This window comes from Bacteroidales bacterium (assembly GCA_021648725.1).
GTDB lineage: Bacteria > Bacteroidota > Bacteroidia > Bacteroidales > JAADGE01 > JAADGE01.
Genome location: JAKISF010000001.1, coordinates 57,672 through 115,342, shown reverse-complemented (window position 1 = coordinate 115,342; position 57,671 = coordinate 57,672). Strand labels below are relative to the sequence as shown.

Below are 57,671 nucleotides of genomic sequence, written 5' to 3'. Positions count from 1 at the left end.
TCTATATTTACAATCCAAAAATATGAATAAATAAAAAAATAAAAATATGCTAACAAAATTTAAAGAAACAGCCGACTTTTTAAAGTCAAAAATATCAACACAACCGGAAGTTGCTATTATTCTGGGCAGCGGTTTAGGAGGACTCGGAAATAAAATTAATAATGCGACAGTAATAAAATATGAGGACATTCCAAACTTTCCTGTATCAACAGTTGAAGGACATTCAGGCCAATTAGTTTTCGGAGAACTCGGCGGAAAGAATGTTGTTGCAATGCAGGGACGTTTTCATTATTATGAGGGATACGGGATGAAAGAAGTTACATTTCCTGTAAGAGTTATGCATTTTTTGGGAGCAACAAAATTAATTGTTTCAAATGCAGCAGGCGGAATGAACCCAAAATTCCGACAAGGTGATTTAATGATTATTAATGACCATATTAATAATTTTCCCGAACATCCGCTTCACGGGAGAAACTTTAAAGAACTCGGGGTTCGTTTTCCGGATATGAGTAATGTTTATAATAAGGGATACATTAAAATTGCGGAAGAGCTTGCAAAAGATGTTGATATTACTGTTCATCAAGGAATTTACATCGGAAGTTCCGGTCCTACGCTTGAAACTCCTGCCGAATATCGATTATTCCATCTTTTCGGAGCAGATGCAACCGGTATGTCAACCGTGCCGGAAGTAATTGTTGCACATCATCAAGGAATGCGTATATTTGGTATGTCAGTAATCACAAATGTAAGTGAAACCGATGACCCGACTGATGAAACAACTCATGAAGAAGTTCAAGACGTTGCAGGCTCGGTTGAACCGAAAATGACTAAAATTATTGAGGGGTTAATTGAGAAGATGTAAGATTATTTAGAATAGTAGTCTCGGTGTGAATCATTTAACTTAATATAAATTCACACCGTGACTTCTTAATTTACATACAATGGATATATTTTTCAACAAGTTCTTTAATTTTATCTTTTTTGCCGAATAATTCTTCACTTAATTTCTCATCTTTATAAGATTTTAATTTAGAAATAAATGCATTAATAGTTCCTTTCGGAAAAACATTCTCGTTTTCATAAAAAGACCTTTCACTTTCAAGATAATCTGCTGATTGTGAGCACGATTGCGGCAAGGCAACAAGTCTGTCTAAAATATGTTTATTTTCTTTCTCAAAAATATTAACATTTACATACAGTTCTTCGGCACGTTGTAAGGAGTCAGGGTTTAAAATTCCGTTCTTTGCTGCAAGAATAATCCCTGCAAAAAGATGGTATAAGTCTGCCGAACCGTCAGGAACTCTGAATTCTGCTGTTTGTTTACCGGTTACATAAGGCACCTCTCCCCTTTCTTGCGGATTTGCATCTTTAATCATATTTGTTTTTGCAATCCAACCAAGCGGAACACGAACTAAAACAGAGCGGTTACTGTCTCCCCAACAAACCATTGTAGGAGCTTCTTGATGCGGAACTAAACGAAGATAGGATGTCGGAATTGTATTTCCGAATGCAGTTAAAGATTGTGCTTTATCTAAAATTCCTGCAATAGCTTTTTTAGCAACATCAGTTAAGCCTACTTCACCTGCCATTACATTTACATCATCTTTATCTACCTGAAAATGAACATGAATACCGCTTCCTGCCTTTCCGACAGTAATTTTCGGAGCAAAACTGATAAGTACTCCGTACTTTTTTCCGAGCATTCTTAAAATCCATTTTGCAATAATAAGTTGCTCAACGGCTTTTTCCGGGTCAACAGGCATAAACTCAATTTCATGCTGTTCATACATAAAGTCCCCGTCTTTAAAATTGCCCACTTCGGAATGCCCATATTTTATTTTACCTCCGCATTGTGCAATAAGTTGCATTGCTTCCAAACGTAAGTTTTCATAGTTTGTAAACGGAAGCGATGAATGATAACCTTTTTGATCAACTGCAGGGTATAAATCGTCATTTTTACCGATTATATAATATTCGAGTTCTCCCATTGCTTTAAAAGAATATCCTGTTTCTTTTTTGAAAACTTGATGAGCTTTCTTTAAAATATATTCGGGAGCACTTTCAAGCGGATTTCCGTCCTTTGTATAAAAAGAACACATAATATCCAAAGTGGTTTTTTCCGTAAAAGGGTTTACAAATGCCGTACTGAATCGAGGTATTGCATACAAGTCACTGGTTTCGGCATGAATATATGAGAATAAACTTGAACCGTCAACACGCTCTCCTGTTGAAAGAATTGATTCAAGGTAATTTTTTCCCGTAATTACAAAATTTAATGTTTTTAATTTTCCGTCTTCACCGACATATCTGAAATTTAACATTTCAATATTATTATCATCTATAAATTTAATAATATCGTATCTTGTAAATTCACTTGCAGGTTTCTTCAGGTGCTGAACAAGTTTATTCGGGTTCATTAATACTTCTAATTCTCTCATTTTACATTAGTTAATTAACAAATTAAATCTCCTGATTTTCTGTAAAAATAAGACAAAGTTACAATAATACCAAATTGCTCATTAGCTCTTAAAATATTTGCATAAACCCCTTGGAATCTATATGTTATCATATTTACTTTTAATAGCAATCATTAAAAACTATCTGATAATAATCAGATTACCTTCTAATTGTAAATTGGGAATTATTATTGTTTATTTTTAGCTGATAAATTTAAGTTTCTGCTATTTTTGTAGTTTCTATAAATAATCGAAAATAACAGTAATGAACAAGTTAAACGATTTGCCCGATATAATAAAAAAAGACTTTACAAATAAAGAAGCTACAAATATTATAAGTTCTGCAAAAAAAGAACTTTTGGAAGGCAAAATTAACACAAAATATCTATACATTTTTTTAAACTATACCGGAAAAATTAATTTTTTATGTTCTTTAAAATCACAAAAAAAAAGAGAAGAATGGGCAAACTTAGTATTTGAAATAATTCAAAAAACAGAATACAGTTTGCTTTCTATGATTAAACAGCGTGTTGATGAGCATCCTGAAAAAATATTATTTAAAGACCGGTCAAAACCCCGAGTTGTCGAATGGACGTACAAACAAGTTTTTCATCATATAAAAGAAATAGCAGCATTTATATATTCCATAAATAAAAAAAATCCGAAAGTTGCTTTATACATGAATAACAGTATTGAAGGAGCAATTTCTGATTTAGCCTGCTTGTCATACGATATTTTTAATACACCCCTAAATATTCATTTTAATGAAGATATATTAAAACATATTATTGAGAAATTAAATATTGATATTATTATTACTGATACTTCAGAAAGATTAAAAATTGTTACGGCTGCAGTCAAAAATATTGACAAAAAAATTAAAATAATTGTTACGCACATTAATACAGCAAAAAATAAAGATGCAGATTATTTTCTGAGTAAAGAATGTAAGAAAATATCGTTACAAAAAGCTGATGAAATTTTAAATAAAAGAGAAAGGAAGAAAATAAACCAAGTTGCAACAACAATGTTTACTTCCGGAAGTACAGGAATGCCGAAAGGAGTTTCTTTCTCAATTTACAATATTATCAGTAAACGATTTGCACGTGCGGCAGCATTACCGCAAGTCGGAAAAAATGAAAAACTGATATGTTATTTACCGCTATTCCATACATTCGGCAGATTTCTGGAATTAACAGGTACTATTTTTTGGGGCGGCACATATATTTTTGCAGGAAATTCGTCTTCGGCAACTTTATTATCTTTATTTCCTAAAGAGCATCCTACAGGTTTTATAAGCGTTCCTATTCGTTGGGGGCAAATTTATGAGAAATGTATAAAAGCCACAGAAGGAATTGAAGATGAAAAAGAACAGCAGAAAGTAATAAAAAGCATAACGGGTAAAAATCTTCATTGGGGCTTATCAGCAGCCGGTTATCTTGACCCGAAAATATTCAGATATTTTCATAAACACGGAATTACACTAAACAGCGGTTTCGGAATGACAGAAGCAACCGGAGGAATTACGATGACACCTTCTTATGACTACAAAGAAAACTCAACAGGGATTCCTTTACCGGGAACAAAAACAAGATTAAAAGAAAATGGTGAACTTGAAATTAAAAGTCATTATCTGGCAAAATATTTAGAAGATGCAGGACCGGAAGACATAATTCCTTATCCTCACGAAGAAGATTATTGGTTATCAACAGGCGATATTTTTAAAATTGACAATAACGGTCATCATGAGATTATTGACAGAGTAAAAGACATTTACAAAAATAACAAAGGACAAACAATTGCTCCCGGAATGATAGAAAAGAAATTTGCAGGAGTCCCCGGGATTAAGCAAACATTTTTAATCGGTGACGGAAAACCGTATAATGTGCTTTTAATTGTTCCCGATTTTGAAGATCCGGTATTAACTTCCGGAAGTAAAGATGATAATATTAATGAATATTTCCACCAAATAATTACAACAGCAAATAAAGATTCGGCACCGTATGAACGCGTAATAAATTTCAGCATAGCAAACAGAGAATTTTTAAAAGAAAAAGGGGAGATAACCGCAAAAGGTTCATTTAAAAGAAAGAATATAGAAAAAAACTTTTCAGAATTAATAAGTAAGTTATATGAAAAAGATTTTATTCTTATTAAAAAGAAAAATTTTGAAATTGTAATTCCCAGATGGTTCTACAGAGATATCGGAATATTAGAAACTGATATAATTTCTGATAAAGAAGGCATCTACAATAAAGTAACTAAACAAAAATTAAGAATACAAAAATCTTATAAAGAAAATATTTATTTAATCGGAGATTTAGAATATAAAATATATGATAAAAAAGTTGATTTGGGAATAATTGTCAGACAACCCAAACTTTGGGCAGGAAACCCTGAACTTATATCTTTTTCACCTTGTAAGGTAAGCTTTGATTTACCTTTAAAGAATATTTCTCCTCAATTACGTGTTCCGAAAAAAGATATAAGAACTTACCACCCGGGAGAAATACCTCAAATTTTAAATATTATTGATGCTGACCTTACCTTTCTAAACACCTTACTATCAGAAACATTACACTCTGACACTAAAACATCGTTAATCAGCCTTAAACAAATTGAAAAAATATTTACCCAATCTGATAAAAATAAAGCAGAAATTATTCGCAGAAGATTAGAAGCCTTAGCCTGTCATAAAGATGAAGAAATCAGAGTTAGTGCATATCGAATTTTATTAACAAAAGATCCGGAGCCTAACTTCTCAGAACTTCTTCCTGCATTTATTAATTCAGGCAAAACATTTCTTAATGAGCAGTCAATAAGAACTTTAGCAAAAAACACATTTGCTTTTCAACATTTTGACAGCTTAAGAAAACGAATGTTTCATTACAGAAATGAAATGAAATGGCCTGCCGACAAACAAACAAGAAAACAATTCGACACAATTTTCAGGCTGCTTCTGAACTTCGGAATAAATCATCCGAAATATTACAAATCAATCAGAGCCGAATTTGCTTCATGGATGCTGTTAAAAAATGAACCTGTTTTATCAAAAAAAGCACATAAATATTTTTATGAATTATTTGAAGGATTCAAAAAACAAATAAGCAAAACATCAAAAATTTACACTGAAAAAGAATGGAAATCTTTATTAGTTTTTGACGAAGGAATTTCAGAAGATAATAAAAAAGAACTGACAACAAAATTAGCTTCAAGTAATACTCTTAAACAAGCACTTATTTTAATTTATGACGAATACAATTTCGATCTTAAATTAATTGCAAAAAATAACATTTGGGTTTCACGTGTTAAAAGTTACAGAAACACAAAGCATTACAGAATGAGCATTAATACAAAAAAAGGTAAACATTACGATTTGCATATTGCAATTGATGAAAAATTAAAAACTCAAAAAGGACTCGAAACTTTATACAGAATGATTGCAATAGGCGGATACCCCTTTGACAGTCCTTCCCTTACAATATTCGGATGTAGTAATCCTTCTGAAAAAATTATTATTTCGGGTTATTTAAGTATGCTTACGGCATGGGACAAAATAAGAGCTATTGCAGAAATGCAAGCATTCGGACAAATAGAACAAGCAAATACGTGGAGAAAAATATATATCCGCTCAATGAGTGCATTCTTCAGAGTTTGGCACAACAGCAATCAAGAAATAATGCCCGGTTTTGTATCTCCCGGAAATGTTGCACTTCCTGAAAATGACTTCTCTGATAATTCAGTAGTTATTTCTCTTTCCGGTTGGAATAAAAATGCACAAATCAGCTCTTTAATTTCGGCAATGTTAAAAAACTTTTATAAAAAAGCAACAGCACATTATCCATTATTAAAAAAACATATAAAAACAAGATGGATATATCATGCGTGTGTTGAAGCTTTGGGAGAAAAAAAATCAAGACTTCTTTTTAAAAAGCTTATTTCAGAATACGAAAACAAACCTGCTTTAAAAGAAAATGAACTTGAAATATATGAAACATTAAAAGAATATTTAAAAGATTTTAAAGGAAGAATTTATTTACCCTTAGCTCTTTTTAATGCAATTGACAGATATTCTGATTGGGTTAAGAAAAGTAAAAAAGCAAGTATCACAGCTAAAGAGCAAACCATAGCAGAACTGTTTGATTTATATGCTTTAGGGAAATTTCCGGAAATTATCAGATATAAATTTTACAGAGAAACATTTTTTAAAGATTCAGACAAAGAAGTTGTTTCATATTTCGATATACTGATAAATAAAATGTCAGAAAATATAAATCATTTACCAATACAACTAACAGAACTTTCTGATTTACAATCTGTATTAAAGAACAGTTCAGAAAAGAATATTTTCGGAAAAATGGTTTTCCCGGGAATTAAAACAAAACAAAAAGTCGATATTTTAACAATAGGAGAAAAAAAAGACGAACATGTTATCGTCCGTTCAATTTTAAAAGACAAAAACAATACTGAATACACTATGAGAGAACCTCTTGAAGCGTTTGAAGTAGGTGAACTTTATAAATTATTTTTTAAAGAGAATTATCCTAAAGAAATTTCAAAACCGGATAGACACTATATTCTTACAGACTCAAATGAACGTGTTATCGGTGGTTTATGCTATAAAGAATTAGATGAAAATGTTGTATTAATTGACGGAATGGCTGTTACATCTCCATTACACGGTAAAGGAATAGGCTCGGCAATGATGGAAGATTTTTTCACAAGAATGAAAGCACAAGGAATCAAAACAATAAAAGCTCATTTCTTATTCGGAAACTATTATCTAAAACATAATTTTGTAATTGACAAAAAATGGGGAGCATTAGTCAGGGAATTATAAAAAAGGTTGCAAAAAAATGAAACTAAAAAAAGCCGAACTTACGTTCGGCTTTTTTTAGTTTTTAAATAATTATTATCTCAATAAAGTAACACTTCCGTATTTTCTTTCCGGTTCACCGTTTTTATAAATTACGGATACTTTCCAGACATAAACATCTTGCGGTGCTAACACTCCTTTAACATAGCCGTCCCAACCTACACATAAATCATCACTGACAAAGATTTTTTCTCCCCATCTGTTATAAATTTCAAGATTGTAAGTTACAACACCGCTTTGTTTCGGATAAAATACATCATTTAAATTATCTTTATCCACAGTATATTTATCTCCGCAAGGATAAACACCTCCGTTAGAACCGTTCGGACTAGGTGTAAACGCATTCGGAAACTCAATTGATCCTTCTTCTTCAACATATACAATATTATATAATGTATCCGAGGCAAAGCAATCATTTACTGTCCAAACAGCCAGTGAAATATCATATGCTCCCGGTTCAGTATATTGATGTTGCGGGAATTCAAGATAATTATCGGCTGTAATAGAATCTCCGAAGTTCCAGAAATACCTGTCACCATATTCAGAATAATTAAAACATGTTAATAATTGATCGGGCAACATAATTAATCTCGGAGCAACATCAAAATCAACAATCGGTTTTGTATAAACTATTACAGTATCAACTCTTGTATAATAAGGCATTGTTTCTGAACCGCATGATGCATTCCATGCCGTAATATACGGATGATAATTCCCCGGTTCAGGATAAGTATAAACAGGGTCATTTACAAAAGTCGAAGTATCTCTGTCCACACCGGCAGGTACATCATCATTAGGTCCGTAGAAATGCCATTTTGTAAAGCTCTGATTATCTGCGTAGTAAACATCATTATAGAACTCAACCGTTAATTCTTGACATCCTTCCGCTACTGTACTGCCCTCATTCCAAGAGAACGGACAAGCAGGAAGTACTACAACAGTATCTGTATAAGTTCCTGTACATTGTCCTCCGCTTACTCCTTCTAATGTAACAACATAAGTACCTGCAATTTGATATTCATAATCGAAAGAACCTACATAGTATGTATCATATCTGTTATCAGCATTTCCGAAATCCCATTCATAAGAAATCAAATCAGTTGCACTCTTATTTTGGAATGTAAAGATTGCATTAGGAATTCTTTGCGGTTCATTCGGTCTTACCTCAAACTCAACCTTGGGTCCTGCTGATGCAGTTACAGTTGAATAGAATGTATCTGTACACATTGTAAATGTATCAATTGCAACTAATCTTATGGTGTATATTGAATCCCACTCCGCCGTATTTGTAAATGTATATAATACATCATCATTTACATCGTACGTGTTCGGCATAGCAAAATCTTCAATTACCCAATGGAATTCAGTCGGTATATTATAGCCGCCATAAGCAGTTGATGTATTGTTAATTGTAACTAAGGCAGGTGCACAGAATTCTGTCGGATCAGTTTCAAATTGAGCAATCGGCGGTAAATTATAATGTAACATTACTGTATCACGAGATATACAATTTCCGTTACTTACATACCACTCAAAATAGCTGTCTCCTGGCTCCAAACCTGTTATATGCGTATTCCAAGCTGTATTGGTAACAATTGTACCTCCTCCTATTCCGACCGGAGACCACCAAACACTGTCCGGATCTAAAATCTGTTGAGCATTCATAATGTGCTCACGGTCACATGTAACAACATCATCACCGGCACTTACAAATATTGAATCATTGAAAATAACAACATCATCATAATTTGAATAACCGATAAAAGTAACCGTCCATCTGTAAACATTTGCTCCGTGATTAATCCCTCTTACTACTGTATTCGAATCATAGATATCATCAAACACTCCGCCGCCGCTAACAATTGACCATGTATGAGAACTTGCACCTGTTTCAACCCTTGCATTTAATTTAGCTGTGTCAACACAAACAACTTGATCTTCCCCTGCATACGGTACAAAATTAGCAACAATAATAGCAACATCATCGTCATCATTACATCCTGTAACATTATTATGTACTGTCCAAGTAAATATATTAGTACCTGTAGGCATATTGTAAACATAAGATGTAGGACTTGTGTCAGTATGTATATTTCCGCTACCGGATAATATTGACCATTGTCCTGTTTGATTTGCTAACAATTCAGCATTGAAATATGTATTTGTTTGAAGCGGATTTAAAGTTTGATCTAAACCTGCAAATGCATCAAATGTATTATTAATAACTTGTACTAAATCTCCTCCGTTGTCACATGAATTTTCATAAACAGTCCAACGGAAAGTATTTACACCTCTTTGTAAGCCTGTTACTAATGTATTAAATGCTGACGGAGTTTGAACGATGCCCGGTCCTCCGGCAGTTGTCCATATACCGTATCCTCCGGCTTGTGCTTGATCTCCCGTTAAATTAGTAAAATCTGCACAAACTGCTTGATTTGCACCTGCAGTTGCTTCTACCATATTATTAATAATAATCATATTATCGGCATCTGTGCAATTTTCGTGACTTACAGTCCAAGTTAATGTAATTGTACCTGCATTTAAACCTGTAACTGTAGAAGCATAATAGCTCGGTGTCGTAATTATACCTGAACCGGATGTTATATTCCAAAGTCCGTTTCCTGCAACAGGGTTTTGAGCACCTAAAACAGCATTTGAAAAACAAACAGACTGGTCTGTTCCTGCATAAGCATGAACTAAGTTATTTGTAATAACTACCTCGTCCCAAGACGAACAACCGTTTTTACTTACTGTCCATCTAAATGTATGAGGAGAATTATCTTGTAATCCCGTAACTGTTGTTATATAATTCGTGGGTGTATTTATCGTAACTCCTGAACCTGTTGTCCAAATACCTGTTCCCGGTGTCGGATCTTGTCCTGTAAGAGTTGCATCTGTATTACAAACAGTTTGAGCAGGTCCTGCTTCTGTTAAGAATGAATTCTCATTTACTTGTACAATATCATCATCCATACATCCGTTGCCCCAAACAGTCCATCTGTAAACACTTACACCTGAGCTTTGTCCTGTTATAATTGTCTCATTATTAGAGGGAGTAAGAATTGTACCAGTACCTGCAACCAATGTCCACAAACCGTTTTCAGCCGGCAATAATTCATTCGCAGATAAATTAGCATCGTTTCCGCATGTTATAACATCAGCTCCGGCTAATGCACTTACCATATTATTAGTAATCGAGACATCTGCAAAGTTTGAACATCCTGCTTTTGTTATAAACCATCTTAAAGTATTTTCTCCTTTATTTAAATTATTTATTCTTGCTGTCGGGCTGGTAAAATCATCAAACACACCACCACCTGCAAATACTTCCCAATGTCCTGTACTACCTTGTATCGGAATATTGCCGAGTAAATCAGCAGAATCAACACAAATTACAGTCGGTCCTGCAACACTTGCTGTAGCATCATATAAATTATTAGTAACAACTAAATCTGCATAAGCACTACAAGTTCCGTTACTTATTGACCATCTGAATTTATTGATACCTACATTTAAGTTGGTAACAGCAGTATTATATAATGTACTGTTCACAATAATACCTGTTCCGGCAGTTCTTGTCCAAACTCCTGTTTGTCCTGCTGTCGGTTCATTACCGTTTAAGTATGCATCAGTTCCGCAAACAAATATACTGTCGCCTACTACAGCTGTTACAGAATTATTTGTTACAGTAATATCAGCTGCATTCGTACATGTACCGTTTGTAATTGTCCATCTGAAAATATTAATATCAGGGCCTATATTTCTGACAGTTGTAGTATTTGCAAGAGAGTTATCAAAATCTCCGCTACCTGCCGCAACCGACCATACTCCTACACCGGTTGTCGGCGGATTACCCGCAATTACAGTAAAATCATCACAAACTTCTTGGTCATTGCTGACAGAAGCAGGAGAAGGGGTATTATCAAAAATACTTACATTTGCAGAATTTGAACATGAACCTCTTGTAACTGTCCAAGTTAATACATTTTCGCTTTGAGATAAACCGCTTATACTTGTATTATATAAAGTCGGATTTGCAAAAATTCCTGTACCGCCTGTTACAGTCCAAATTCCTGTTTCGCCTGCTCCCGGTTGATTACCGTTTAACGGACCGTAAGAGTTACCGCAAATATTATCATCCATTCCTGCCGATGCATATACAAGTTCATTTGTAATTAATACATCACTGTATGATTCACACATACCTTCGGTAATTGTCCACCTGAAAGTATTTCCGCCTGAGCTTAAACCTGTTACAAGTGTATTATAATTACTTGGATTTGCAATTACACCCGCACCTCCTAACCTTGTCCAAACACCTGTTCCTACAGAAGGATTATTTGCCTTCAAATTAACAGTTCCGTCACATACGGTTTCGTCCGGACCTGCATCAGCTGTTGTAGGAATATCGTTTGAAATAGTAACAATATCCCAAGCTGAACAACCGCCTTTTGTAGCTGTCCATTTGAATATATTAGAGCCGTTTGCAAGATTTCTTACAATTGTGTTATAAGCAGAAGCATTATCAAATATCGGTGTTCCTGCTGAATTTACGACCGTCCACAGCCCGATTCCCGGAGCAGGATTATCAGCAGATAATACCGTTGTATCTGTACATAATGAAGCATCTAAACCTGCATCAGTTGTTATTGTATTATTTGTAATAACAATATCATCATAAGAATCACATAATGCATTAGATATTGTCCACCTGAAAGTATTAGAACCCGCACCTATTGAAAGTGCTGTAGTAATGTTAGATGTAGGATTAACAATTGTTGCAGATGCACCAAATTCTTTAGTCCAAATCCCGGATTCTCCTCCTCCCGGTATATTACCTACTAATGTATAAATATTACTGCATATCTCAGCATCAGGAGAAACCAATGCAACAGTCGGAGAATTATTTGTAACAACAACTGTATCAGAAGCATTACAGATTCCGTTAGTTAAAGTCCAGACTAATCTGTTGTCTCCTTGAACTAAACCTGTAACATCTGTTGTATAAGAATCTGAATTATTAAATACGGCTGTGCCACCTGCAACTGTCCAATATCCGGATTCACCGGATTGCGGAGCAAGTGCCGCCAAAGTTGCATAAGTATCACAAACATTTTGATCTACCCCTGCATTAACATCGGTTATTTCATCGTTATTTATAATAACCTCGTCTGAGTTACTACAAGGTCCGTCAGTTATTGTCCATGTAAATATATTTATCCCTTTACTTAAACCTGTTACGGGAGAATTGTAAAAACTCGGGATTGTAATTGTTCCGCTTCCGCCTGAACGAGTCCAATTTCCTGAGCCGGTTGCTCCCGGATTATTTCCTACCAATATTGTATTATCTGTACATAATGCTTGGTCTAAACCGGCATTAACGGAAACTTCATTATTAGTTATAACTACATCATCATAGTCTGAACATCCTGCATAAGATTGATGCCATCTTAAAGTATTGGGTCCGTTATTTAAACCTGTTACATTTGAATTAAACATAGATATATCTGAGAATGTTCCGGCACCGACAGCTTCCCAATAACCCGTTCCCGGAGAAGGATCAACTGCCATAAGAGCATATGTTCCGTTACAAGTAGAATTATCAAGACCTGCATCTGCAATTACTTCGTTGAATGTTATTGTAACTTCATCACTTGCACTACATAAAGCATTTGAAATAGTCCATTCAAAAATATTTGCTCCGTTTGACAAGCCGGTAACTGTTGTATTAAATTGAACACTGTTTGTAATTATTGCAGTAATACCGGCAATTTGATTCCAGACACCGGACTCTCCGCCACCCGGATTTGTACCTGACAATGTAACGTTATTATTACATGTTGATTGGTCAGAGCCTGCCCCTACCGATGGTAAGTTGTTAATAATTGTAACATCAGAAGTTCGAACACAGCCACTTTCTGTAACAGTCCATCTGTATGTATTAATTCCTTGTTGAATACCGGAGACATAAGTTACATTATCAGAAGCATCGGCAAATGTTCCCAAACCTGAAAGAACAGACCAAACACCTGTTCCAGGTGTCGGATTGACAGCACCCATAAATGTAAAGTTATCACATAAATTATTTTGATCTGGTCCTGCATCAGCAAGAGGATTAATTGAGGTAACAACAATATTTGCATCAGTTGAGCAATCTGCATTATTTATAGTCCAAACAAAATTGTTAATACCGACTCCTAAATTATGAGCAGCTGTATTATAAACATTTGAATCATCAAATGTAACACCCGCAGTGAAACATGTCCATGTTCCTGTTTCTCCCGGGCCGGGAGTATTTCCGGTTAATGACAGTATATCAGAATTACAAGTTTGTGCATCAAGAGCTGTTGCTGTTACTGTATTATTCGAAATAAGCACTATATCATTTGTTGAACATATACTGTTTTCAACAGTCCACATAAAAGTTGTTGTTCCTACCGGCAGATTACTTACAGCTGTATTCTCTGCTAAAGAATTCGTAATTACGGCACCGTTACTACTTACATTTGTCCAATGCCCTACTCCTTGGAAAGGATAGGTTGTACTAACATTAAGAGCATTAAGAACAGTAGCATCAGCACATAAAATCTGATTAGGACCTGCCTCTGAAGCAACTTCACTGTTAGTTATAATTAAATCTGCCGAACTTGTACACGAACCGTTTGAGATTGTCCAAGTTAAAGTATTGGAACCGGGAGCTAAACCGTTTGCAACTGTTGAGAAGTTAGTATCATCAACAAACGTTGCTGTTCCTGAACTAACAGACCATTGTCCTGTTCCGAATGCCGGAACATTTGCTTGAATCGAAACTGAATTTGAACAGATTTCTCTGTTTGTCGGTCCGGGTGCAGTAATTAATGCTACATCAGGATTTGTATTTTCAACTGTTATCTCATCAAAGTTTGTACAAGAACCTCTTGTTACAGTCCATCTGAAAACATTACTTCCTTGTGGTAATCCGGAAACAACTGCATCAAATTGGCTTAAATTTGAAATAGTACCTCCGCCGCCTACTAAAGTCCAATATCCTGTTCCCGGAGCAGCATCATCGGCACTAAATGTATATGTATCACTACATTGAGTTACATCAGGACCTGCACTAATTGGGAATCCGGTATTTTCAACTGTAATATCGACACTGTTTGAGCATGTTCCGTTATCAACCGTCCAACGTAACGCTGATGTAGCATTATATGCAACACCTGTAATTGTTGTATTATATTGTGTACTCGGAACAGTAATTGTTCCGCTTCCTGCAATAACTTGCCAATAACCTGTACCTGCAAATGTTGAAGGATCATTCCCGTCTAAAGTAAATACTCCGTCACAGCCTGTTTGATTGTTTGCAGTTGCCGTTACCGAGCTGTTAGTTATTTGTGATAAATCATTTGCTGTACAACTTCCTAATTCAACTGTCCACTGGAAAGTTGTAGTACCGATAGGTAAATTACTTACCGCAGTATTTTGTAATAAAGAATTTGTAATTAATGCACTGTTACTACTTAAGTTAGTCCAATACCCTATTCCTTGATTAGGATAAATTACGGTAGGATCTGTTGCATTTAAGAATGTATTATCACTACATATTATTTGGTTACCTCCTGCAACAGCTGTTACCTCATTATTAACTATAGTAATAACATCCGTACTTGAAGGACAAATTCCTCTTTCAATAGTCCATTGGAAAAGATTAGTTCCGGGATTCATATTTGTGACATCCATTGTAAAACTTGTCGAAGGATTATTAAATGTTCCGCCTCCGCTTACAATTTGCCAATACTGATTATCCGCATAATACGGTGACGGCATATTTGCAGTTAAACTTATTGTTCCGTCACAGGTTTCCGTTATAACCGGTCCTGTAATCTGTGCCGTACTCGGTGAACTGTTTATAATAGTTACATTATCTGAATTTGTACAAACTCCGCGTGTAACTGTCCAACTATACAAATTAGTTCCCTGTCCTACGCCTGAAACAGTTGTATTATTAGCCAAAGAATTACTAAAAATTCCGGAGCCTGATACTAATGTCCAATATCCGGTTCCGGTTCCGGGAGAATCACCGTTCATTGTAGCATTTGAAGAACATATTGTTTGAGCTGCTCCGGCATCTATACTGAAATTATTATTAGTTACGGTTACTTCAATATTATCTGTACATGTACCGTTATCTACATTCCAACGTAAGGTCGTTGTTACTCCGTTCGGTATTCCGGTTACTGTTGTATTATATTGTGTGCTCGGAGCAGTTATTGTTCCGCTGCCGCCGCCTACAATCTCCCAATAGCCTGTTCCTCCGAATGTTGAAGGATCGTTTCCGTTTAAAGTAAAGACGGAATTACAATCACTTTGATTTGTCGCTGATGCTGTTGCTGAATTGTTGGCAATTATAACTTCGTCAAAGACAGAACAAATACCTTTTTCAACAGTCCAACGGAATGTTGTAGTTCCGAGAGGAAGATTTGTTACTCCGGTGTTCCATGCTAATGAATTTGTTATAACAGCAACATTACCACTGATATTTGTCCAGTATCCCGTTCCTTGATTAGGATATATTGTTGACGGATCTGTGGCTGCCAAAGATGTATTATCAAAACATAATGTTTGAGCCGATCCGGCTACAGACGCTACTTCATTATTAACAATAGTAATTTGATCAACAGAAGAACAAGTTCCGTTTGAGATTGTCCATGTCAATACATTATTTACGGGTCTTAAATCATTAATGACTGTTTGATAACTTGTACTATTTGTAAAATAAGTTCCCAAAATAGAGGTAGAAACAGTCCAAACTCCGATTCCGAATACAGGATTTGTACCTTCAACAGCTGCTGAATTAGTGCAAACTTCTCTGTTTGTTACAATAGGCGTTACAATAACAGCATCCGTCGGTAAATTATTTTGTATTATGACTTCATCAAAAGCCATGCAATCAACTGAGTTTACTACCCACCTAAACACATTATTTCCCGGTGTTAATCCGGTAACGGGCGAATCAAATTGAGCAGAATTTGTAACAGTTGCTCCACCGGCAACAACATACCAATAACCGTTATAACCTACTCCGTGATTCTGAGCACCCATTGTAGCAGTTGTGCTGCAAAGCGATTGATCAGGTCCGGCAGAAGTAATAAATTCTCCGTTATCAATCTGAATATCTATACTATCTGCACAACCGGCAGCATTATTAACTAACCATCTAAATGTATTAACACCTGTTCCAAGGCCGGTTACCGTTGAAATATTTAATGTAGGTGTTGTAATAGTGGGTGTTCCCGAGGATCCGACTAATGTCCATAAACCATTTGAACTTCCGGGATTATTTCCGTCAAATGTAGCAGCATCAGTACAAACTGTTTGATTTGAAGCGTTAGCTTGTACCGCATTATTTGTTACATCTGCATCATCAAAATCAGTACAAGTACCGAGAGACATATTCCATCTGAATGTATTAAGACCCGGGTCTAAGCTAATTACCTGCGAATTATAAGCTGTTACCGTAACAACTGTTGAACTTCCTGTTACAACAGTCCATATTCCTGTTCCTTGGAAAGGATAGTTTATTGAAGGTTCAGCTGCAAGTAAATTTGTGCTGTCTGCACAAACAAATTGAGGAACACCGGCATCAGATATTACCATATTATTAGTCAAAGTTACATCTCCTACTTTTGTACAAGTTCCGTTTGTTGCAGTCCATACAAAAGTATTCAAGCCCGGTTGTAAATCTGTTACATTAGTATTAGTAGCAGTATTATCAACAATTGCTGTAAAAGCACCTCCTTGCGAAATTGTCCAAACACCTGTTCCTATAGCACCCGGATTAACTGTAATTGCATCATTTATTCCACAAACCTCTCTATCCGGTTCAACATTAAAATCACTTGGTTCATTATTTATAATTTCAACACTACTAAATGCAGAACAATTACCTTTTGAAATTGTCCAAACAAAAGTATTTTGACCTTGTGCCATATTTGTAACTCCTGAATTATAAGCTGAAGGAGTCGTAACTGTTCCACCACCGTTTGTAACAGTCCATTGTCCTAATTCACCGGCATTGGGAATACCTCCGTTTAATGTAGCAAAATTATTACAAACTGTTTGATCAAAACCTGCATTAGAGAATACTTGATTGTTATCTACTCTGACTGTGTCAGTAGCATTACAACCAATTCTGTTTACATGCCACACATATCTGCTGAAAGGTTTAGGAACTGTAATAACAACTGTATTGTATAATGTTGTATTTACAAATGTTCCGCCGCCGATTATTATTTCCCAAAAACCTGTTCCGCCTACTCCCGGCTGCTCCCCTGCAAGGGTAATGTTTCCGTCACATGTTTCAAGTAAGTTTGGGTTTTCATTTACATCAGCGTCAACAAAAAATTCGTTATTATTAATTGTTAACTGACTTGATTCAATACATGAACCTTTCGTAATTGTCCAAGTAAGAATATTAGGTAATGCTGAACTTAAATTTCTGACTGTTGTATTATATACTGTATTATTATCAAAAGTTGTTGTTCCGAGATTAGCCAACCAAATACCTGTTGCATTGGGTAATGCAACATTAAATATATCAGGGTCTGTTGCATTTAATACATATTCGGGGAAGCAGATATCTGTTGCATTAGGATCTGTCAGTGCCAAATCAGCATCTGCTGTTACTGTATTATTGGTAACAGTGATAATATCATTAGATGTACAACCTTGTCTGTCAATTGTCCATTGCCACTGACTTACTCCATTTTGAATTAAATCTACAAATGTAACACTGCTTGAAGGGTCATCAATTGTTCCGGGTGAACCTGATGCTGACGACCATGTTCCTATTCCGCTGAGAGGAATATTACCGACTAATGGAGCCTGATTTACACATACTTCAAGAGTAGAGGGGTTAACAACTGAATTACTGGGAATCCTGACTTCTACCAACATATTATCAGCAGCAGTACAAGTTACGGTATTTCTGGTTGCTGAAACCGTCCATTGATAAATGTAGTCATTATCTTGAAATACATTTGTAACTAATGTTGTCGGAGATGCCGGTGTCAAGATTGTTGAAGCCGGTCCTGAAATTTGAGACCAAACACCTGACATAGGAGCAACAGCAGGTACAGCATTAAGATTAAATGAATTAGCAACTAAATCAATTCCGCATTCAAAAATATCACTTCCTGCTGTTGATGTAACAGAATTGTTATATACTAACATAGTATCAACCAATTCACATGTACGAGTAATTCCTGCAACATAATCTGTAAAATTATTAACAGAATGCCATATAAATGCATCTTCAGTTTGCATACTTATTCCGCTTGCAGTTGTATTAAAGTTACTTGCATTTGTAAAGGTTACGAGCGGATTTGTAGATGTCCAGTAACCTGTAGCTATTGCTTCTTGCCAAACAGGATTAGGCGGAACCGGATCAACTACAGTCCATGTATTAGCAACATTATTTCCGTTTAAATTTACAGTTCCGCTACAAATTGTTTGATCAACATTTGCATAAGGAGTCGGAGGCAATAAACCAAACACGACAAGATTGTCAGATGCACTACATGTTTCATTTGATATTGTCCATGTAAATGTGTTTTTACCTGGTGTTAGCCCGCGAACTATATCATTAAATAAAGTACTTGTATTTGTACCGGAATCATCAAAAGTCCCGGAACCTGTCCAAACACCTGTATTCCATGCAGGGTCATTTGCATTTAACTGTGTAAAGTCTCCACATTCATATATATCAACACCTGCATCTGCCGTAACACCTCTGTATATAATTACAGTTGAGTCAATTACTTCGCAAGTAAGAGGATTTGCGGCATCATAACCTCCAAAACCACCGGTATATTCATTAACAACATGCCATATATAAATATTTAAACTGTCGGCAATATTTGTTGCTATCGCATCACAAGTAAAGCCTGTACAAGAATTTTGAATAATTGTTGAGCCTCCTACAGCAACTGTCCAGTATGCGGAAGTATATCTTACGGGAACATTTGAGGAAAGAACTGCAAAATCATTACAAGTTACATCATCAGGACCTGCAGTCGCATTAGAAGGTCTTGCACTATGTATATAAACATCATCTGTTAATATACATCCTTTTGTAAGATTGGTTACTGTCCATCTGTAAATATTATCATAGGCAGCCATATTTCTGACTGTTGTATTATAATATGTGTCATCGTCAAAATTACCCGCCCCGAAAATTAATGTCCATTGTCCTGAAACAACATCAAAAGGAGGTCCTGCAGTAAAAATTGTAGAAGGATTTGTTGCATTTAATTGATACCAATTTTCACAGGTTGCATCTTCCGGGCCTGCCTGTACATCTTCTACCAGACCAAGGCTTGTTATTTCTACGGTATCAGTTAATTCGCATTGAATAGGATTTCCGAGAGAATCAAAGAAGTTATTTCTTTTATGCCATACAAATTGAGTCATACCATCTTGAATATTATCAACATGTACATTAAACGGCATGTTCAAATCGTTATCAGGGATAAATGCTCCTGTTAACGGATCAATATAATTACCTACATCCGGAAGTTGTTCCCACCAATGATCATCTGCACATGAAGCTTCATCAAGAGCATCAAGATTAACAACATTATCACAAACTGTTTGATCTAAACCTGCGTCAATTGTTTCAGGTAACCCGTTCATAACACTAACTTGATCTGTTGATTCACAAGTTCCTCTGCGTATTACCCATTCGAATACATTTACCGCTGCAACATTAGTCCACCAATTAGGAGTCCAAGGAGTACAGTAATAATCTAAATTTGTAACCGAAGTATTTGCAAGAGAAATATCAGTAATAGTAGCATTTCCGGCAATTCTCCTCCAGAAACCTATTTCTACAAGAGAATTATAATTATTTCCGTTTAAATTCGGTAATGATGTACTGCATACTATTGTATCTTTTCCGGCATAAGCTTGTGTGGGAATACTGTTTATTACGGTAATTGTATCTGTATCCGTGCAAGTTCCGTTTGTTATCGTCCAAATATAATCGTTATTACCTGCATCAAGGTTACTTACAGTTGTATTCCAAGACAAGGGATTATCAACAATTGAACCTCCTGACAATACAGACCAAGAGCCTGTTGCAGGTGTTGCGGGATTTGCAATATCTTGTGATGAAGGAATATTTGCCGTAATTAAAGGTGAAGGATCTGTACAAGAGATTAAAGGATCTGTTGTAGAGATAATTGCATCAACAGACATATTTGTAATTTCAACTACATCATCTGATGAACATATATCATGTGAAACTGTCCATTGTAAAACATTTAAACCGCTTTGTAGATTAATTACTTGAGTTGTATTTGAAGTAGGATTTATAATCGTACTACCCATACCTCCGGTTGTAAAAGTCCACAATCCTGTTTCTCCTGCGTCTAAAGGAGTTGCTGCAAGATTGTAATCGTCCGTGCATATTATTGCATCAGGTCCGGCATCAACTGTAGGAGGAAAAAAATAATTTATTGTTACATCTGCAGTAGATTCGGGACATGTTCCGTTTGTAATATGCCATGTAAATAAATTTGCACCCTCTTGTAAGCCGGTTACACCTGTTGTAGCTAAATTTGCATTTGTAATTACAACCCCGGGAGTAACTGTTGTCCAATAACCTGTTTCATTAGGGTCTGTTGCATCAGCAGGAACAGCTGAGATTGTATATATTCCGTCACAAGATGTACTTGGATTTGGAGTAGTAATAACCGCAGTTGTAGGAATATTATTTTCAACAAATACAGACGCTTGTGCAGAACAACCGTTTACTGTTACTGTCCAAACATATTCATTTTGAACATCTTGATGAGAACCGGTTACAGTTGTTGTAGGAGCATTGGCATTTGCAAAAACACCACTCCCGGCACCGACTGTCCATACGCCTGTACCACCCAAAATTGTAGGGTCGTTACCTAATATAGTAAAAGGTTCCGAACAAATTTCAGCAGGCCCCCCTGCAGTAGCATATACTTCAATTACATTAACATTCATTATTGCAAAATCAGAACAAGTTCCTTTTGTTAATGTCCATCTGAATTGATTTACATTATATTGAAGACCTGAAACAGCAGTAGTTCTATTATTTGGATTTGCAATTACAGGTAGTGGTATCGGTGCACCTTCAACTGTCCATAATCCTGTTTCACCGGGATTAAGAGCATTATCAGCTTGTAATATTGCGTTAGTTCCGCATACATTATTAATATCAGTTACCGAAGCAACAACTGTATTGTTTGTTATTACAACATCATCCCAGACATCTTCAGCGGGAATTCCGTTAGAAAGTGTCCACCTGAATGTATTTGTATTAAAAGGAGCCGGTCCGTTATCTAAACCGGTAACAAGTGTGTTCGGCAAATTAGCATTTGCAAAAACACCGGAACCGCCAATAACTGTCCATGTTCCGGTATAACCTACCGGAGCAGCTGTTGCATTTAAGGTATATTCATTATTATTGCAAGTTATATCATCGGGGCCTGCATCAGCAGTAACACTTGAAGAAATAATAAGATTCCATGATTGTGTAACCGGCGGTGCAATACCGTCAGAAACTGAAATTGTTATCGGGTTATTTAACGGGGTTCCTCCGGGAGGTGTTCCCGACAGGGTTGCTGTTCCGTCACCGTTATCTACTAACGCCAACCATGCAGGTATTGTGACAGGAGCAATTACAAGAGGATCGCCCTCGGCATCTGTAGTTGTTATATTATATATGTAAAAAACAAGTTGATCTCCGGTTGTAACAGGGGAAGAAGTAAATATAGGAGCATCATTCACAGGAGCAATATTGATTATAAATTGAGTTGACCCTATTGATCCTCCTGCCCCGTCAATAACTGTAAAAAAATATGAATCGGGAGTACCTTCACTACCATCATGTGAATATGTTAAAGCATTTGCATTTATATCTGCCTGAGTATAAGTATCATTTAAACCAAGAGGCAAGCCACTTAATTTAAGAGTTCCTGCAGCAGGAACAGTTGTAATTGTATATTCAATTTCGGCAGGAGTATTGTCAACATCAGTAACTTCTAACAGTGCTGTCGAAATAAGTTGGTTAATGTCTCCTTCATTAATATTTAAAGGGTTATTTGCAGTAACAACAGGAACATCATTTACAGGATTTACCGTAATCGTAAAGGTTTGTGTAGGACTTGTATCATCTCCACCGTTAGCTGTTCCTCCGTCATCTGTTAAATATATACTGACAGTTGCTACTCCATTTGCATTTGGTGCCGGTGTATAGGTTAAGTCTCCGGTTACTGCATCAACTGCAGGTTGAACAGAAAATAATGCCGGCAGAGAGTTTGAAACATTAAACGTCAATACTTGTCCGCCTTCTCCTGCACCTCCCGGGTCAATAGCTGTTGCCCATCCGGCAACAGTTTGAGCTCCGGCATCTTCATTTACGACTTGGTCAGCACCTTTTGTAAAAGAAGGTTCACTATTAACTGCCAAAACATTTATTGTCATCGTATAACTTAATGTACTGAATTCAATACCATCGTGTACTTTAAAATCAAAAGTTGTATAAGGGCTTCCGTTTTCGTTGGGATTAGGTATAAATTTTAAACGATTACCGCTAATATCGGCAATAGGAACAATATTTCCGGGAGCAAGAGGAACTTCTCCTCCGTTAATAATTCCGTCACTATTTGTATCTATCCATAAAGTTCCAAGACCGGGAACTGTTGTGGTTTCAATTTGAGTAAAGGGATCTGATTCAACATCTGAATAATTAAAATGAGCAGTAACTAATGTTAGAACTGAATTTTCAAATACATTTACAGAATTATCAGTAGATGTCGGTGCATCATTTACAGAATTTACAGTTATTGTAAAATTTTGAGAAGGGCTTGTGTCATCTCCTCCATTTGCTGTTCCGCCGTCATCTGTTAAATATATTGTTACTGTTGCAACACCGAATATATTTGCAGCAGGTGTGTATGTAAGATTACCTGTTGTTGCATCTACACCGGGTTGAACAGAAAATAAACCGTTATTATTATTTGAAACAAAAAATGTTAGTGTTTGAATAGGTGGCTCTTCATCTGCTGCACCTGCACTTATTGATGTTGCCCATCCTACAACATTCTGTGCTCCTGCATCTTCATTTACAACTTGGTCTGCTCCGATAATAAAAGAAGGCTCACTATTTACTGGTAAGACATCAATTGTCATTGTATAAGATGTTGCACTATAAACAGTTCCGTCATGAACTTCAAAATCCCAAGTTGTATAAGGACTTCCGTTTTCTCCCGGTAAAGGAATGTATTTTAATAAACTTGCATTAATGTCTGCTATTAAAACAACATTGCCTGATGCCAAGGGAACTTCTGCACCGTTAACAGTACCGTCATTATCAGTATCTATCCATAATGTCCCTAAACCCGGAACAGTAGTAACTCGAATCTGAGCAAAAGCATCTCCGTCATTATCTGCATATCCGAAATGTGCTGCAGCAAAGGTTACTCCTGCATTTTCAAAACAACTTACAGTGTTATCTGCACCTGTGGGTAAATCATTTACTGCTGTTATCGTAATAGTAAAATTTTGACCTGGACTTGTATCATCACCGCCATTTGCAATTCCTCCGTCATCACTGACACTTACTGTAACCGTGGCAAATCCTGACGCATTAGCAGCTGATGTATAAGTTAAATTTCCGGCAGCATCAATAGCCGGTTGAGCTGAAAAAAGTCCGTTATTATTATTTGAAACATTAAAACTTGGTGTTTGTCCTGCCTCATTCGCAGGTCCTACACTAATAGCTGTTGCCCAATTCGGAACATTTTGCGGTCCGGCATCTTCCAAAACCGTTTGATTTGCCCCTGCCGTAAAGGAGGGTTCATCATTTACGGGAGTAACATCTATTGTCATTGTACGTATTGCACTATAACCGTCATTTCCGTCATTAACCTGAAAGTCAAAACTGTCGTACCCGACACCGTTTTCATCCGGGTTAGGTCTGAATTTTAATCTGGGAATATCCGCAACTAAGATTACATCCCATAATGCCACATCTTCGCCGGCATCAATTATATTGTCACCATCAGCATCATAATACAATATTCCTACAGATTCCAACCCTCTTATACGAATATCAGTAAACGGGTCTCCGTCGGCATCAAAATAGGAAGGAAAATCTCCGACAACAAAGACCTTATCATTGTCTTCGAGTGTACTGACCGTTTCATTATTAACAGTCGGTAAAGTTTGTGCGCTCAGTAAATATCCTAAGCTAATAAACAAAGTAAGAATGAGATACTTTTTCATGTGTTTATTTTTTAATTTTATAATGTTTACAAAACTTCCGACAACTTCTCTAAGAATTAAGAGATAATTTCACGGATGTTTCAAATAATAATTCAACAAAAAACTCTCAACAGCTTATTGCACAAAGAGTTATGCAAATAGTTTATTGGGTGTCATATTTTTAGATATAATAATACAACTTAAAGACTTTTAAAGACTTAAAATAGTTGCACGATTTTATACTTTTTATTAAATAAAAATAAAAAGCATTTTTTTTAATGTATATCTCATTAAAAATTAGTTATATATACTTTACAAAAACGATCCTTTCAAGAAAACATTTTGCAAAACATTTAACTCCGAAATATAGATATTTTTTTACATTTGCAAAAACTTTTTTTATGAAAACACTTGAAAACTCGACAATTAGATTAAGAAGTATAGAAACAGAAGATATTGATTTTTTATATCAAACTGAAAACAACATTGATTTATGGGAAATCAGCAACATCGTAAGCCCTTATTCTAAGCATACTTTGGAAAAATATATACAAAATACTCAAGATATTTTTTCTGCAAAACAAGTAAGATTTATCATTGAAACAACTGTTGAAAAAAAAGTTGTAGGAATGATTGATTTATTTAATTATGACCCTATTCATCTTCGTGCGGAAATAGGAATAAACATAATTAACAATGAAAAAAGAAAGAAATTTGCTGAAAATGCATTAATTGTTTTAAAAGAATATTGCATTCATATTTTAAGGCTAACCCAAGTTTATTGTAATATCAGTGCCGACAATATTGCAAGTGTAAATTTATTTAAGAAAGCCGGCTTTAAACAAACAGGAAAAAAAGAACAATGGTTAAATACATCAGAAGGATTTAAAGATGTTTTATTTTTCCAACTTATTTTTGATTGAAAATATCCGGATATAGAAATATCTTGTTTTCAAACATTCTTATTTTTTTTGCACAATCATATAAATAAATTACTTTTGGCAATCTAATTATTACACACATCAAAACTAATTATAAATGAGCGTTTTAATAAATAAAAAATCAAAAGTTATCGTTCAGGGATTTACAGGCAGCGAAGGAACTTTTCATGCAACACAAATGATTGAATACGGGACTAATGTTGTCGGCGGAGTAACACCGGGTAAAGGCGGACAATTCAGATTAGATAAACCTATTTTTAATACTGTAGAAGATGCCGTTAAAGAGACAGGTGCCGATGTTTCAATTATATTTGTTCCGCCGGCTTTTGCAGCTGATGCAATTATGGAAGCTGCAAATGCCGGAATTAAGGTTATTGTTGCAATCACAGAAGGTATTCCTACTTCTGACATGGTAAAAGTTAAAGAATATCTTACGGATAAGGATACAACTTTAATAGGTCCTAATTGTCCCGGAATTATCACGGCAGAAGAAGCAAAAATCGGTATTATGCCCGGTTTTATCTTCAAAAAAGGTTCGGTTGGTATTGTTTCAAAATCAGGAACATTAACTTATGAAGCTGTTGATCAAATTACAAAAGTAGGCTTAGGGCAAACAACAGCGATAGGAATAGGAGGAGACCCGATTATAGGAACTTCTACTTTAGACGCCGTAAAGCTTTTTGAAGCCGACCCCGAAACAAAAGGAATAGTAATGATTGGTGAAATAGGCGGAAATATGGAAGCAGAAGCAGCAGAATGGATAAAAACAAACGGAACAAAGCCTGTTGTAGGGTTTATTGCCGGAGAAACAGCACCTAAAGGAAAACGGATGGGACATGCCGGAGCAATAATCGGTGGAAAAGCCGATACAGCTCAAGCTAAAAAACAGATTTTAAGAGAAAGCGGTGTTCATGTTGTTGACTCACCTGCTGATATAGGAATAAAAATGGCAGAACTTCTTAAATAACAACAGGTTAAATATTTTTTAGCAATAATTTAGCTTAAAATAAACAAAAATCCTTGTAATAATATTTTACAGGGATTTTTTATTGAATTCTCATTGACTTAAGTTTTTTTAGCTAACTGCTGTTTGACATATTCAAACTTATATAATATTTTATAATTTTGATGTTTTCATTTTAGATTTTTTAACAATTAATAAAATAATTATGGAATACAGAATTGAACATGATACAATGGGAGAAGTAAAAGTTCCCGCAGACAAATATTGGGGAGCACAAACACAACGCTCTCGAGAAAATTTTAAAATAGGTGATGCCGGTTCAATGCCGAAGGAAATAATTAATGCTTTCGGATATTTGAAAAAAGCTGCTGCACAAGCAAATAGTGAATTAGGTGTCCTTTCCGAAGAAAAAAAAGTTCTTATAGAGAAAGTATGTGATGAAATTATTGCGGGAGATTTAAATGACCAATTTCCATTAGTTATTTGGCAAACCGGCTCGGGAACTCAATCAAATATGAATGTTAATGAAGTTGTTTCAAACAGAGCACATGTCATTAACGGAGGAAAACTCGGAGAAGGAACGAGCCCTGTTCATCCTAATGATGATGTGAATAAATCTCAATCTTCAAATGATACATTTCCTACCGCAATGCACATTGCTGCATATAAAATGCTTATTGAAAATACAATTCCCGGTATTGAAAAATTAAGAAATACGCTTGATAAAAAAGCAAAAGAGTTCAAAAATGTTGTTAAAAACGGTCGTACACATTGGATGGATGCAACACCTTTAACTTTAGGGCAAGAATTTTCAGGTTATATTTCGCAAATTGACCACGGATTAAAAGCTTTAAAAAATACACTTCCTCACCTTACCGAACTTGCATTGGGCGGAACAGCAGTCGGCACAGGGCTTAACACACCGAAAGGTTATGATGTATTGGTTGCAAAGAAGATTGCAGAGCTTACGAGTTTACCTTTTATTACCGGAACAAATAAATTTGAAGGACTTGCCGCACATGATGCAATTGTTGAATCGTCGGGAGCTTTAAAACAACTTGCAGTAAGCTTGATGAAGATTGCGAATGACATAAGGGTTATGGCATCGGGACCGAGAGGAGGAATAGGAGAATTAATTATACCTTCGAATGAACCGGGATCATCAATTATGCCGGGAAAAGTTAATCCTACACAAGTTGAAGCTCTTACAATGGTTTGTGCTCAAGTTATAGGAAATGATACGGCAATTACCGTAGGCGGAATGCAGGGACATTTTGAACTTAATGTGTTTAAACCTGTTATGATTCATAATTTTTTAGAATCTGCAAAACTTCTCGGAGATGCTTGTGTTTCTTTTAATGATAATCTTGCCGTAGGAATTGAGCCTAACCATGTTGAGATAAAACATAAGTTGGAAAATACTTTGATGTTGGTTACGGCTTTAAACACAAAAATAGGTTATGAAAAAGCTGCAAAAATTGCAAAAAAGGCTCATAAAGAAAATACAACCTTAAGAAAAGCTGCAATAGAACTGGGTTTTGTAACGAATGAACAATTTGATGAATGGGTTGTTCCTTCAAAAATGATTGGTTCTTTGGGTTAAAGTAAGAAAAAATTCTCAGCTAAAAGGGCTTCTATTTTATGAGAAGCCCTTTTTTATTATTCTTTACTTTTCATTTATAATGTTTTGCAATTCTTTATTTTTTTGTTTCAGTTCGCTGTTAGCTATTCGCATTTCTTCCAACTCAATATTTAATCGCTCAATATTTTTTATACTTTCTTTTTCATGTTGTTCCAGAATTTCTGATTTTTCATGAGTTTCTTCTAAAAGTTGTTTCGTATGTAGATTAATTTGAATTGTAGAAATTGTAGAAGCTAAAATTTCGCTTACTTTTTCAACAAATTCAATTTGATATGCTTCGAACACGTTTATTGATGCAAGTTCTACTATACCATAAACTTTCTCGTTAATAATAAGCGGAACTATTAAAACACTTTTTGCATCTTCCTCCCCTAAGCCTGAAGAAATTTTTATATAAGACTTCGGAATATCTGTTAAAAAGATTGTATCTTTTTCCAAATAACATTGCCCTATTAAATTTTCACCCGGAAGAATTTTTTGTTCAAAAAACTTATGCCTGTCATAAGCATAAAATGCAATAAGTTCAAGAAAAACGTTGTTTTCATCAGATTCATTTAAAACATAAAGCCCTCCGACTTGCGAACCTGTATATCTCGTTAGTTTATTTATTGCAACTAAACCAAAGTCTTCTTTAGTTCCGCTGTGTTCTCTTATAATTTCATTAAATTCAGAAATTCCTTGAGTAACCCAACTTCGTTCTTCATTTTCCTTCCTACGTATTGCCTCATGTTTCGCTGCATCTGCCAAACTGTTTCTCATGGCTAATAAAGAGTTTCCCAGCACATCACTTTTTCCGCTTTTTTCAAATTTACCTTCAAAATTTCCGGACTCAATCTCTTTTGCAAATTCAGCCTTTTGCTTTAAGCCAGATATTAAATTATTAAGGGCTTTACCCATTTGCCCTATCTCATCGGTAGATGTCAGCACTTCTTTCTTAGGAAGTTCTCCCGCAGACATTGATGCAATAACTTTTCTGATATAATTTAAGGGAGTCAACATTGACCTCACAAATAAGAATGCAATAAGCAGAACCATTATAATTAAAATTATGCCGGAAACAATAATTCTGTTTGTAAATTCTAAAAATGATTTCTCCATCTTAACATTATAAGAAAGTAAAACATCTTTTTTTGCTGAATACATTTCATCTATTTGGGTTTTAATATTATCAGCTAAGTCCATTAAAGGCTCACCCTCTTGAACATAATGAGAATATTTTTTATCGAATTCTGTATCGTCATATTTTTCGGGAGAGTTTAAACGTTTCATTATATTTTTTTGTTGTGTAAACCAACTGTCTGTCAAATCGAATATTTGGTTTAGCTTTTGGCGTTCGTTTTGCTCCCAATTTTGTGATAAATTTTTCAATTCATATTTTGTATCGATATAAATATTTTGGTTTATTTTAATTAATCGTAATTTTTTAGGTGTGTTACTCTTTTTTTCAAACAGTACCCAATTTTTCAGTAAATGTTTAGATTCAAATATTGTTGAAGAAAATTTATTTAATGTTGACATTGAAGGAACAATGTCATTATTAACCTTTGTAGTTAACTCTCTGTTCTCTTTTAACATAAGATATATATATGTGTATGCTGTTAAAAAAGAGAGTAATATAATACCGAACCCGAGTATGAGTTTAACCAGAATTTTTAATCTTAATTTTGTTTTCAATTGTTGTTCTTTTAAAAGAATAAATTAATCAAAAATAATAAATATTTTATAATACTTGTAATAATCATTCTTGTTTTTAAAAACACCTGAAATACTTTCGGTCAAAAAGTTGTTTTTTGCTTTTGAAAATTCTCACTATATTCTAATATAAACATTCCGTTATTTTCAAATCCGCCGTTTTTATTTGTTCTTACAAAATCAAAATCAAATACAATTCCGTTCTTATCGGGTATAGCATCACCGGGCGATAAACAAAACTGAAAATGTCTGCCGTATTTTCTTAAAGCATTTGCAAAATAATACATTATATCATAGCCTTCAAAAGAATAAATTGAAGGCTCGGTTTCAAAGGTTGTTCTGTATTCCGCAACAAACTTTTTCACCTCAGGATTTGAATAATTACGAAATACCGGAGAAATATAGTGAAATGACAGATCTTTTAAATGTTTTAAATTAATATTCTGAAATGACTCCCAATTAGGAGACCCCACAAGTTTTATATCGTAAGTTTCCGACAATAAGTTCAATTTATCAACAACTTGGGTAATAAAAACTTCTTCATCGGATGGTATAACTATTACGTTTTGAACTCCTACCGACAGTGCATCTTCAATTGTTTCTTCACCGCCTTTATTATAATTTACGGTTTTAAGGCTTATGGCATTTGTGGTTTCTTGAAATGAGCTTGATTGAACAAGCTTATTTTTATAAATATTAATTAGTTTTTTTTCTTTTTCTGTTCCGTTATGTATCATTACAATACTTGTGTCATGCATACGTCCGAACATATCGGATGTTTTTTTTATTCGCATTTCCGTTGAGGGAACAACTTGATAAACAAACGGATTATTTTTTATTAAATCAATATTTTGAGATAGAGGCGAAATTAGGTTTATACGATTGTTTTTTGCATAATTAGTTGCTATTTTAACATTTGCAGAATAAACAGGTCCTATTATTAAGTCAACATCATTATAATTTAAACTTTTCATTATATCATTAACCGTTTTACTGTCATTTTTTGTATCATATACAGAAAGGTTTATCGAAAGTCCTTGTTTTTTCAATGTTTGTAATGCCAATAAAATCCCTTCATACAATTCAAAAAAAACCTTAGTGTTTTTGTAGAACATTTTATCTTTTTCGTCTTTGTAATTGCTTATATAATAAACATTTCTGTCCAGATGAAGCGGCAATAAAAGAACAATATTAAAACTCATTGTTTTATTGTAAACAAACTTGTTGCAAGGAGTTATACCTTCTTCTTCAAAATACAAATGTTCATATATTTGAATTTCGGTATCGTTATTTATCGGAAGCCTTTCAGAGATATCGTAGTTTGTTTTCGGAATTTTTAAAGTTTGTCCGGCTTTTAAACCGTTTTTAGTTTCAGGATTAAAAAGAACTATTTGCCTTATCGGCATTCCGAATTTTTGTGATATTGAAAATAATGTATTACCTTTTTCAACCGTATAATAATAAATATTTTCGTCTTCATAATCGAAATTTCCTTTTTTAATATTAGGAATTTTTAAAACCTGATCGGTTTTAATTCCATATTTTGCGTCAACATTGTGCATAATAATATCTTCAACCGAAACATTATATTTTTTTGATAAAGCATATAGCGTTTCTCCTGCCGTAACCTTATGGAAAATAAAATCAGGAGAATCTTTTTCTTCTTTATTAACAATAGGCATTTTTAATATTTGTCCTATTTTTATTGAAGAGGTAAGTATGTTATTGGCTTTTGCAACATCTTTTTGAGAAACATTATATGCTTTACAAATTGAATATAAAGTTTGACCGGCTTCAACTTTATGCAAATAATATTTTTGATTATTTATTATTGCTGTTTCATCCGATTTTTTAATTTCGGTTTGGGAAAAACTCAGTTCAAATATTGAAAGAAATATAAATATTCCTATTATTCTTTTCATTAGTTTCTTTTTAAGTTGTGAATTTTAGTTATTTAAACAACTGTTTGCATTTAAAACTGTATGGAATAACTGTTGACGTTTTAAAATCCTACAAATTTTTTGCGTAAAAATAGAAAAAACAGATGATAAATACAAGATTCATTAGTTTCATGCTTCTTTATTTTGATTGTAAAAAGAGAAAGATGATTTATTTGATTTTTTTAAAAATGTCCAAATCATTAAAGCAACGAAACCCGACATTATAATATAACTGAAATAAATTTCTTGATTTTCTATATATATGAAAACTGATAAAACGGCAGCCAAAATAGGTAACGATGAAATAACTGCAAAAATTTTTCCCGTAACACCTTTAGTAAAATAGTAAAATGAAAGTATAAATAATGCAAATGCTAAACTTAACCATTTTATTCTTGTGGCAATAATCAATATTTCAACTATTGAAGTAAAATTTAATCTTGCAACCAACAGTTCTGAAATTCTGAAAAGTTGTATATTCTCTACTACATCTCCGATGATTGCCGCAAAGGAAAATATTATTCCGATATTATAGATTATTTTTTTCTCATGTTTCAATATTTTCATAAAAACAAGAAATAATAATGCTGTATAAGCAAGCATATATGCGTAATCTACAAGATTCTGATTATGAACCCCTTCTATAACATCTTTTTTGAACTCGTTATTTTCCATAAAGATTGATTTCACATCTTTTTCGCTTTTAACAAATTCATACTTTATAATAGGAGAATTTAAACTGCCGGTGCTTGAATAATATACATAATGCATTAACAAAGACAACAGAATTAGAGATATTACAGTAAAATGTATTGCAGAAAATTGTTTCATTTAGTATTGTTTCTTTGTTATTATCAAAACAAAAATAGCATTTATTATTTATTAATACAAAGATTAACTTTAGTCCTTAAACAAATAAAGAAGTTCGAATAGCTCAAACTTCTTTATTTTATTGTTAATGTTTAACTTTTAAAATACAGACAAATTCAAATTCTTTTCTTCTATAAGTTTTCTTAAATTAATTAATGCGTATCTCATTCTTCCGAGAGCTGTATTTATACTTACGTTTGTTTGTTCCGCTATTTCTCTGAAGCTCAAATTTCCAAAATGTCTTAATAAAATTACCTCTTTTTGTTCGTTAGGTAATTCCTCAACAAGATTTCTGACATCAGCGGCAATCTGTTTCTTAATCATTTCATCTTCAATAGTTTCTTCCGAAAATCTTTTTGAATTAAAAATATCAATTTCAGAATTAACATCATTAGAATAAGTAGGCATTCTTGAATCTTTCCTGAAATAATCAATTGTTAAATTATGTGCAATCCTGATTACCCAAGAAACAAAAACACCTTGTTCATTGTACTTACCTTTTCTCAAAGATTTAATTACCTTAATAAATGTGTCTTGAAAAATGTCTTCGGCTAATTTCTCATTTTTAACAATAAAGAATATGTAAGTATAAACTCTTTCTTTATGTCTTTTTATTAATACCTCAAGTGCAGACTTATCCCCTTCAATAAACTTCTTAACAAGTTCCTTGTCTTTTAGTTTGATTTTCATAGCTCTCCTATTTAGTTTAAAAATAATAAGAGTAAAGTTGTGCTATAGGCAAAGGTTTTAATTTTAAAAATAACTTAGGTATTAAAAGATTAATGCAAATATCATTTAAAAAAATGAAAAAAAAAATATTTTTTGATTAATTCTATTAACTAAATTTGCATCATATTATATTCAGAAACAATTTTCATGCCGAAAACTCGGACAAAATTATGTCAAAAACAAAGAAAAATAACAAACTTTTTGCTGAAAACATTGAAATAAAAGGTGCAAGAGTTCATAATTTAAAAAATATAAATTTAACAATCGAAAGAGATAAATTTACCGTTATCACGGGTTTGTCCGGTTCCGGTAAGTCATCTTTAGCATTTGACACATTATATGCCGAAGGACAAAGAAGATATGTTGAAAGTTTATCATCTTATGCTCGTCAATTTTTAGGACGTTTAAATAAGCCCGAAGTTGATTACATAAAAGGAATTCCGCCGGCAATTGCTGTTGAACAAAAAGTAAATACGCGCAACCCTCGTTCAACAGTAGGAACTTCAACAGAAATTTATGATTACTTAAAACTGCTATATGCAAGAACCGGAGAAACATTTTCACCTGTTTCAGGAAAAAAAGTAAAAAGAAATACAGTTACTGATGTTATTGATTATTTATATCAATATCCTAAAAATACAAAAGCAATTATTCTTGCACCTTTGTATGTCGTAAGTCAACGAACCTGTTCTCAGCAACTTCAAATTTTATTAAAGCAAGGTTTTTCACGAGTTGAATTTGACAATGAGATTTATGCAATTAACGAATTGTTAAATAAATCGAAAATTTCAAAACCAAAAAAAGCATATATTGTTATTGACAGAATTTCAATATCAAATAATGAAGATACCATAAGCAGAATTGCAGACTCGGTTCAAACTTCTTTTTTTGAAGGTAAAGGTGTGTGCGTTATAAAAGTTTTCGGGAAAGAGAAAACAATTAAAGAAACTTTTTCAAATAAATTTGAAGCCGACGGAATAACTTTTGAAATTCCTACCGTTCATACATTCAGTTTTAATAATCCTTTGGGTGCATGCCCTGTTTGTGAAGGTTTCGGAAAAACTATGGGAATTGATGAAGATTTAGTTATTCCCAACAAAAATTTATCTGTTTATGAGGAAACCGTTGCTTGTTGGAGAGGCGAAAAAATGAGTTGGTATAAAGATGAATTTATAAAAATTGCATCAGATTTAAATTTCCCGATTCATCGCTCTTATTATTTATTAACACAAGATGAAAAAGATATTTTATGGTACGGGAAAGGTAAATTTAAAGGTTTATTTGCTTTCTTTAAAATGATTGAAAAAAAGAGCAGAAAGATTCAATATCGTGTTATGCTTTCAAGGTACAGAGGCAAAACAGTTTGTTATGAATGTAAAGGAACAAGGCTGAAAAAAGAAGCAAGTTATATTAAAGTAGGAGGCAAATCAATTCATGAATTAGTGAATATACCTATAAATGAACTAATTGCATTTTTTAATAATATAAGTCTTAACCAAAGCCAAAAAGATGCCGGCGAAAGATTATTAACCGAAATAAAAAACAGATTACAATATTTATCCGATGTAGGTTTGTCATATCTTACATTGAACAGACTGTCTTCAACGCTTTCGGGAGGCGAATCTCAAAGAATAAATTTGGCAAGTTCGTTGGGAAGCAGTTTGGTCGGTTCTTTATATATTCTTGATGAACCGAGCATAGGTTTGCATCCGAAAGACACTGATTTATTGATTAAAGTTTTGAAACAACTTCGAGATATAGGAAATACGGTAATTGTTGTTGAACACGATGAAGATATTATAAAAGCATCCGACAATATAATTGACATAGGACCTTTGGCGGGAACTAACGGCGGAGAATTGGTTTACCAAGGAACTTATAAAGATTTAATGAAATTAAACGGTAAAACAAACAAATCTTTAACCTCTGATTATCTGAGAAATATAATAAAAGTCCCTGTTCCGAAAAAAAGAAGGACTTCAAAACAGTTTATAGAACTTAAAGGTGCAACTCATAATAACCTGAAAAATATAGATATTAAAATTCCCTTAAATTCAATGACTGTTGTAACCGGTGTAAGCGGTTCCGGAAAATCATCCTTAATACGTGACATTTTATATCCGGCATTAAGCAGAATTTTGAATGATTTCGGTAAAAAACCCGGAAGTTATTCAGAAATAACAGGCAATATAAAACAAATTAAAGAAATTATTTTTGTTGATCAAAATCCGATAGGAAAATCATCTCGCTCTAATCCGGTTACTTACTTAAAAGCATTTGATGAAATAAGAAAATTGTTTGCATCTCAACAATTATCAACAATTAACGGCTATAAACCTGCTCATTTTTCTTTTAATATTGACGGAGGACGTTGCGAGAATTGCAGAGGCGAAGGCGAGATTACGGTTGAAATGCAATTTATGGCAGATGTTCATTTGGTTTGCGACGAGTGCAAAGGCAAGCGTTTCAAAGATGATATTTTAGATGTAAAGTTTAAAGATAAATCAATATTTGATATTCTTGAACTGACTGTTGATGAAGCTTTTGAGTTTTTCTCCGAGAATAATGAAACAAAAAAGATTACAACACTTATAAAACCGCTGGTTGATGTAGGTTTAGGATATGTTAAATTAGGACAATCTTCAAATACATTAAGCGGCGGCGAAAGTCAAAGAGTAAAACTCGCTTCGTTTTTAAGCAAGGAAAAATCATTAAAAAAAACAATGTTTATTTTTGATGAGCCGACAACAGGTTTGCATTTTCATGATATAAATAAACTTTTGCAATCTTTTAATGCACTTCTTGACAGAGGTCATTCTATAGTAATAATTGAACATAATTTAGAAGTAATAAAATCTGCAGATTATATTATTGACTTAGGTCCCGAAGGCGGTGATAAAGGCGGATATCTGCTGTTTGCAGGAACTCCGGAGCAATTGATAAAATCAAAAAAATCCTATACCGGAAAATATTTAAAAGAAAAGTTATAAAAACAACTTATTATTCTTTATACAAGCCTGTCAGCACTTTTTCATGTGTCATAGGTGCAGTGAAATCAATTTTGTAATTCGGATTATATGCTTTAATTGCATCCGAAACAGCGAAATAAGTTCCTTGCCCGTAAATCAGCGGAGGTTCACCCACAGCCTTTGATTTTAAAATTGCATGTTTATGTCCTTCTGTTTCTAATGCTTCAACTTTCACAGATTTCGGTACAGAATTAATATCAGGAACTTTATATGATGAAAGTGAATTTGATAAAAGGCGACCTTTTTCGTCAAATCTTATTTCTTCCATAGTTACCCAACCGATGCCTTGAATTAATGCTCCTTCAATTTGTCCTTTATCCAACAGCAAATTCATACTTTTCCCGAAATCATGAACAATATCAACAGACTCAATATCAAAAATTCCTCTTATCGTATCAATTTTTGCAACAGTTATTGCTGTTCCGTACACATGATATGCAAACGGATGCCCTTTTTCCTTTGTTTTATCAAAATGAATTTCAGGTGTTGCATAATGCCCTTTTTCTGAAAGTTTTACTCTGCCTGCAAATGCAACTTCGATGAGTTTATTCCAACCTAAATCAGTTTTCTTATTCTTATTTAAAACAAAGTCATTTTTTATTTCAACATCGCTTGAAGTAAGGTTCAAAAATTCGGCAGCTGCATCTTTTAATCTCACAAGCAATTCATTACAAGCAACTTCCACAGCCTTGCCGTTAAGATCGGCACCCGAACTTGCTGCTGTCGGTGATGTATTTGCAACTCTTGTCGTGTTTGTTGTTTCAATTTTAATTTTGTTAACTGAAACACCGAGTATATGAGAAGCAACTTGTATCATTTTAGTATTTACCCCCTGCCCCATTTCAATTGCCCCCGTACTTATACCAATACTTCCGTCTTGATAAATATGTACCAATGCTCTTGCATGATTCATCATAGTATTCGTAAATGAAATACCGAAACAAAGCGGTGTAATTGAGATTCCTTTTTTGAACTTTGTATTTTCCGAGTTAAATTTCTTAACTTCTTTTATTTGCCGGTCAATATTAAAAATTTTATCGGCGGCTTTCCAAGAATTTATTGCTTCTGCTTGTGTTGCAATTTGTCCGAAAGGAAACTCATCATTTTCTTTAATCAAATTTGCACGCTGAATTTTATGTGCAGGCACACCTATTTCATCGGCAGCTTGTTGCACAGCCGATTCTATTGCAAAAAATGCCTGCGGAGCACCGAACCCTCTGAATGCCGTGTTGGGAAGTGTATTTGTTCTGCAACTGAAAACTGTTATTTCCGTATTCGGAATAAAATAACTTCCCGCAGCATGAAATAATGTTCGTTCCATAATTGCCGGAGATAAATCAGCTGATGCTCCTCCGTCTTGTATAAATTCAACTTCGTAAAATTGTATTTTTAAATCTTCCGATAAACCTATTGCATAATCAGCAGTATAAGGATGTCGTTTTCCGGTCATTCTCATATCATCATGTCTTGCCAAGCTTATTTTTACGGGTTTATGTAAAATATATGCCGCAAGTGATGCCATTGCCGCCCAGGGTGTTGCTTGATCTTCTTTGCCGCCGAAACCGCCGCCGAGTCGGTTAACATCTACCTCAATTTTATTCATTGAAACATTTAGAATTTCGGAAGTTATTTTTTGAACAGAAGTTGCTCCTTGTGTTGAAGAGTACAGCGTGATACTTCCGTTTTCTTTGGGAACTGCATAAGCACCCTGCGTTTCGAGATAAAGATGTTCTTGCCCTCCGGTTTCGGAAGTTCCTTTTATAATATATTTTGATTTTTCTTTTCCTTTTTGAAGGTTTCCGAGTTTAAAGGTTCGAGGCGGGATTATAAAGCTTTCGTTTTCTTTTGCAATTTTGGGGTCGGTTATTACCGGGAGTTCATCTGCATCAAATTCAATAAGTTTTTTTGCATCTCTTGCAATACGCTCACTTTCAGCAACTATAAATGCAATCGGTTGTCCTGTAAAATGGACTTCGTTTTCTGCAAAAAGAGGTTCGTCCTGAATAATTGCCCCTATTTGATTTTTACCCGGAATATCTTTATAAGTAAATATTTTTACAACGCCGTCTAAGTTTTCAGCTTTTGAATAATCTATTCTCAGGTTTTCGGCATGAGCAACGGGAGAGTCAAATACTAAACCGTATAATGTTCCTTGAAGTTCCGGTATATCATCTAAATATATTGATTCGCCTCTTAAATGGCTTTTTGAGTCGGTATTTTTCATTTTTTTATTTTTACGAAACTCAAAATTAAGAATTTTCAAATAATTTCTATGTTAATTCTAAAAAATATTCGGAATACAACACATAATCATTATTTATTCTTGATGTGCAGTTCTAAGTAAATCATTAACTACTTTTACGGGATTAAAAGTTGAAACAGGAACTTCAACAAATACCGTTAACCAATTTGCCATTGCACCGTTCCAAAGTCCGGGTAATTCTTGTGCTTTAAGTTTTTTTCCGTCTTTTGATTTTTCTGAGATAAATCCTGTTGCAAAATCAACATATTCTTTCAAATCAAATAGGTTTCCTTTATAATCTTTTACACTTAAAATTAAATCGACGGGGTTAAAATGTGTTGCGTTTTTAGCAATTTTGGCTTTCTCGGGATTATCCATGTCAATTTGAGCACCTTCAACTATTTGTAAAGAAACCGAACCGCTGTCTTTTTTAACAAAAAACGGACCTCCGCCGGGTTCTCCTTCATTTTTTACCATTCCGCAAACTCTTATAGGTCTGTTAAGTTTCTTTAAAAGATAAGTTGTTTTCTCTTCTTTTGTTCTGTCTTTAAATTTGTTATCAAGTTTTATAAACAGTTTTCTTTCCAAGAAACTTGCAATTTCTTCAATAAGATTATCATCTGCCTGATTATTAAGAACTTCTATGTGTTCAAAAACTTGATTCCTGATATTAACTAATAGTCCGGTAAGTGCTTTTTTATAAATAAATGTATCTCCTTTAAGCTTATCGTGAACAACATTATCTATGTTTTTAACAAATATAATATCTGCATCAATATCGTTTAAATTCTCGATTAATGCACCATGTCCGCCCGGGCGAAACAAAATTGAGTTATCTTCTGTTCTGAAAGGTTCATTTTCAAGTGTAACGGCAATTGTATCTGTTGAGTTTTTTTGAACGGAGAAATTTATCTGAAATTTAACTTTATATTTTTCTTCATATTTATTCATTACAGAAATAATGTGCTCATAAAATTTTTCTTGATGCTCGGGCGAAACCGTAAAATGAACATTAACTTTGCCGCCGGAATTTGCATAATTTGCACCTTCAACAAGATGTTCTTCTGCAGGTGTTCTTGATTCTTTTCCGTATTTATGAAATTTCAGTAAGCCTTTCGGCAAATTGCCGTAATTCAAACCTTTTTCATTCAACAAGCAAGATAAAACTTTTTTATTATTTGTAATTGAATCAATATTTTCATCGCAAATTTCTTTTAAATCTTGATAAAAAGCAAAATTTTCAATTTCTTTAAAGAAAGTACTTACCTGTGTATATTTTTTTTCTGCAATATTTGAATTTTCATCTTCCATAAACTCAAAAAGCTGTTTAAACATTCTGCTTGCCGCACCTGATGCCGGAACAAACTTTATGATTTTCTCATCGTCTGATATTTTATTATATAGGTTTATATATTTTTCAATATCAGTATCTTTCAGTTTAATAATTCCGTCATTAATTGTTGCGACTTTGACAATATTAACATAAGGAAAACCTTTTTTGAAATTTTCAATTTGTTTTTCAACAGTTTCTTTGCTTATTCCTTTTTCTGAAAATTGTTTTAAATCGTTTTTTGTGAACATGGTTTAATTTTATGTTTATTATTCCATTAGTTTTTTTAATGTTTCGGATATTATTTTCCCCAAATATAAGAACAAAACGCTTACTTAAAAATCAAACAAGATTATACACTTCAATAATATTCGCAACTTTTTTAATAATTAATTCAACAGATTTTTGTTTTGCAGTTTCAATATCAACATCTTTTTTAAACAAAGGAAAAAATTTAATATTCTCATATTCTGAATCAGAACTTTCTAATTCTGAAATTCCGCAAATAACCGCAACCGGTTTCTTATATTTATTTGCTGTTTTAATCAATTCTCCGGTAACTTTCCCTCGTAAACTTTGTTTGTCAAATTTTCCTTCCCCGGTAATCAATAAATCACAATTTTTTATTTTTTCTTCAAGTTTCAGATAATCAAAAATTGATTTGCTTCCGGGTTTTAATTTTGCATTAAAAAAAGCATAACTTCCTGCTCCGAATCCTCCAGCCGCACCACTCCCCTGCTCTATGGCACAATCTTTTTTAAATTGTTTTTTTATTAAATCGGATAAATGTGATAACCCTCTGTCTAAAATTTTTATTTCGGCTTTACTTGCTCCTTTTTGTCCTGCAAAAGTATATGCTGCACCGTTTTTTCCGTATAGTTGATTTTTAACATCATATAACGAAATAATCTCAATTTCATAAAAAGGTATTTTAGCTCCTGAATCATCAATTTGAAATATTTTAATTAAATTTTTACCGATTGGTCTTAGTTCAAATCCGTTATTCGACAAAAATCTATAACCGATTGCATTTGCAGCACCTATTCCCATATCATTTACCGAACTTCCTCCTAAACCTACTATTATTTTCTTTGCTCCCTTTTCATAAGCATCAAGAATCATTTCTCCGGTTCCGAAACTACTTGTAAACATAGGATTTTGCTCTTTTATATCTAACAACTGAAGTCCTGATGCACTTGATAAATCTATTATTGCAGTTTTGTTTTTCCTTGAAAAATAATAATATGCATCAATTTTTTTGAATAACGAATTATTAACATTTATGCATATTTTGTCAGCATTAAAATAATCAGCCAAAATGTCAGAAGTACCCTCTCCTCCGTCTGCAAGAGGACAATTTACAATATTAAAATTATTTTCCGAACTTGGTAAACCCTGATATACAGCGTCAATAACTTCATTTGCCGTTAAAGTAAATTTAAATTTATCCGGAGCAATTAAAATATTTTTTACTGTTCTCATTAATTTATCATTCAATTGTACTATATTTGATTGTAAAGCTTAATACAATGTATAAAATATTATTTTCAATAGCATAAAATTAATTAAATTTGCAGACTATTGTAAAAATTCAAGCGTAAATATGAACAATACCCAAAAACTACTGGAAGCAATTAAAGAAGGGATGATTGAAAAAATGGCAAATAACATTGTCAATATTAACTTCTCGGGAACAGAAAATGCCATTACTGATTTTTTTATTATTTGTGATGCAGAAAATCAAAAACAAGTAGAAGCAATTTCAGATTCTGTTGAAAAGACAGTTTTAAAAAACACAAAAGAAAAACCTATTCATACCGAAGGTAAAGAAAATGCAGAATGGATAATAATAGATTATTTTGATGTTATTGTTCATATATTCCGAAAAGAATTCAGAGAAACATATAAATTGGAAGAACTTTGGGGAGATGCCGAAATAAATAAAATAGAAGTAAAGTATTCAAATATAGAAAATTAAAGAAGAATTAGATGTCAGACAAACATAAAGATAATATCAACAAGCCACAACAAAGAAAACCTGAAAAAGGTAAATTGCCTGAAAACAACGGAAACTTTTTTAAAGGAAAAGGAAATAAAAATACAGTTTTTATATTTATTGCAATTGCAATAGGATTCTTCATTTTACAATATGCTTCGAATCAAGAAACTGCCGTAAAAATCAGTCAATTAAGATTTGAAACAAAAATGCTTACGAAACCTCAAGCAATTGAAAGAATAAACATAGTAAATAACAAAAAAGTTGAAATTTTTATTAATGAAACATACATAGGAGATTCCGAATTCAGCGACCGTCCTGCCTCGGGAGGACAAGGGATTTTTACGGCTCAAAAATCTCCTGATTATTATTTCATGATTGGTTCAGTTGAAGTTTTTATTAATGGAATAAATAAATTTAAAAATAAAGACAGTTCATTTAATTTTCCGATAGAGTATGAGGAACGAACTGATATTTTCGGTGAACTTATGGGATGGTTATTTCCGCTGTTAATTATTGTTGTTATATGGATTTTTATTTTCCGCAGAATGGGCGGAGGCATGGGCGGCGGAGGCGGCGGAATTTTCAATGTAGGAAAATCAAAAGCAAAATTATTTGATAACGAAAAAACAAAAATTAAAGTAAACTTTACAAATGTTGCCGGTCTCGAAGAAGCTAAAATTGAAGTACAGGAAATTGTTGATTTCTTAAAAAAGCCTGATAAATATACAAAACTCGGTGGTAAAATACCTAAAGGTGCATTATTAGTAGGACCTCCCGGAACCGGTAAAACATTATTGGCAAAAGCAGTTGCCGGAGAAGCAAATGTTCCGTTCTTCTCATTATCAGGTTCTGATTTTGTTGAAATGTTCGTAGGTGTAGGAGCTTCAAGAGTACGAGATTTATTTGCACAAGCAAAACAAAAATCACCATGTATTGTGTTTATTGACGAAATTGATGCAATAGGAAGAGCAAGAGGCAGAGGTTTAAATATGGGAGGAAATGACGAAAGGGAAAACACTCTCAATCAACTCCTTACAGAGATGGACGGTTTTGACACAAACACAGGAGTAATAATAATAGCTGCAACAAACCGAGCCGACATTTTAGACCCGGCATTAATGAGAGCCGGCAGGTTCGACAGACAAATACATGTTGATTTACCGGATTTAACAGAAAGAGAAGATATATTTAAAGTTCATTTAAAACCCATAAAATGCGGAAAAGATGTTGATGTTGAAAAATTATCCAGACAAACTCCCGGGTTTTCAGGAGCTGACATTGCTAATGTTTGTAACGAAGCAGCATTAATTGCCGCAAGAACAAATAAAGAAGAAGTAGCACATCAAGACTTTCATGATGCGATTGACAGAATTATAGGCGGTCTTGAGAAAAAAAGCAAAATAATTACTCCGACAGAGAAAAAAACAATTGCATACCACGAAGCAGGTCATGCAACAGTTAGTTGGATGCTCGAATATGCACATCCTTTGGTAAAAATTACAATTGTTCCGAGAGGTCAAGCATTAGGTGCTGCTTGGTATCAACCGCATGAAAGACAAATTACCACAAAAGAACAACTTCTTGACGAAATGTGCTCAACATTAGGAGGCAGAGCCTCCGAAGAACTAACTTTCAGTAAAATTTCAAGCGGTGCATTAAATGATTTAGAACGTGTTACAAAACAAGCATATTCAATGACTGCTTTCCTCGGAATGAGTGAAAAGATAGGAAACATCAGCTTTTATGATTCGTCAGGCAGAGGTGAATATCAATTTCAAAAACCATATAGTGAAATTACTGCTGAATTAATAGATCAAGAAGTTAAAAAAATGATTGAAGAACAATACCAAAAAGCAAAAAAAATATTAAGCGACAACAAAGAAAAAATGAATGAACTTGCCGAACTTCTCTTAGAAAATGAAGTTATATATTATGAAGATGTAGAGAATATATTCGGAAAAAGAGAATTTGCGGATGAATATGAAGAAGAAATTCAAAAAGTAAGAAAACGAAATATAGAAAGGTTAAAAAAACAAAAAGAAGACGCAAAAAAAGAAAAAGAAGAAGAGAAAAGGGAGGAAGAGAAAAAAAAGAAAAAATTGTAAAACAATAAAGGATTTATAAAAAAAAGAAAATGGATAATTGGATAAAAATACAGTCATTTAAAAGAATTCATCAAGCTGAATTAAGAAAAGATATTCTTTCGCAAAACAATATTAACTCTGTAATTGTTAATGAAAAAGACAGCCTTTTTCTTTTTGGCGATATTGAACTTTTTGTTGAAGAAAAAAATGAAAAGAAAGCAAAAGCTTTGATAAATGAATTTAACGGACTTACCAAAATAAATTCTTTCATCGAAATGAAACCCATCTTGCTTTTTCAAAAAGTATTGCAGGATGCAGGTATCGAAACAACAATTAAAAGAAAAGAAAGCGATAAATATATTCTCGGCAATTATGAATTATACGTCAATAATGAACATTTAGAGGAAGTACTACCTTACCTCACTGGTGAAAAATTGACCGGTTGGGAGAAAGTGAAAATTTGCACAAAAGTTCGCCAAACAAAACATTATGTTGATTTGCTCGGTGAAAATCTTATAAATTCAATAATAATAAAGCAAAGAGACTCTGAGTATCATTTAGAAACAATAAACATATTTGTTAAAAAAGAATATGCAAAGAAAGCAAAAGATATTATGGCAGATATTAAAGGATTTAAAGTTGTTCAAGAATCCGAAAATTCTTCCGTAATTGAAAAATCAGAAGAAATTCTTGCAAAAGAGTTTATAAAAGCAATTATAAGAAAAGAAAAAACAAACTTTAAATTGCTGGTTGAAGAAAGCAACTTTGAAAAAGCAAAAGAAATTATAAACCATGAAATTGACTGGGTTGAATTAAAAACTTTCTCAAATGTTGCAAATGCTCTTTACTACAAAAGCATACTTGAAACTGCAAATATTCCTTCAATAATAGTAAATGAAAAAGATTCGTCATTTCTTCTCGGAGAAATTGAATTATTGGTAGAACAAGAATATTATACAAAAGCAAAAGAATTATTCGATAAATTATAATATCTGATTTTGAGTAAAAACCTTATAAAAAGAATTTTTTCTGCAGTTATTTTTCTTGTAATTCTTCTAAGCGGAATTATCATTAATGAATATTTCTATTTTGGCGTTTTTGTTATAATTCTGATATTTTCTCAATTTGAAATGTACAAATTACTGGAAAAAGGAAATTATGACAATCAAAAAAGATACGGAGTATTTGTAGGATTAGTTATTTATATTTCAAGCTTCTTTGTAGCAAAAAATTTAATTCCGCCTACAAGTTATTTTATTTCAATTTTGTTAATACTGTTGCTTTTTATTTTTCAACTTTACAGTAAAAAAGAAGATCATTTTAAATGTATTGCATTCACTCTTCTCGGAATAATCTATGTTGTTTTACCTCTGTCGGCATTGAATTTTATTGCTTTTGCAGGAATTAACAAAGACCAATATACTTATGAATACATCCTTGCAATGTTTATTATGATTTGGGTAAATGATACCGGAGCATATTTATTAGGTTCTGTTTTCGGAAAACGAAAATTATTTGAACGAATTTCTCCTAAAAAAACTTGGGAAGGTGCAATAAGCGGTTTTTTAGTTACACTAATTGCAGCTTATCTTATATCTCTTTGTTTTTCAGGCTTAAATGTTATCGAATGGCTGATATTTGCAATAATTGTTGTTGTTTTCGGAACATACGGAGATTTAGTAGAATCACACCTTAAAAGAAAAGTCGGAGTAAAAGATTCCGGCAATATTATGCCCGGTCACGGTGGATTACTCGACAGGTTTGACAGCACTTTTTTTGCAGCTCCAATGATTTTTTTGTATCTTAAAGTTTTAGAATATTTTTTTTAAAGAACTGTTAAAGTTTATCAAAAATGAGAATCCACAAAGAAGGTTATAAAACCCTGATAATTGTTTTTTTAATATTAACAATATTATCCGTATTTGTTTTTTTCTGTGACTGTAATTTAATTTTCTACATATCAATTTTTTTATCCTCAGTGTTATTTTCAATTGTTCTGCAATTTTTTAGAAAACCGAAAAGAATTATCAAACTTTCAACAAAAAATATTCTTTCTCCGGCTGACGGAAAAGTTGTAGTAATTGAAAAAACAAAAGAAACAGAATATTTTAAAGATGAAAGAATTAAAGTTTCCGTTTTTATGTCTTTGTGGAATGTTCATATTAACTTTTATCCCGTTGCAGGAATTATTAAATATGCAAAGTACCATAAAGGAAAATATTTGCTTGCAATAAACCCTAAATCATCAGAAGAAAACGAAAGAACAACAATTGTTGTTGAAAATGAAGAAAAAAAAGAAATATTATTTCGCCAAATAGCAGGAACAGTAGCAAGAAGAATTGTATATTATGCAAAAAAAGACGATAAAGTAAAACAAGCACAGGAATGCGGATTTATCAAATTTGGTTCTCGGCTTGATATTTTTATTCCGCTTGATGCTGATATTAAAGTAAAAATTGGAGATAAAGTAAAAGGAACACAATCTGTTATTGCCGAAATATAAACTTTATGACACATTTTCCCGGTTCCCTTTTGGCATAACACTTGACATTAATACATAAAAACACAAAGAAAGAATATATGTTTGAAGACTTAATTTTCGGCAGTGATAAAAAAGATAATAATTCTGATATTTTTCCTATAATTTCAGATCCTGATAATATCTTAATAAACGATTCTGATTTACCTGAAGAATTGCCCTTAATGACTTTAAGAAACTCGGTATTATTTCCTAAAATAATTATACCGATTGCAGTCGGAAGAAAAAAATCATTAAAACTTGTAAAAACTGCATTCAAAAAAGAACAGTTAATAGGGATAATCAGCCAAAAAGACGAGAAAATTGAAGACCCTGATTTTGATGATATATTTGAAACAGGAACATTAGCTCGTGTCGTAAAACTATTTGAAATGCCTGACGGAGAACAAACCGCTGTTTTACACGGAATTAAACGTTTTAAAATAAAGAAACGTATTAAAACCAAACCGAATCTGACAGTAGCTTATGAAGTTCTTGAAAATATTGAACCTGATAAAAGTGAAAAGAAAGAATACGATGCAAAACTTTTTTCAATAAAAGAGTTATCAGTAAAAATAATTCATTTATCCGTTAATATTCCGAAAGAAGCAACCTTTGCAGTTAAAAATATTGATAATCCTGAGTTCTTAATAAATTTCGTTTCTTCAAACAGCGATATAAATACAAAAAATAAGCAAACTCTTCTTGAAGAAAACAGTATGTCGGAACGTGCAGGGGAGCTCATAAAATTTCTGGTAAAAGAAGTTCAAAAACTTGAATTAAAAGATAATATCCAAAATAAAGCTAAAACAGAAATGACTCAACAACAAAAAGAGTATTTTCTGCATCAGCAAATGAAAGCAATTCAAGAAGAATTAGGGCACGAATCTCCGAAAGTAGAAATTGAAGAATTAGAAAAAAAAGCAAAGAAGAAAAAATGGAACGAAGAAGTTGCAAAAGCATTTAAGAAACAAATAAGCCGGTTGAAGCAAATAAATCCCATGTCACCCGACTATTCCTACCAAATTGCTTATGCTCAAACACTTGTAGAGCTGCCTTGGAATGAATTTACAAAAGATAACTTCGATTTAAAAAGAGCAGAGAAAATTTTAAACGAAGATCATTTCGGTTTAGACCAAGTTAAAGACAGAATATTAGAACATCTTGCCGTATTAAAATTAAAAGGAGATTTAAAAGCTCCCATTTTATGCTTATACGGACCTCCCGGAGTAGGAAAAACATCTCTCGGAAAATCGGTAGCAAGAGCATTAGACAGAAAATATGCCAGAATGTCACTCGGAGGCTTGCATGACGAAGCAGAAATAAGAGGACACAGAAAAACATACATCGGAGCAATGCCGGGCAGAATAATTCAAAACTTAAAAAAATTGAAATCTTCAAATCCGGTTTTTATACTTGACGAAATTGATAAAATAGGTAACGACCACAGAGGCGACCCGTCTTCTGCACTATTAGAAGTTCTTGATCCTGAGCAAAATAACACATTCTATGATAACTATTTAGAACTTGAATACGATTTATCAAAAGTTCTTTTTATTGCAACCGCAAATTCGCTTTCATCAATAAAACCTGCATTACGTGACCGAATGGAACTAATTGATGTTTCGGGTTATATTATTGAGGAAAAAATCGAAATTGCAAAAAGGCATCTTATTCCTCGTCAGTTAAAAGAACACGGTGTAAAATTATCACAAGTTAAATTAACGAAACAAGCAATTGAAGAAATAATTACAAATTACACCAGAGAATCCGGAGTAAGAAACCTTGAAAAGAAAATTGCCGGCGTAATAAGAAAAGTTGCGAAAAAAATTGCAACCGAAGAATATTATAATAAAAATTTGAAACCGGAAGATATACGCAAATATCTCGGAGTTGCTAAATTTACAAAAAATAAATATGAGGGAAATGAATATGCAGGTGTTGTAACCGGTTTAGCATGGACATCCGTAGGAGGAAAAATTTTGTATATAGAATCAAGTGCAAGCAAAGGGAACGGCAAACTTAATTTAACCGGAAACCTCGGTCAAGTTATGAAAGAATCCGCAATTATTGCTCATGAATATATTAAAGCACATGCCGATAATTTAAATATTAACTGTGATATTTTTAAGGAATACAATGTTCATGTTCATGTTCCCGAAGGAGCAACCCCGAAAGACGGTCCTTCTGCCGGTGTAACAATGGTAACTTCTATTGCTTCTACTTTTACGCAACGTAAAATAAAAAACAAATTAGCAATGACCGGCGAAATAACTTTAAGAGGAAAAGTATTACCCGTGGGAGGAATTAAAGAAAAAATACTTGCAGCAAAACGTGCTGATATTAAGGAGATTATATTATCAGCAGACAATAAAAAAGATATTGAAGAAATAAACGAAATTTACATTAAAGGCTTAAAGTTTCATTTTGTAGAAAATATTGCAGAGGTTTTAGATATTGCATTATTAAAACAAAAAGTAAAAAATCCCGTTAATTTTAAAATTGATAAAAATTAATTTTATGATATTCAGAAAACAAGTTGCAATTGGATTTAAAGGCTATTTCAAAGCAATAGAACTTTTATTCTCAAAAGGTTTTATAAAATATATGATTTTTCCTTTGCTGCTGAACGTTCTATTTTTTTGGCTCGGAATAAGTTTTGTCAAAGATGCAGCCGATTGGGCAAGTGATGCTTTCGTAAATTGGATAAATATAGGCGAAGGTAATTTTTGGGGTGCAGGTGCATTAAAATGGTTATCATCCGGTCTTATTGAAATTATTATATACTCATTATTTTTCATAACATTTGTCTATTTCGGCGGTTTTGTAATAATAATTATTCTTTCTCCTTTATTTTCAATAATTTCCGAAAAAACAGAATATGTTTTAAGTGAAGGTGGCATTGATTATCCTTTTGAACTTAAACAATTTATAATTGATGTTTTCAGGGGCATAGGTATTGCAATCAGAAACGTTTTATTAGAAACCGGAATAATGATTCTTATTTTTATCGCAGGAATAATTTTATCTTTTATAAGTTGGCTCGGAGTTATTTTTATGTTTTTTGTTTCTTCATATTTTTACGGTTTTTCGTATATGGACTATACAAACGAAAGACATAAACGCAAATTAAAAGACAGCGTAAAACATATCAGAAAATATAAATGGGTTGCAATCGTAAACGGTTCTTTATTTGCATTTGTATTGTTTATCCCTTGGCTGGGAACAGCTTTGTCGGCATTTATTGCCGTAATTTCCGTAATAGCGGGAACAGTTTCAATGCTTGAAATAAAAAAAATTGAAGATATCGAAATCGACAAAATGTTTAATGCAGAAATATAATATTTTTGAAGAAGAAAATTAAAATATCTGCTGTTTCATATCTTAATACACTGCCTTTTTTGTATGGTTTAAGAAATTACGGCAACATTTCAGAACAAATTGACATACAGAGAGATATACCTTCCGTTTGTGCAAATAAATTAATTAATAATGAAGTTGATATAGGCTTAATTCCAATTGCCGAAATTCATAAATTAAGTAACCCTTATGTTATCTCAAATTATTGCATAGGTGCCGTAGGAAAAGTAAAAACCGTACTTTTATTAAGCAATGTTCCTGTTGCTGAAATCAAAAATATATTTTTAGATTATCATTCAAGAACTTCCGTAAATTTATTGAAAATACTTGCAAAAAACCACTGGAAAATAAACATTAATTATATTGATGCAAAAAAAGGTTTTGAGGAAGAAATAAAAAATAATACTGCCGGTTTAATAATAGGCGACAGAGCATTTAAATATGCAAAAAACTTTAAATATGTTTATGATTTGTCGGAAGAATGGCTGAACTTTGCAAAACTGCCTTTTGTTTTTGCAGCATGGGTAACAAATAAAAAATTAGAAGATACTTTTGTAACTAAATTTAATGAAGCATTAAAATTCGGATTATTAAATATCAATCAAGTAGTTGCAAATTATAAACTAAAAAACCAAAACTCTGATATTGATATAAAAAGTTATTTAGAAAAAAGTATAAGCTATCATTTAGATGTTGAAAAAAGAAGAGGAATGGATTTATTTTTAAAAATGTTAAAAAAAGAGAATAAGCATTAAAACACATTTACAAATAAGCTATGGATAAATATAATTTTGATGATATCCGTTCATTCAGAGATGAAGAGGTTAATCAAAAACTCAGAAATCTTGTTAAGGATAAAGGATTTATTTATATTTTAAAGAAAATTTTTACAGACGAACGAATTGCAAACCTCAGCAATGAACTTAACGAAGTTAATTCGGTTTATGATTTTCAATCGAAATATATTTCATATTATGTTGAAAGTCTGGTAAATTTATCAATTTCCGAATTATCGGTTACCGGAATTGAAAAACTTGATAAAAACAAAGCATACCTTTTTATATCAAATCACAGAGATATTATTCTGGACTCAGCTTTAATTAATGAAAGTCTGCTGAAAAACGGCTTAGCAACTTCCGAAATCGCAATAGGCAATAACCTCTTAATATACAAATGGATAGAAGACTTAGCACGTTTAAATAAATCATTCGTTGTAAAAAGGGATTTGCAAGGAAAAGAAATGTTGCGAGCATCAATGAAGCTGTCTGCATACATCAGGAATACAATAGCAAACAGAAACACATCCGTTTGGATTGCACAAAAAGAAGGACGAACAAAAGACGGAAATGACTTAACGGATTTAGCTCTGTTAAAAATGCTAAACTTCAGCGGAACAAATAATTTTATAAAGGATTTTTCAGAATTAAATATAGTTCCCGTTAGTATTTCTTATGAATATGAACCCACAATTGAATCAAAAATTGCATCGACATATTCAAAATTACAAGGTAAAAAATATCATAAAACTTTAGAAGACGATTTAGAGGATATGGGGCGAGGTTTATATAATATTAAAGGCAGAGTTTGTATATCTTTCGGGGAATGTGTCAATTCAGAAATTCAGAAGTTTAATAAAGATACTAACAGAAACATAAACATTCAAAAATTGTCTGAGCTTATTGATAAAGAAATATACGACAATTTTAAACTGACCAAAAACAATTATATTGCATTTGACATCTTAACAAATTCAAAAAAATCTTTACGTGAGAAAAAATATCTTAAAGAAGATGAAACAAAACTAAGATTTCAATGTAAAAAAATCATTAATTCAATAAAAGGTGAAAATGATTTATTAGAAAATATATTTTACGGTATTTATGCAAATCCTCTTATTAACAAAATAAAGTTACCGTAACGAATAATTATTCTCCGATTATTTTTACCAAAACTCGTTTTCGTCTTTTACCGTCAAATTCTCCGTAAAAGATTTGCTCCCAAGGTCCGAAATCAAGTTTACCGTTTGTTATTGCAACAACAACTTCTCGTCCCATAATCGTCCTTTTTAGGTGTGCATCGGCATTATCTTCATAAGTATTATGATTATATTGCGAATAAGGTTTTTCCGGAGCAAGTTTCTCTAACCAATTTTCATAATCTTGATGTAAACCGGATTCATCATCATTTATAAAAACGCTTGCAGTTATATGCATTGCATTAACAAGTACAAATCCCTCATTAATACCGCTTTCATTGATTTCACTTTGAACTTCTCTTGTAATATTAATTAATTGGCGACGACTTGTTGTATTAAACCAAAGTTCTTTTCTGTAAGATTTCATATTCCGAAAAACTTTAAACGAGAAACTTGAAATTTAAATTTTACTTCAAATTCCAAGTTTCAAAATATTAATATTTACTTTATTTTTAAGCTTTCTTATTTTTAGGTTTTACAACTTCGGCATCTTGAACCTCATCAGTTGATTTTCCTTTTAAATAATTTGGTAAGTTCATACCTGCAAGATTAAATAAATCTTCCAAAGGCGGAACAGCCCCCATCATTCCTTTCATAAAGTTAGCTGTTGAAGTTCCGTTTCCGTCACCGTTTCCGTTTTCCCAAACCGTAACTTTATCAATTTTAATATTTTTGATTGCTTCAACCTGAGTTTCAACAATTTGGGGAAGTTTTTCAGCAATCATCAACAATACTGCATCTCTTGCATTTTCGCCTGTTGATTCTACCATTAATTTGTAACCCTCAGCTTGTTTGCTTAATATTTCAAAGTTACCTCTTGCTTCTGCTTGCATTTCGAGGAAAATAGCATCAGCCTCTCCTTTTGCAATTCTTCTTTGTCTTTCGGCTTCGGCTTCAGCTTCAATTTCTACTTTTTGCTTTTCTATTTGAGCAGGAACAATGATGTTTGCATGTTGGGTTGCAGCTTCTCTTTCGGCACGTTTAAGTTCAGCTTGTTTTTCTGCGTCATAAGCTGCTTGCCTTGCTTGTGCTTCATTAACTTTTTCGGCAGTAACAGAAATTTTTTCGGCTTCAGCTTCTCTTTTCATTCTTTCGGCATTTGTATCTGCAATAGATACTTTTGCAAGGTTCTCACCTTCAATTGCTTTCGCATTAGCAAATGCAATGTTCGTACGTCTGTTTTGTTCTGCATTTGCCTCTCCGATTTGTGCATCTGAATTTGCTTCCGCAACTTTAATTCTTTGATCCCTTTGAGCATTTGCTTGTCCGATTTCTCCGTCTCTGTTTTTTTCTGCAACTTGCTTTTTAGCATCATTCACAGCTCCTGAAGTTGCTTCTTTCCCCAAAGCTTCTATGTACCCGGCATCATCAGTAATATCAGTAACATTTACATTAATTAATTTTAATCCGATTTTTCTTAATTCATGCTCAACACTTGAAGATACATTTGTTAAGAATTTTTCTCTGTCTGAATTAATTTCTTCAATATCCATAGTGGCAATAACAACTCTCAATTGTCCGAAAATAATATCGGCAGCGAGATGTCTGATTTCTGCTTGTGTTAATCCCAAAAGTCTTTCGGCTGCATTTTGCATTACTCCGGGTTCTGTCGAAACACCTACCATAAATCTTGAAGGAACGTTTACACGAATATTTTGTTTACTTAATGCGTTTTCTAAGCCAATTTCAATCGGTATAGGTGTTAAGTCTAAAAATTCATAATCCTGAATTATCGGAATAACAAATGAAGCACCGCCGTGAACACATTTTGCTGTTCTTCCGCCGCCGCCGACTTTTCCGTAAACGACAAGTATTCTGTCTGAAGGACAACGTTTATATCTTTTTACAAGAAATGCAAAAAACCCTAACAGCATTAATACTGCTAAAACTGTAATAATTACTAAGAAATCCATATTAATTTTTATTTATGTGAAAAAATGATTTACTGATTTAGTTTTAACTTACCTCTTTCGCTTAACAATTAGGGTATCATTTACGATGTCAACAACTTCAATGAATGTTCCGATTTCAATATCTTCAATATCTTCTGTAATTGCATCTAATGTTTTGTATCCGCCTTGAATAATAATCTGTATTTTTCCGTTTCCGTTTTTCTTTGCCGGAATTGTTAAATACACTTCTCCTTCTTTGCCTATTGCATTTTCAATTTTCATGGTTCCGCTTTCTTGAAGTTTAAGAAGCATAAAAAACAGCCATGCCGTAAAAAGCATCATAACAAGACCGACAACAAGTGAAATTCCGCTTACTCCCCACCAAGCCAAATTCCCTTTTTCAATTGCGGCTAAACCGCTCCAACCGTAAAACATTAAAAAAGCCAATACGCTTTTTACGGAAAATATATTCATACCGTCGCCATGATCACCGTCATGATCTAAGTCTCCGTCATGTCCGTCACCACCGGTTAATGTCATTATAAGTTGAATTACAAATATTACTGTGGAAGGTAATGCAATTCCCCAATGTACTTTTTGAAGTGCGGACAGGTTGTCCCACCAAAGTGATAAATCCATTTAAATTAATTTTAGGTTTATAAATTATTACCAAATATAAGAAATATTATTTTTAAAACCTAAAAAAAGGCTCGCAATATTGCGAGCCTTTTAATATAATAATATTCTGACTTATATTAATCATCAATTTCTTTTTGTTGTTTATATAATTTCCTTGCACCGTATGTTGCACCTGCTGCAATTAATAAAAACAATCCTCCGTCAATAGGAATATCTTGCGGCGGCGGCGGCGGCGGTTGTGCCGATGCATTTTTTATAAATATGGGTAATACTAATAAAGTAAAAACAAATACAAGTGCCAGTAAAGTCTTTTTCATAAAACTATTTTTAAGTTTATTATATATAATAAAGAAAGGGTTTCTTGGTTTAAACGAAAACTATCTTAAAATTATTATACTATGCAAAATAAATCCTATTTTTTTAAAATACAAAATTTTTAGACAAATATTAATTCAAAAACTTTAAATTTATCATATATTTAGATTTTATTCTTGCTTTTTCATTGACAAATATAATATATTTTCTGAATAACAAATATATTTTTTGATAAAATACAAAACTTAATAAAAAACTGATGTTTATTTCCAAAACCATATATACAAAAACTGCCTTTGAGGCAATCAATGAGTATATATCAAACAACAGCACAAATATCATTAAAAGTCAAACAGTTCCGGCGTTATTAAATAGACAGAGTTCTTGTTTTGTTACTCTTAAAACAGATACCGGAGAGCTGAGAGGTTGCATCGGAACAATAAAACCCGTTTATAAAAATTTATATATTGAAATTATAAATAATGCTGTTTCTGCTGCTTTTTTTGACAGTAGATTTGGTAAACTGACAAAAAAAGAACTGGGAAAAATAATAATTTCTGTTGAAGTTTTATCTCCTCCTGAACTTATTAAAGACATTTCTATGTTAAATCCGAAAGTTTACGGAGCAATAATCTCTGATAATTATAACAGAAGAGGTGTTTTACTTCCAAAAATAGAAGGTGTTGAAACTGTTGATGAACAAATCAGAATTATTAAACGAAAAGCCGGTATTATTCAAAACGGCATTGATAATTTAGAAATATATCGTTTTAAAACTGAGAAATTTTATTGATTTTATTTTTGTAATATTTTAAACTCAACTCTTCTGTTTTTTTTACGTCCTCCTTCTGAGTTATTATCTGCAATGGGTTTTGTTCCTCCGAATGCTTTCTTTTTTATTCTGGATGAGCTTATTCCTTTTAATATTAAATATTGCTTAACGGCTTCTGCTCTCTTTTCTGACAAATACATTAATTGCTTTTCGTAACCCGGTGTTGCTTCTGTATGCCCCTGAATTTCAATTACCAACGCAGTATTCTTTTTCATTAATTTAACAAGTCGGTTTAATTCAGGGTATGATGCAGGAAGAAGTGTTGCTTTTGTGGTATAAAAGTTTACATCTTTTAAAAGTATTGCTTCTTCCTTTTCAAGCGGAGACATAAACAGGTTTTTTTTCACTTCTTTATAATCTTTTACTGCTCTTAAGTCAATTGCTTCATTCATAGCAAAATAACCGTCTTTATTTGCTCTTATATTATATTTTACTCCGTAAGGTAATACAATTTTATATTCTCCGGTTTTAGGATTTGATCTTGCTTGTCCTTCAATTTTGCCGGTTTTATCATTTTCATAAACAATAGGTGCCGAAATTGGCTTTTTTGTTTTATTATCCAAAACTTTTCCGTAAACAATAACTACCGGCTCGGGTTTTTCTTCATCTCTCAGTTTAATTTTAAAAATATCTTCATTTCCGAAAGATGTTTTAGATGAAACAAGATATGCGTAGTCTCCTTCGGCAGCAACTGTATAATAAACATCCCATTGGTCAGAATTAATTTTTTTACCGAGATTTTTCGGAGTACTCCATTTTGTCCAAGAGTTATCTAATCGTTTAGACACAAAAATGTCAGCATCTCCGTAACCTGCTTCAGTAAATGAATAGAAATACATTGTTTTATTATCGGGTGCGATATATGGTGTTCCTTCTCCGAGATAACTGTTTAATACAGGTCCCATGTTTTTTGGTTCGCTGTATGATCCGTCGTTTTGGAGAAAACTTACATACATATCTTTTTCACCGTAACTGTCATTCCTTTCTATTGACATTACAAGCACGCTTTGATTTCCGGTAAATGCAAAACTTTCGTAAATATTATTGTTGTAATAATTTTTAATGTTTATTTTTTTTGGTATGCTCCATCCGTTAACTGTTCGGTATGAAACTGATATTCCTTGATCGCTTTTAAAACTTCCGTCAGAGTTATACAATGTTTCCAAAAACAGAGTGTTATTATCAGGAGTAACTGAAATTACAACATTATCTCCGGAATTATTTAAAGGTTTCGGAGCTTTTTTTAGTTTTGACCAAGTTCCGTTTGAGTTTTTTGTTGAATACCAAATATCATATTTGCTTATCGGTTTTTCATTTAAAGGATGGTTTGCTCTTGCAATATATAGTGTTTTGCCGTCAGGAGAAATAACCGGTGCAATTTCAGAATACGGGGAATTAATATTTAAGCCCATGTTTTCCTTTGAATATTTTGAAATATTACTGCTTACAAGGTTTATTGATTTTTTTTCGGCTTTAACTAAGAAATAATCTGATGCTGCAGTACATTCTTGCCCGACAATTAAACCTGTATTATATCCTGAAAAATCATAAGAAGATGTTGAAAAGACTTTTGTTCCGTTAATGTAGAAATACATATAATTGCCTGTTTTTTTAATTGCCAACTTATTATATGAATATTTGGCTTTAATTATGTCTTTTTTCCAGGTTGCTTTTTTTATGTAGAAAAGCTTTCCGTTTTTATATCCGTATATTCTGAACCAGCCTTCTGATGCTATATCAAAAATCAAACTGTTTTTCCATGAAGCTGTTCCCCAAACTATGCCGTAACCTTCTTTTAAGGAACCTTCTGTTTGCTTAATTCTTGTTTCTATGTAATAATCTTTTTTGCTGTTAAATGCCAGTTCTTGAAAAGCCATTCTGAAAATATATTTTGACTCGCAAGAAATATAAAAGTTTCCGTTCTTTATTTTAAATAATTCATTTTGAAGCCATTTGTTTTTATTATCGTTAAAATCATCTTTGAAGATTTGAGTAACCTGTGCATCAGCATATAACAGCCCCAATATTAATATTGAAATTGTGAGAATAAAGTGTTTTTTTTT

Annotated in this window: 30 protein-coding genes (1 of these 30 only partly in view); 16 read left to right on the top strand and 14 right to left on the bottom strand. The window is 33.0% G+C overall.

Annotation, left to right across the window (positions count from 1 at the left end; translation table 11 throughout):
* Nucleotides 1-46 precede the first annotated feature (46 nt).
* Nucleotides 47-862 (top strand): purine-nucleoside phosphorylase, encoded by an 816-nt coding sequence (locus tag L3J35_00395; GenBank protein ID MCF6364643.1) that lies wholly within the window; start codon nt 47-49, stop codon nt 860-862.
* A gap of 70 nt (nt 863-932) precedes the next feature.
* On the opposite strand, the gene L3J35_00390 is transcribed toward L3J35_00395, so the two are convergent.
* Complete coding sequence (locus L3J35_00390; protein ID MCF6364642.1) at nt 933-2,438, bottom strand: glutamine synthetase family protein; 1,506 nt, start codon at nt 2,436-2,438, stop codon at nt 933-935.
* Between the two features lie 283 nt (nt 2,439-2,721).
* Here L3J35_00390 and L3J35_00385 point away from each other — a divergent pair, with 283 nt between their 5' ends.
* Nucleotides 2,722-7,296, top strand: a complete 4,575-nt coding sequence (locus L3J35_00385) for a GNAT family N-acetyltransferase (GenBank protein MCF6364641.1) — start codon at nt 2,722-2,724, stop codon at nt 7,294-7,296.
* A 72-nt stretch (nt 7,297-7,368) separates the two neighbouring features.
* Here the strand turns inward: L3J35_00385 and L3J35_00380 are convergent, their stop codons facing one another.
* Nucleotides 7,369-24,636 (bottom strand): Ig-like domain-containing protein, encoded by a 17,268-nt coding sequence (locus tag L3J35_00380; protein ID MCF6364640.1) that lies wholly within the window; start codon nt 24,634-24,636, stop codon nt 7,369-7,371.
* A gap of 380 nt (nt 24,637-25,016) precedes the next feature.
* Between L3J35_00380 and L3J35_00375 the strand changes: the two genes are divergently transcribed.
* From L3J35_00375 to fumC, 3 genes are all read left to right on the top strand, one after another.
* The gene (locus L3J35_00375) at nt 25,017-25,538 is read left to right on the top strand and encodes a GNAT family N-acetyltransferase (GenBank protein MCF6364639.1); all 522 of its coding nucleotides are present in this window, start codon (nt 25,017-25,019) and stop codon (nt 25,536-25,538) included.
* Nucleotides 25,539-25,653: 115 nt separating this feature from the next.
* Nucleotides 25,654-26,523, top strand: coding sequence for a succinate--CoA ligase subunit alpha (gene sucD, locus L3J35_00370; protein MCF6364638.1), 870 nt, complete (start codon nt 25,654-25,656; stop codon nt 26,521-26,523).
* 202 nt (nt 26,524-26,725) lie between these two features.
* Nucleotides 26,726-28,123, top strand: a complete 1,398-nt coding sequence (gene fumC, locus L3J35_00365; GenBank protein MCF6364637.1) for a class II fumarate hydratase — start codon at nt 26,726-26,728, stop codon at nt 28,121-28,123.
* A 63-nt stretch (nt 28,124-28,186) separates the two neighbouring features.
* On the opposite strand, the gene L3J35_00360 is transcribed toward fumC, so the two are convergent.
* From L3J35_00360 to L3J35_00345, 4 genes are all read right to left on the bottom strand, one after another.
* Nucleotides 28,187-29,836: a GAF domain-containing protein gene (locus tag L3J35_00360; GenBank protein MCF6364636.1), complete on the bottom strand. Its 1,650-nt coding sequence runs from the start codon at nt 29,834-29,836 to the stop codon at nt 28,187-28,189.
* Nucleotides 29,837-29,937: 101 nt separating this feature from the next.
* Nucleotides 29,938-31,776 (bottom strand): LysM peptidoglycan-binding domain-containing protein, encoded by a 1,839-nt coding sequence (locus L3J35_00355; GenBank protein ID MCF6364635.1) that lies wholly within the window; start codon nt 31,774-31,776, stop codon nt 29,938-29,940.
* Between the two features lie 147 nt (nt 31,777-31,923).
* A complete protein-coding gene (locus L3J35_00350) occupies nt 31,924-32,625 on the bottom strand; it encodes a hypothetical protein (protein ID MCF6364634.1) in 702 nt (233 codons plus the stop codon).
* Nucleotides 32,626-32,763: 138 nt separating this feature from the next.
* Nucleotides 32,764-33,354 (bottom strand): sigma-70 family RNA polymerase sigma factor, encoded by a 591-nt coding sequence (locus L3J35_00345; protein MCF6364633.1) that lies wholly within the window; start codon nt 33,352-33,354, stop codon nt 32,764-32,766.
* A gap of 209 nt (nt 33,355-33,563) precedes the next feature.
* Here L3J35_00345 and uvrA point away from each other — a divergent pair, with 209 nt between their 5' ends.
* Nucleotides 33,564-36,383 (top strand): excinuclease ABC subunit UvrA, encoded by a 2,820-nt coding sequence (uvrA, locus tag L3J35_00340; protein ID MCF6364632.1) that lies wholly within the window; start codon nt 33,564-33,566, stop codon nt 36,381-36,383.
* Between the two features lie 10 nt (nt 36,384-36,393).
* Here the strand turns inward: uvrA and L3J35_00335 are convergent, their stop codons facing one another.
* The 3 genes from L3J35_00335 to L3J35_00325 form a co-directional block, all read right to left on the bottom strand.
* Complete coding sequence (locus L3J35_00335) at nt 36,394-38,646, bottom strand: molybdopterin-dependent oxidoreductase (protein MCF6364631.1); 2,253 nt, start codon at nt 38,644-38,646, stop codon at nt 36,394-36,396.
* A 93-nt stretch (nt 38,647-38,739) separates the two neighbouring features.
* Nucleotides 38,740-40,245 carry a DUF4301 family protein gene (locus tag L3J35_00330; GenBank protein ID MCF6364630.1) on the bottom strand — a complete coding sequence of 502 codons (1,506 nt, stop codon included), beginning with the start codon at nt 40,243-40,245 and terminating at the stop codon, nt 38,740-38,742.
* 91 nt (nt 40,246-40,336) lie between these two features.
* Nucleotides 40,337-41,476, bottom strand: a complete 1,140-nt coding sequence (locus L3J35_00325) for a glycerate kinase (GenBank protein MCF6364629.1) — start codon at nt 41,474-41,476, stop codon at nt 40,337-40,339.
* 121 nt (nt 41,477-41,597) lie between these two features.
* Between L3J35_00325 and rsfS the strand changes: the two genes are divergently transcribed.
* The 9 genes from rsfS to L3J35_00280 all read left to right on the top strand — a co-directional run bounded on the left by rsfS (nt 41,598) and on the right by L3J35_00280 (nt 51,873).
* A complete protein-coding gene (gene rsfS, locus L3J35_00320) occupies nt 41,598-41,972 on the top strand; it encodes a ribosome silencing factor (protein MCF6364628.1) in 375 nt (124 codons plus the stop codon).
* Nucleotides 41,973-41,983: 11 nt separating this feature from the next.
* A complete protein-coding gene (ftsH, locus tag L3J35_00315) occupies nt 41,984-44,098 on the top strand; it encodes an ATP-dependent zinc metalloprotease FtsH (GenBank protein ID MCF6364627.1) in 2,115 nt (704 codons plus the stop codon).
* A 29-nt stretch (nt 44,099-44,127) separates the two neighbouring features.
* Nucleotides 44,128-45,066, top strand: coding sequence for a DUF2007 domain-containing protein (locus L3J35_00310; GenBank protein MCF6364626.1), 939 nt, complete (start codon nt 44,128-44,130; stop codon nt 45,064-45,066).
* 9 nt (nt 45,067-45,075) lie between these two features.
* The gene (locus tag L3J35_00305) at nt 45,076-45,906 is read left to right on the top strand and encodes a phosphatidate cytidylyltransferase (protein MCF6364625.1); all 831 of its coding nucleotides are present in this window, start codon (nt 45,076-45,078) and stop codon (nt 45,904-45,906) included.
* Between the two features lie 23 nt (nt 45,907-45,929).
* A complete protein-coding gene (locus L3J35_00300; GenBank protein MCF6364624.1) occupies nt 45,930-46,580 on the top strand; it encodes a phosphatidylserine decarboxylase family protein in 651 nt (216 codons plus the stop codon).
* Nucleotides 46,581-46,657: 77 nt separating this feature from the next.
* Nucleotides 46,658-49,111: an endopeptidase La gene (gene lon / locus L3J35_00295; protein ID MCF6364623.1), complete on the top strand. Its 2,454-nt coding sequence runs from the start codon at nt 46,658-46,660 to the stop codon at nt 49,109-49,111.
* Between the two features lie 4 nt (nt 49,112-49,115).
* Nucleotides 49,116-49,937 carry an EI24 domain-containing protein gene (locus tag L3J35_00290; protein ID MCF6364622.1) on the top strand — a complete coding sequence of 274 codons (822 nt, stop codon included), beginning with the start codon at nt 49,116-49,118 and terminating at the stop codon, nt 49,935-49,937.
* A 5-nt stretch (nt 49,938-49,942) separates the two neighbouring features.
* Nucleotides 49,943-50,710: a menaquinone biosynthesis protein gene (locus L3J35_00285; protein MCF6364621.1), complete on the top strand. Its 768-nt coding sequence runs from the start codon at nt 49,943-49,945 to the stop codon at nt 50,708-50,710.
* A gap of 20 nt (nt 50,711-50,730) precedes the next feature.
* A complete protein-coding gene (locus tag L3J35_00280) occupies nt 50,731-51,873 on the top strand; it encodes a 1-acyl-sn-glycerol-3-phosphate acyltransferase (GenBank protein ID MCF6364620.1) in 1,143 nt (380 codons plus the stop codon).
* Nucleotides 51,874-51,880: 7 nt separating this feature from the next.
* Here L3J35_00280 and L3J35_00275 read toward each other — a convergent pair whose 3' ends face one another.
* The 4 genes from L3J35_00275 to L3J35_00260 form a co-directional block, all read right to left on the bottom strand.
* Nucleotides 51,881-52,297, bottom strand: a complete 417-nt coding sequence (locus L3J35_00275; GenBank protein ID MCF6364619.1) for a secondary thiamine-phosphate synthase enzyme YjbQ — start codon at nt 52,295-52,297, stop codon at nt 51,881-51,883.
* 85 nt (nt 52,298-52,382) lie between these two features.
* Nucleotides 52,383-53,843: a flotillin family protein gene (locus tag L3J35_00270; protein MCF6364618.1), complete on the bottom strand. Its 1,461-nt coding sequence runs from the start codon at nt 53,841-53,843 to the stop codon at nt 52,383-52,385.
* Nucleotides 53,844-53,891: 48 nt separating this feature from the next.
* Nucleotides 53,892-54,461 (bottom strand): NfeD family protein, encoded by a 570-nt coding sequence (locus L3J35_00265; GenBank protein ID MCF6364617.1) that lies wholly within the window; start codon nt 54,459-54,461, stop codon nt 53,892-53,894.
* A 116-nt stretch (nt 54,462-54,577) separates the two neighbouring features.
* Entirely contained in the window at nt 54,578-54,778 is a 201-nt protein-coding gene (locus L3J35_00260) for a hypothetical protein (GenBank protein ID MCF6364616.1), read from the bottom strand.
* A 257-nt stretch (nt 54,779-55,035) separates the two neighbouring features.
* On the opposite strand from L3J35_00260, the gene amrA reads away from it, so the two are divergent.
* Nucleotides 55,036-55,569, top strand: coding sequence for an AmmeMemoRadiSam system protein A (amrA, locus tag L3J35_00255; protein MCF6364615.1), 534 nt, complete (start codon nt 55,036-55,038; stop codon nt 55,567-55,569).
* Between the two features lie 2 nt (nt 55,570-55,571).
* Here the strand turns inward: amrA and L3J35_00250 are convergent, their stop codons facing one another.
* A protein-coding gene (locus L3J35_00250; GenBank protein MCF6364614.1) for an OmpA family protein crosses the window boundary here: on the bottom strand, nt 55,572-57,671 show its 3' portion. Its footprint extends 3 nt past the window's final position; the window shows 2,100 of its 2,103 coding nt (coding positions 4-2,103); its start codon lies off the right edge, out of view; it ends in the stop codon at nt 55,572-55,574.

What these genes read in the sequence shown, in the direction of transcription:
- L3J35_00395 (MCF6364643.1), top strand. Translation starts at nt 47, where the DNA reads ATGCTAACAAAATTTAAAGAAACAGCCGACTTTTTAAAGTCAAAAATA.
- L3J35_00390 (MCF6364642.1), bottom strand. Translation starts at nt 2,438, where the DNA reads ATGAGAGAATTAGAAGTATTAATGAACCCGAATAAACTTGTTCAGCAC.
- L3J35_00385 (MCF6364641.1), top strand. Translation starts at nt 2,722, where the DNA reads ATGAACAAGTTAAACGATTTGCCCGATATAATAAAAAAAGACTTTACA.
- L3J35_00380 (MCF6364640.1), bottom strand. Translation starts at nt 24,636, where the DNA reads ATGAAAAAGTATCTCATTCTTACTTTGTTTATTAGCTTAGGATATTTA.
- L3J35_00375 (MCF6364639.1), top strand. Translation starts at nt 25,017, where the DNA reads ATGAAAACACTTGAAAACTCGACAATTAGATTAAGAAGTATAGAAACA.
- sucD (MCF6364638.1), top strand. Translation starts at nt 25,654, where the DNA reads ATGAGCGTTTTAATAAATAAAAAATCAAAAGTTATCGTTCAGGGATTT.
- fumC (MCF6364637.1), top strand. Translation starts at nt 26,726, where the DNA reads ATGGAATACAGAATTGAACATGATACAATGGGAGAAGTAAAAGTTCCC.
- L3J35_00355 (MCF6364635.1), bottom strand. Translation starts at nt 31,776, where the DNA reads ATGAAAAGAATAATAGGAATATTTATATTTCTTTCAATATTTGAACTG.
- L3J35_00350 (MCF6364634.1), bottom strand. Translation starts at nt 32,625, where the DNA reads ATGAAACAATTTTCTGCAATACATTTTACTGTAATATCTCTAATTCTG.
- L3J35_00345 (MCF6364633.1), bottom strand. Translation starts at nt 33,354, where the DNA reads ATGAAAATCAAACTAAAAGACAAGGAACTTGTTAAGAAGTTTATTGAA.
- uvrA (MCF6364632.1), top strand. Translation starts at nt 33,564, where the DNA reads ATGTCAAAAACAAAGAAAAATAACAAACTTTTTGCTGAAAACATTGAA.
- L3J35_00335 (MCF6364631.1), bottom strand. Translation starts at nt 38,646, where the DNA reads ATGAAAAATACCGACTCAAAAAGCCATTTAAGAGGCGAATCAATATAT.
- L3J35_00330 (MCF6364630.1), bottom strand. Translation starts at nt 40,245, where the DNA reads ATGTTCACAAAAAACGATTTAAAACAATTTTCAGAAAAAGGAATAAGC.
- L3J35_00325 (MCF6364629.1), bottom strand. Translation starts at nt 41,476, where the DNA reads ATGAGAACAGTAAAAAATATTTTAATTGCTCCGGATAAATTTAAATTT.
- rsfS (MCF6364628.1), top strand. Translation starts at nt 41,598, where the DNA reads ATGAACAATACCCAAAAACTACTGGAAGCAATTAAAGAAGGGATGATT.
- ftsH (MCF6364627.1), top strand. Translation starts at nt 41,984, where the DNA reads ATGTCAGACAAACATAAAGATAATATCAACAAGCCACAACAAAGAAAA.
- L3J35_00310 (MCF6364626.1), top strand. Translation starts at nt 44,128, where the DNA reads ATGGATAATTGGATAAAAATACAGTCATTTAAAAGAATTCATCAAGCT.
- L3J35_00300 (MCF6364624.1), top strand. Translation starts at nt 45,930, where the DNA reads ATGAGAATCCACAAAGAAGGTTATAAAACCCTGATAATTGTTTTTTTA.
- lon (MCF6364623.1), top strand. Translation starts at nt 46,658, where the DNA reads ATGTTTGAAGACTTAATTTTCGGCAGTGATAAAAAAGATAATAATTCT.
- L3J35_00290 (MCF6364622.1), top strand. Translation starts at nt 49,116, where the DNA reads ATGATATTCAGAAAACAAGTTGCAATTGGATTTAAAGGCTATTTCAAA.
- L3J35_00280 (MCF6364620.1), top strand. Translation starts at nt 50,731, where the DNA reads ATGGATAAATATAATTTTGATGATATCCGTTCATTCAGAGATGAAGAG.
- L3J35_00275 (MCF6364619.1), bottom strand. Translation starts at nt 52,297, where the DNA reads ATGAAATCTTACAGAAAAGAACTTTGGTTTAATACAACAAGTCGTCGC.
- L3J35_00270 (MCF6364618.1), bottom strand. Translation starts at nt 53,843, where the DNA reads ATGGATTTCTTAGTAATTATTACAGTTTTAGCAGTATTAATGCTGTTA.
- L3J35_00265 (MCF6364617.1), bottom strand. Translation starts at nt 54,461, where the DNA reads ATGGATTTATCACTTTGGTGGGACAACCTGTCCGCACTTCAAAAAGTA.
- L3J35_00260 (MCF6364616.1), bottom strand. Translation starts at nt 54,778, where the DNA reads ATGAAAAAGACTTTACTGGCACTTGTATTTGTTTTTACTTTATTAGTA.
- amrA (MCF6364615.1), top strand. Translation starts at nt 55,036, where the DNA reads ATGTTTATTTCCAAAACCATATATACAAAAACTGCCTTTGAGGCAATC.